The following is a 57,671-nucleotide window of genomic DNA, read 5'->3' on the forward strand; positions in this document are numbered from 1 at the left end:
GCCACCTTCACCTCACCGGCCTCGGCACCTGACCGCGAACACGCCAACAACCAGCTCCGAAGTCAACCCCCGAAGGACTTATGACGCAGACCACTAAGCGGTGGCATCGCCCACCCGCACGGCGACGGCAGTGCCTGGTGCCGCATCCCGCACGCCGTGCTCTGCCCCCACCGCGCCCCCACCACCCGGATCAACGCACACCTTCAGGCAGCACGCCGCCAACTCGCCGTCCGCACCCGCCGCCTGATCGACACCGGCGCCTTCACCCCGCCAGCCCCGCCTACGGCCGGCGAACCGCCCGCCGACCACGACCGGCCGCCCCGTCCCGTCGTACAGCTGCTGCTGGGCCGCTATCTCGCCGACCGGCCGCTCGAGGACCTCCAGTGCGTGGCACAGACCCGCCAGCGCCACCGCTGCCCCCAGCCCGTACTCCTCCCCACCACCCCCGCGGGCGTCTGGATGCTGCTGCCCGCCAGTCCGCAGCGCGGCCAACTCGCCCTACCCGCCGCTCTGATGGCCGTCTACGATCTTGGCCACCTGCCCTATGCCGAACAGCTACGCTGGCGCACCCAGCGCTGCCCCGCCCACGCCGCCGCTCCAGGGGCCGCCGATCTCGCCCTGGCCGGATGGCAGGTCTTCGACCCCCTCCTGCACGCGGAACACATCCGAACCCGACTCCCGCACCCCCCGACCGGCCGCCGCGGAGAGGGCTGACGATGGCTCACCATGCCCTCGAGATCACCCTGACGCGGCCTCTCGCCCCGGCCGAACTCCACCAGGCCACCCGCTCGATGCCGCTCGCGGCCAATCACGATGCCACCCGCCTCCTCGCCGTGACGCGTGCCAAGAGCCCGGTCAAGGCCGTCAAACGCCTACGCCACCAGCTGGGCGGACGACTCCCCATCGACGTGATCACCACGCACTACCCGGACGCGGGCGGGCAGCTCCTGCTCAACGTCGCCTTCCCGTCCGCCACCTACACCTCCATCCGCCACGCCGCCGACCATGCGGGCAAGTCCCCGGAACTCTTCGTGCGACAAACCATCCACCGCGCCCTGGCCCAGTACGCCAGCGACGAGGCCGACCGCCTCGACCAGGCCGTGCAGCAGCTGCTCGCCCACACCACGGCCGCCCCTCTCCTGGCGGCCGTAGGCCGCGCCCTCACCCGTACTCCCGGAGCCGCGCCATGCTGAACCCCACCGACGAACAACAGGCCGCGGCGGATGCCTTTCACGCCGGCGAGCACCTCGCGCTGCAGGCCGGTGCGGGCACTGGCAAGACCACCACCCTGGCCCTGCTCGCCCACGCCACCTCGCGCCGCGGCCGCTACCTCGCCTATAACCGGGCCATCGCCCAGGACGCCGCCGCCCGCTTCCCCCAAAACGTCTGGTGCAAGACCGCCCACGCGCTGGCCTACGCCGCCGTCGGCCACCGCTACACCCGCCGCCTGAACGCCCCGCGCCGGCCGGCCTGGCAGACCGGCCAGGCCCTCGGCATCACCAAACCAATCCGCATCGGCGACCGCGACCTGTCCCCAAAGGCCCTCTCCTACGCCACCCTGCGCACCGTGGCCCGCTTCTGCCACACCGCCGATGAGGCGATCACCCGCCACCACGTGCCGCGCCTGCGCGGCCTCGAGGACACGGGCCTGCACACCGAACTCGCCCAGCACGTGGTGCCGTTCGCCCGCAAGGCCTGGGCCGACCTGCAGCACCCGGACGAGGGTGCGGTCCGCTTCGACCACGATCATTACCTGAAGATCTGGGCCCTCACCCAGCCCGCCATCAATGCCGACTTCCTGCTCCTGGACGAGGCCCAGGACACCAACCCCGTCGTCGAACAGATCTTCCTGGGCCAGCGCGGCCACGCCCAGCTGGTCATGGTCGGCGACTCCGCCCAGGCCATCTACCAGTGGCGCGGCGCCAAAGACGTCATGACCGGCTTCGACGGCACCCAGCTCACTCTCTCCCAGTCCTTCCGCTTCGGCCCTCAGCTCGCTCAAGAGGCCAACCGCTGGCTGCACATCGCCGACGCCCCGATCCGCCTGACCGGCACCCCGGCCGTGCCCACCGAACTCGGCCCCCTCACCCGCCCCGACGCAGTACTGTGCCGCACCAACGTCGGCGCCATGGCCCAGACCATGGACCTGCTGGCCGCCGGATACCGCGTCGGGCTGGCCGGGGGAGCAGACAGCCTGCGCGCCCTGGCCCTGGCCGCCCGCGACCTGAAAGAAGGCCGCCGCACCACCCACCCCGAACTGGTCCTGTTCCCCTCCTGGGGCGAGTTGCAGGACTACGCCGCCCATGACCCGGCCGGACGCGACCTGCAGCCGCTGGTCGACCTCGTCGACCGCCACGGCACGGACGCCATCCTGGCCGCCCTCGCCCAACTCGTCCCCGAACACCAGGCCGAGGTGACCGTCTCCACCGCCCACAAAGCCAAGGGCCGCGAATGGGCCCGCGTGAAAATCGCCGACGACTTCACCCCACCCAAAGACAGTGACCAACACGACGACACCGGCCGCGCGGTGCCCGGCCCCATCGACGACGGCGAAGCCCGCCTCGCCTACGTAGCCGTCACCCGCACCCGCCACCGACTCGACATCGGCGGCCTGTCCTGGATTGAAGATCACCCTGCCGCATCCCTCTCACCGTCGCCGCAGGCAGCAGGCGGGTGTACCTAGCCTTCGGCCCCCGGGGCGGGGGCGGAGCTTGTTGGTCGGCGTACGGAGGCGGCGCTGTGAGCTGGGACGAGCCGACCGGATGCGCGCTGACCAGCAGCGTCCCCAGCTTGCCGGGGGTGGGTGCGGGTAGCGCGGTGGCGTTGATGGGGGTGAAGCCGTGCCGTGGTGTACTGCCGGTGCAGGATGGTCAGTTCACGTTCTCGGCCCTCCAGCCATTTCCCGTGCATGGGCTGTGCCCCGTACGCCCCGATAGGGGGCTCGGCCTGGCTGAAGGCGAAGACCCCACGGGGGTGAGACGTTGGGCGATCAGCGGGAACAGGTGCTCGGGGTCGGTGAACCACACCGCGCCCCAGACCGAGTAGATGGCGTCGTAGACGGTGGTGTCCGCGGCGAGGTAGTCGGTCACGTCCGCGTGGACGAACGACAGCCCGGGACGTCCTTCCACCAGGTGCTTGCGCGGGCTACCTGGACGGGGAGAGGTCAACCCCGGTCACCTGGACGCCCTGGCGTGCCAGGACCACGGCCTCCTTGCCTTCGGCGGGCCCGAGTTCGAGCGCGGTGGCAGGCTGCCCGAGGATTTTGGCGCCGGGCTCGTGGCCCGGGTACTGCGTCCACTCGAACCTCTCGGCCAGCGGCTGCTGCTCGCCCTGGCCCGGGTGGGCAAGTAGGTGTCCCAGTATTCGGCCGGGGTCCGGGGCGCGCGAGGCGTGAAGCTCCTGGGGAGGACGGTGAGATCAGTCGAAGTGGTCACCGTACCCGCGCTGCCGCCCGCCCGCGGATGAATGACTCACCACGTGCGCGGTCGAACGAGTCGGGCCCGAAGACGCTCACGGCGCCTTCGGGCCCGACTCGTTCGAGGCGTTTCAGTGGTAGTTCTCGCCGGGCCGGCAGGGGCCGCACTTGGCGTAGTCGGCCTCCCATGGCTTCCAGTCGACCTCGAAGCCATTGTCGGCGAGGCACGGAGGACCGGCACGGCCTGCTTCAGGCCATCGCGGATCCGAACCAGCGCAGTCAGATGATCCAGGCCTGCGCCTTCGAGCTCGAGGTCGCGCGGAGCTGGCTGGTCCTGGCGACCCCCGCCGGTCACGAAGGACCTTCACTGCGGTGACGACGTGAGGGGACAGCCAGCAGGTCATTTCGTCTGGTGCGCGGAAGCATGCGTGCCTGTGTCATAGAAGAGGCCGTTCTTGCTTCGCCGTTGCAGGAACACGGCCCGCAGGCTGGCCCAGAGCGAGGCTTGCCGGAATGGCGTCGAAGGCTTCTTCAACGCGGCGGGCCAGGGTCTTGGTGCCGCCGTGGCCGCGGCGTCTGTCGTAGCCTTCGGGGCCGCGGCCGGCGACCCAGTTGCGGGCGCCGCAGCGCCAGGCACTGAGGGCGAATTCGCCGAGGAGACGCAGCCGTACGTCCTCGCGGCTGTCGGTGCCGAGTCGTTCTTCGAGGATCTCCACCAGGCGCTGCTGGACCTTCATGGAGGACAGGATGCTGTGGTCGTGCAGGACGGGGGTGCCGGCGGCGAGGCGGCGGGTGCGCAGGAAGCGTTGGTCCCAGTCGTCGGGCATGGACAGGATGGCCGCGGTCAGCGAGGTGCGCAGGGCGTCGAGTGCGGGGCCGGGGGCGGTGTGCGCTTCGAAGTGGGTGGTGTAGGCGTCCCAGAGTTCGCCCTCGGTGGCCATGGCGACGTCCTCCTTGGCGCCGTAGTAGCGGAAGAAGGTGCTGCGGCCGATCTCGGCGTGGGCGGTGAGTTCTTCGAGGGTGACGCGGTCGAAGCCGCGCTCGCTGAACAAGGCCAGCGCGGTGTCGGCGAGCGCGCGGCGGGTGCGCTGCTTCTTGCGTTCGCGCAACGGCAGGGCGCTGTCGTCGTCGGGGGCGGGGGTGTTGGTGGCCACGAGGCCAGACTACCGATGCGGGACCCGGGCCTGAATGGCACTGGAGTCATTTCGGCACTCATGACAGTCTTAGACTCAGTCTCACTTTCTTGGTTGTGGGCCGGGCCTCGCCCTGCCCACACGTTCGACGTGTGGGGAGAGCTGTCGTGATACGCCGTACCGAAACTCCGCCCGAGATCACCCGCGCCGATGCGTGCACGGTGGTGATCACCGTGCGGCACGCAGGCGACGCCGCGCGCCAGCAGGCCCTGGCTGAGGCAGCGGCTGACGGCCGGGAGCGGGAGTTCTGGCCGGGTGGGCTGTTGAGCTGGTCGTTGTTCGCCAGCACCGACGGGCAGGCGTTGATGGCGTACGAGCAGTGGGCCGACGACGCATCCCTCGATGCGGCGCTGGCCTCACCGGCGCCGTACATGCCGGGGATAGTGGGCACCGAGCCGTCCGCGCCGGTCCGCTACGGCCTGCACCGCTCCCACGTGAGCGTGGCCGGGCAGGCTGATGCGGGGTGTGTGGTCACCCCGGTGTTCGATGCGGACGGCCCGGAGCGCCAACGGCACTTCATCGACGAGGTGTTCACGATGACCAAGGACGTGCCGCCGATGCCTGGTGCGATCGCCGCGCACTTCCACACCAGCACCGATGGCACCCGGGTCTTCAACTATGCGGAGTGGACGGACGAGCAGGCCCACATCGACGCCGTCACCGCCGACGACCCCCAGCGCATCCGGAGCCGCATCACCGGCGAGATCGAGGGTGTGCGGCCGTGCGGATACCGCCGCTGGCACCTGCACACCGCCCTGACCGCGGCACCGTGATGTCCGCTGACGCCGCGACAACGAAGGGCACCCCGGAGTCGGGGCGGGGCTCGCTGACGGTGCTGCTGCTTGCCTCCACGCTGGGGGTGATGGGCGGCGCCACCATCGCCCCGGTCATCGAGGTGATCCGCCAGGCCCTCGATGTGGGCGGCACCGAGGCCGGGCTGGTCCTGACCTCCCACAGCCTGGCCATCGCCCTGGTCAGTCCGCTGGTCGGGCGGGCCACCGACCGCTTCGGCGTCCGACTCCCGCTCGCCGCGGGGCTGGTGGTGTACGGGCTGGGCGGCGGCGCGGGCCTGGTCATCGACTCCTACCCGGTGCTGTTCGCCTCCCGCCTGGTCCTCGGGGTGGGTGCGGCGGCGGTGTTCACCTGCTCCACCGCCGCCCTGCTGGGCCTGTACCGGGGAGAGATGCGCGACAAGGTGATGGGCTGGCGCACCGCCGCCACCACGGCGGGCGGCTTCGCCTACCCCCTCGCGGCCGGCGCGCTGGGCAACCACTCCTGGCACGCACCGTTCGCCATTTACCTGATCGGCCTGCCGCTGGGTGCCGCCACGCTGCTCGCCCTGCCCAAGGCCACCCCGGCACGCGAGAAGAGCCCGAAGACGAAGGGGTCTCGTGACGGGGCTGTCCGGCTCCTGCGCGAGCACCCGCTGGTGCTGGGGCTGTGCGGGCTGTGGGTGGCCAGCACCGGGCTGATGATGGTGCTGGCGGTCTCCCTGCCGCGCCGCCTGGACCAACTGGGTATTCACGACACGCTGGTGGTCGCGCTGTACGGCATCGTGCTGTCCTCCGGCGCCGCGAGCCTGATCGGCCTGACCTACGCCAAGCTCACCGCCCGCTTCGGCTATGCGGTGTTGATGCGGTGCGCGGTCGGCGCGTGGACAGCGGGGCTGCTGCTGTTCGCCGTCGCCGGACACTGGGGGCCTTTGCTGCTCGTGCCGGTGCTGACCGGCGTCGGCAGCGGCATCATGATGCCCACCCTCACCGTCCTGGTCGACCGTGCGGCCCCGGCCGAACAGCGTGGCACCGCGACCTCGTTGCAGGCCACGGCGCTGTTCGGCGGGCAGTTCGGCTCGCCTCTGGTCTTCGGTCCGTTGATCGACGCCACCTCGATCGCCACCGGCGCCCTGGTTGCCGCGACCGGTACTGCGGGCATCCTGGCCGCGCTGTTCCGGCTACGGGAACCCGAGCCGCCGAGCGACGACGCGGAGCCAGGCAAGGACGATCCACGCGCGGCCCAAGTCGGCGACCAGGCATGACATGGCGTCTGATCGCGACAGCACTTCGTGAATAAGGGGGTGCCCGGGCGCTTACCTCCCCGGTGCGGCGGCTGCCCCTCGCCGGTGCGGGCTGGGCAGCACGAAGGCCAGGGTGGCAACGGTCGTGCACACGGCCGCGAGGGCCACGAATACTGTCCGGTAGGAGGCAGCCGTGCCTGCGGTGGCTGCGGCGAGGGTGACCAGAGCGGCCAGACCGACGGCACCGCCGATCTGCCGGGTGGCGTTCATCAAACCCGAGGCCGCGCCGGCGTCCTGCTCGGCAATGCCGGAGGTGACGATGGTGGTGATCGGGGTGATCAGCAAGCCCATCCCGGCCGCCATCACGATCGCGGGTCCCAGCAGGCCCTCCCAGTAGGTGCTGTCGGTGCCGATCCGGCTCTGCCACACGAAGCCCGCCGCGGCGATCAGCGCGGCCAGCACGATCAGAGCCCGGGGGCCGGTGCGGCGCATGACGGCGGGAGCCAGGCGGGCGGCGGCGATCCCGACCAGGGTGTGCGGCAGGAAGCCGACACCGGTGGCCAGCGCCCCGTAATGCAGGACGTCCTGCATGTAGAGCGAGAGGAAGTACCACATGGGGATGAAGCAGGCCCCGGCCAGCAGCATCACGGCATTGCCCGCCCAGACAGGTCGCAGACGCACCAGACGGGGCGGCATGAGCGGAGCCGCCGCCCGCGTCTCGGCCCACACGAACGCGGCCAGCGCCAGCACACCGACGGCGAGGCTCGCCACGGTCGCCGACCCGCTCCAGCCGTGCGCCTGGGCCTGGGTGACGCCGTAGATGAGGGCGGTGACACCGAGCGTGGCAAGCACCGCGCCCGGCACGTCGAGCTTCCGGCCCCGCGTACGAAAACGGTCGGCGGGCAGCAGCCGCAGAGCGGCGAGCACGGCCACAGCACCGATGGGAACGTTGATCAGCAGGATCCACCGCCAGGACAGGGCCTGGGTGAGCACCCCGCCGATCAGATTGCCCGCCGCTCCGCCCGCCGAGCTGACCGCGGTCCAGATCGCCAACGCCCGCGTGCGAACCGGGCCTTCGCTGAACGTGGTGGTCAGGATCGTCAGCGTGGCCGGGGCCAGCACGGCGGCCCCCAGCCCCTGCACGGCCCGCATCGCGATCAGCACCCCCGGCGAGGTGGCGAGCCCGCCCACCAGACTTGAGGCGGCGAACAGCACCAGGCCCCACAGGAAGACCCGACGGCGGCCGTACACGTCGGCCAGTCGGCCCCCGAGCAGCAGGAAACCGGCGAAGACCAGCGCATAGCCACCGACCACCCACTGCAGGTCAGCGGCGCCGAAGCCCAGGGCGGACTGCATCGAGGGCAGGGCGACGTTCACCACCGACACGTCGAGCACCACCATGAACTGCGCCGCGCACGCCAGCCACAGCACCGCCGCCCGCAGCCCCGGTCCTTCAAGGGCCGGCTCCGTGTCCGGCTGGCTGCTGGCGCCGCGCGCCTCGCGAGATCCCATTGGCCTTCACCCGTTGCCGCCCGCCCGGTTTTCATCGTACAGCGGTACTATAAAAACCGGTTGCCGAAGGAAAGGAAGGGGGCCGGGGTGCCGAAACGGGTGGACCACGCCCAGCGCCGGGCGTACATCACCGACGCCCTGGTGCGCGTGGCAGCGGCCGAGGGCCTGCACGCGGTGACCATGCGCGCGGTCGCCGCCGAGGCGGGCATGTCACTGAACCTGGTGCAGTACTACTTCGAGACGAAGGCCCACCTGCTGCACGCAGCCCTGAAGCGATTGGAGCAGCAGAGCCACCAGCGGTGGTCGGCCCGGCTGGCCGGCCTGCCGCACCCAGTGACCGCGCACGCCTTCTTCGAGGCGTTCCTCGCCGAGGCACTGCCCACCGACGATGCCAGCCGGAGCTTCCATCTGGTGTGGACCTCGTACGCGGTGCTGGCGATGACCGACCCCGAACTGGCCGCGCAGCCCTTCGTCGAAGGGCCCGACCGCCTGGAGAGGCAGCTGACCGCCGTACTGGAGCAGGCCCAGCAGGAGGGCGCCTTCGACCGGCGGCGGGATGCGGCGACCGAGGCCGCTCACCTTCTGTCCCTCAGTCACGGCCTGGGCACCAGCGTCCTGGTCGGCCAGCGCAGGGCAGACGCGGCCATGGGCATCCTGCGCGCCCACCTCGACCAGCTCTTCCAGCCCCCCGTCCACCCCGGAGCAAGCCCGGATGCAGCAGCAGACCATGCCGGATAACCTCCTTCCAGGCAAAGCGGGGTCGTACGGCGCTGACGCGGATCGTGGACGGTGGCGCTCTTGCTGTTCGTCGTCGCCGGCAACTGGGCGGTGCTGCTCGTGTGGTTGCCGGGTCATGGGCCAAGAGATCGAACGTGGAAGGTCAGCCCCTCTGGGCTGCTCAACCGCAGAGAAGGGCCGTCGTTCTGACCGGTCCGGGTGACGACGCCTTGACCGTGACGGCGTACGCGGGCAGCGACGCCTTCCAAGTCGTCGACGCCGATGGCGAGTTCCCACTGAGGGGCGGAAGAGCCGGGCTCGCGTGCTGTGATGAAGTCGGCGTCGGCGAGCGGAGCGCCGGCCGTCTCCCGGTAGAAGTGCCGGGCCTGGTCCGGTTCATTGCAGGCCAGGACCATGCGGTGCGGGGCGTACGCGGTACGCGGCGGGAACTCCCATCCGCTGAACCGGTAGGGCTGCCACAGGGAGAAGGCCGCACCGGCCGGATCGATCAACGTCGCCATGCGGCCCTGGTCGCCTGCCTCGAAGGGAGGGAGCACGAGGCGTGCGCCGTGAACGGTCGCTGCTTCGGTGCGTCGGTCGACGTCGTCGACCGCCAGGTAGTAGGCGATGTGCGCGGGAGCAGTCGGTGGGTAGACCGGATTCGCGAGGTCGCTCACGCTGCCGATCCGGTAACCGTTGGCGGCAATTTTGGTGGCCTGGCGCCAGTCGTCCGCATCCACCGCGAAGCGCCAGCCCAGTGCCGTCGAGAAGAAGGCCGCGGTGCCGGGCAGGTCGCGGGTTTTGAGGTCCATCCAGCAGAACCTGTTCACGGTGGCTCCCTTGTCGTCCGGATACTGGGGTATCGGGTGACCGGACGGCCGCTTAAGTCGTCGCGACCTGGTCCCGGGCCAGGCGCTCGCGCAGCGTGGCGGCGAACTCCTCGGCCCGCGCCAGCTGGGTGCGCAGTTTCTCCACCTGCTCGGCGGCGCCCTGCTCGTATCCGCGGACGTGCTCCAGCAGGGCCTCCCGCTCGACCGCCGTCAGCTCCTCGCCGGAGTCGAGGCGGTCGGTGACCTCCAGCAGATCCCGCATCTCGTCCAGGGTGAAGCCGAGCGGCTTCATGCGGCGGATGACCATCAGGCGGGCCACATCGGCCTCGGTGTAGAGGCGGAAGCCGCCCTGGGAGCGGGCGGAGGGGATGACCAGGCCGGTCTCCTCGTAGTGCCGGATGGTGCGCAGCGACAGCTCGGTCCGTGCGGCGACCTCGCCGATCTGCATGTGCTCGCTGCTCACGCGGGCGCCCTTCCTCATCTGTCGCCAAGGCCACAGGAGGCCGACGTCGATCTCTACCGTAACGTTAGGGTAGAATAAGTGATCGTCGGGGTCGGCTCCGCGCCGTCCCCGCTCCCATGGTGCGGGATGGATCGTTCCCGTGACCGTCAGCCGTGTCGGGGCCGACGATGCCCCCGGCGAGGACCGACGCCTGCAGGAGAGAGCGTGCGCATGCCCATGACGCCCAGCGCCGCCGCCTGCCCGCCGTGATCCTTCGCCCCTGAGCAGCCTCGCGGATCCAGCTCACGCCCCGCTGCTGCCTTCGACTTCAGCCCGCCGTACGGGGGCTTCGCGGATGGCCGTCCCGGCCTTCCTGCGCCTTCCCGCACGCCCCGAGTGATGCCGGGCGTGCCCGAGCACGACAGGTACTTTTCTTGTCTACGTCCGCACTGTCCCCGGCCGCGCGGCTGCGCGGCCTGCGCCCCGACTGGCTGTCCGACCCGAAGGTCTGGCGCACCGAGGTCCTGGCCGGCCTGGTGGTCGCGCTCGCGCTGATCCCCGAGGCGATCTCGTTCTCCATCATCGCCGGGGTCGACCCGGCGATCGGCCTGTTCGCGTCCTTCACCATGGCCGTGACCATCTCGGTCGTCGGCGGCCGCCGCGCGATGATTTCCGCCGCGACCGGCGCCATCGCCCTGGTGATCGCTCCGCTCAACCGCGAGCACGGCCTGGGCTACCTGGTCGCCGCCGTCATCCTGGCCGGCGTCTTCCAGATCGTCCTCGGCGCGCTCGGCGTCGCCAAGCTGATGCGGTTCGTGCCGCGCAGCGTGATGGTCGGGTTCGTCAACGCCCTCGCCATTCTGATCTTCATGGCCCAGGTGCCCGAGATGCACGACGTGCCCTGGCCCGTCTACCCGCTCATCGCCGCAGGTCTCGCGCTCATGGTGTTCTTCCCGAAGGTCACCACGGTGATCCCGGCCCCGCTCGTCTCCATCGTCATCCTCACCGTGATCACGGTCGCCGCCGGCATCGCGGTGCCGACCGTGGGCGACAAGGGCGAGCTGCCCTCCTCCCTCCCCGTGCCCGGCCTGCCGGATGTGCCGTTCACGATGGATACCCTGACCACCGTCGCCCCCTACGCGCTCGCGATGGCGCTGGTTGGTCTGATGGAGTCGCTGATGACGGCCAAGCTGGTCGACGACATCACCGACACCCACTCCTCCAAGACTCGTGAGTCGATCGGGCAGGGCATCGCGAACATCGTCACCGGCTTCTTCGGCGGCATGGGTGGCTGCGCGATGATCGGCCAGACGATGATCAATGTGAAGGTGTCCGGCGCCCGTACCCGCCTGTCCACGTTCCTGGCGGGCTCGTTCCTGATGGTGCTGTGCATCGTCTTCGGGCCGGTCGTTTCCGACATCCCCATGGCGGCCCTGGTTGCGGTGATGGTGATGGTGTCCTTCGCGACGTTCGACTGGCATTCCATCGCCCCGAAGACCCTGAAGCGGATGCCCGCCGGGGAAATCGCCGTCATGGTCATCACCGTCGCCTGCGTCGTGGCCACCGACAACCTCGCCATCGGCGTCGTCGTCGGCTCCGTCACCGCGATGGTGATCTTCGCCAAGCGCGTCGCCCACCTCGCGAACGTCACCGCGGTCACCGACCCCGATGGCACCAGCGTGGTCTACGCTGTGACCGGCGAGCTGTTCTTCGCCTCCTCCAACGACCTCGTCGGCCAGTTCAACTACGCCACCGATCCCGACAGGGTCGTCATCGACCTGTCCGCCGCCCACATCTGGGACGCTTCCTCGGTCGCCGCACTGGATGCGATCGAGACCAAGTACACCCAGCGTGGCAAGAGCGTCGAGATCATCGGCCTGAACAAGCCGAGCGCCCAGATCCACGAGAAGCTCAGCGGCGAACTCACCGGCAGTCACTGACCTGACCGTTCTGCACCAGGGCCGTCCGGGAACCGCAACTGTCCACGGCGACCCGTGTAGTGCTGCCGTCCGCACGGAGCAGGCTTCTGCCTCGTGGCGCCCTGTGATCGCCAACCATGGGATCAATGGCGGACAGCCGGCGGCCTGTTCGACACTTCGGCTGGCCAGCGCGACACATCACCGCCCCGCAGGTTGGACCGCTACCGGGCCTGACGGTGTCGGAGTGGGCGAGGCCGCGGCTCTGCCCGCGCACCGTCAGCCACGGCATTATGGCCCGCTGGCGCGGTATGCGGCGCTGGCCGATACGCCCGAGCGGTCTCAGAGTTGGCCAGGACCAGCCTGGAAACAGTCTGCGTGATCCCGCACCCAGTCGGCAAAGCTCCGCGCGGGACGCTGCACCACCTGCTCAACGGCCTTCTCGGTCCGGCTCTTGTCGTTGCCGGGGCGGAGCGTCGCACTGTCCAGCAGCGCTTGCACCGCCGCTGCCGGATATCGCTTCTCGAGTTCTCGCCGCGCCTGTGCGGCGCTGCGGGCCTGGAAAAGAAGGGGGCGGCCCAGCACGTCCGCGATGATGCCCACCTGCTGACGTGCCGTCAGGGCCTGGGGTCCGGTGAGCGCATACGACGTGCCGCGGTGACCCGGACGGGTCAACGCGGCCGCGGCCACCGCGGCGATGTCACGCGGATCGACACAGGCGACCGGCGTATCGGCCGGATACGCTCGCACGACTCCCTCCGCCTTGATGCCGCTCGCCCAGGCGAGCGTATTGCTCATGAACGCCCTTGGCCGCAGGAAAGTCCATTCCAGTCCGGAGCTGCGGATGAAGGCTTCGCCCGCACTGTGCCAGCGGGTGATCAGCCCGTGGGGGAGGGGGTCCGTGACCGACAGCGTGGAGAGCTTCACCACGTGCTGCACGCCGGCTTCCCGTGCCGCCTCGGCGAGATTCCTGTCAAGCTCTGGACGGGTGGGGTCATTGGTGATCAGCAACGCGGCCCGTACCCCGCACAGAGCGCTTCGCAGGGACGCAGGGTCCGCGTAGTCGCCGTGTGCCACTTCAACAGGTCCGGCGGGAGGCACCAGTCGGGAGGGGGCACGACTCAGCAAGCGTACTGCCTCGCCTTGCGCGGCGACCAGCCGGGCGGTCTCTGCCCCGACGGTTCCACTCGCACCGGTGATCAACAACATGTGGCACGAGCTTCCGGCACGGGCATTCCTCCCGACGTATCGAATGACCCATCACGCAGGCAGGTGCCCCCGTTGAAACCTCACGTTACGTTAATATTTGGTCGACCCGGATCATCTCGGATCGCCCGCTGTGTCATGGGGAAACGGTGTGAAGAGTGATGGGAACCCTTGCTTCAAGAATCTACCATTGCGTTAGAATAGGGATGGCTCGCCACCGTAGTCGGGCTTCGCACGTGTTCTGCAGAGTGCACGATCGGGGAGGCGCCATGGCCGACGAAATCACCCACGCTCACATCGTCGGTCGGCAGGGCTCAGATACCACCTGCCGCGCGGTGAGTAGGGACACGTTGGGTACCGCATCCAGGATCCGCCCCGCCGTCTGCGATGAGCCGGACGCAGCGTGATGGCGGAGTCGGACGTGCCCTCGCCCGCCGGTCACGGGTCACGGCGCACCCATCGGCAGGAACGGGCGCCACATCAACTCCCCGCTCCGGCAGTCCTTTTCCCAGGGCTTTCGGCCAACTCGTTCTCACAGCGCAGGTCGCCGGCCGCGGCGCGCGTTGCTACCACAGATGCCATGACTCGTGCCCCGCGCCCCGGGGAGATGTCCAGACGCCCCAGGACGGTAGGGGTGGTGATCGCTGGAAGCACCGTGCTGTACAGCACGGAAGCTCGTTCTTCGAGATCACTGAGACCGGACAGAACGTGAGACATGAGCTGGAGCCCGGCAAATGCCCCCACCAGCAACTCGGCAGTCTGCTCGAGCGCTGCATAGGGCAGTAGCTCACCGTGTTCTTTCGCAGCGTTCAGATCCCGCTCTACCTCTCGTATCCAATCCAGATAGGGCTTCTTATGGTCTGCGCCAGGCCAGTTCCTGCGGTCCAGGGCCAGCCGGACACTGCCCCGCACCAGCGGGTCCCGCGGCATGAGGTAGGCGAGCAGCATGCCCCGGTCGACCACGGACTGCAGACGCAGCTCCGTCACGGGGGGGCGTGGCACAGACTCCACCTGAGCGTTCAGCAGTCCCTGCGCCACGTCGTTCTTGGATTCGAAGTGGAAGTACAGCGCGCCCCTGGTCACTCCCGACTGTTTGACAATGTCCGCGATAGTCGTCGCGTCGTAGCCGAGTGCGGCGAACACTTCGCCAGCCGCCCGGAGGATCTCCTGACGGGTCCGCGTCGCCCTTTCCTGGCGCGCCATCGTTGCCTCCCTCTCTTCCGCTGTCGCAACGCGACGGCAGCTCGCGCAGCAATCCAGCCCTCATATGGCGTGGAGAAAAGAAACCAACACGCTCGCACTTTGTAGCAAGTCGGGGACCAGCCCGCATACCGAACCTGCCGAAACGGGGACAGTCTTGACCATCGCAACTCCCTTACCGCGTCCCACGGTTCCCGCCCCGCCCAGCGTGCGGATCGAGGGGATCCCCTCGGTGGTCTCCGGCCAGACGCTATCCAGTACCGTGCCCCGTGAACTGGTTCACCGTGCCGCACTGGCAGAGGTCTTTGTCACGGGCTGGACCCGGCTCGGCGCGGAGGACTTCCGTGTCACCGCCCAGTGGCCCAGATCGCATGTCCTGTTCGCCCCGTTGTCCAGAGGGCGGCACGACCCTCTCATTGTCGCTGAGTCAATCCGTCAAGCCGGTATGGTAATTGCTCACGCTGAGTACCGTATACCTGTTGGCTATCACTTCGTTCTGACGCAAATGGGGCATACGGTTTTACCTGAAGGCCTGGAGGTCGGCTCAGTGCCCCAGGAACTCACGCTGGATCTATCGTGTTCGGACATCTCTCGGCGAGGTCAGCGGGTCAGCGGCTTCCGCGTGGACGCCACCATCTGGTCCGCCGAGGGGGCGGTGGCGACCGGATACGCCGCGTTCGTCAGTATGGCTCCCGCGGTCTACGAGCGGTTGCGCGGCGCCCGGTTGGCTGCGACGCCGCCGTCGGACGGCCTGGCTCCACCCATCAGCCCTCAGCTCGTGGGGCGAAATCATCCGATGGAGGTGGTGCTCGCCCCCACGGAGAGCGAAGAACGCTGGGAGGTGCGCACAGATGCGCGTCACCCGATCCTGTTTGACCATCCAGTCGACCACATCCCCGGGATGGTCCTGCTTGAGGCGGCTCAGCAGGCTGCGGCGGCTCGCGCCTACCCGCTGAGCTTCGAGGCGGTCTCCATGGAATCCGTCTTTCACCGGTACGCGGAGTTCGACACCCCCTGCGTCATCACGGCCGACGGTGAGACAGACGACCCCGCCTGCCCGGGCGTGCACGTCAAGGCGCACCAGAACGGAAGCCTGCTCTTTGAGAGCACGCTGCGCCGGGCGTCCTCCCTTCCGTCTGACCAGAAGTGAAGCCGCAGGCGAAGGCCAGCAGTTGGGGCCCAAGCTGTAACTCTCGGTTCCGCCCGCCTTCATGTCTCTGTGCGAACTTGAGCACCGAGCAGTTCCCACACGGCGGATACCGTCTTCTGCTCCCACCAATAGGGGTCCCTGCGGCCCAGAGTCTCAAGCCCGACCGTCACGGCCGTCAGCAGATCAGACGTGGCCGGCTTGTCGTCCAGACCGCCGAAGTGCCGCCGTAGAAGGCCAAGCCATTCCTCCCTGAGGGGAAGGACCGCGCTCTCGGGGCCGATGTCCCCCTCGACCTCAAGGCGCATCCCCGCTCGCAGCACCGGGTCCTGTGCCAGGTGCTGCACCACTGCGACGGCAAAGCGGCCAACCGACTCCGGGGAAGAGTGCGGCTCGGTGGGGTGGGTGCAGGCGAGGGAGCGAAGATGGCGGCGCGCCTCTTGCCAGACCTCGGTGGCCAGAGCGTTCTTGGATTCGAAGTGGAAGTACAACGCGCCCCTGCTCACCCCTGCGCTGCGGCTGATGTCGAGCAGATCCGTCGCTTTTGCGCCCTCGCTGTCAAATAACTGGGCGGCGGCATCAACCAGGGCCTGACGGGTTCGCGCGGCACGTACCTGCATGGGCGGCACCTGTCCTTCTTGAAGTTGTGTGTCCGGACGGCATGGCTGTCCGTCGCATCCTGGATGGTTGAGGGTCATTCTGCCCCCGCCTTCCGAGTGAAACCAACACCTCAGTACGGTTAGGTTTCCGCCATTGATAGACGGTTTTGCGTCTACTTCTTTGTCGTGAACGGAACATAATGCCAGTTCAGGGGGGTGGCTGAGTCCTCCGCGCGCCCGTGACCCCAGTGGCGCGAGGCCGAGCGACAGTCAAGGAACCCTTGAGAAAAACTGATGAAACGTTAAAAACAGATATGATGGTTTGTTATGATGCTGGCGCGCGCAACGGGTTGGCAGGGACGTGGGCCGACCCTCAAGGCAGGTAGCCATCAGTCGCCACTGTTCGGCTGGCGACAGACCCTGGGGGATGCCATGCAGGTGCTCGTGGTGGAGGATGAGGCCGAGCTCGCGGAGTCGCTGGCTTGTGGGCTCAGACGTTATGGGTACGAGACGGTCAGTGTCACCACGGGGGCGGGGGCCTTGGCGGCGTACCGCGACGTGGAACTGGTCTTGTTGGACCTTGAGTTGCCCGACATCGACGGTCTGGAAGTGTGCCGCCGCATCCGCTCGGCCAGCGACACGCCCATCATCGCGTTCACCGGCCGTGGTACTGAACTCGACCGCGTTCTGGGTCTTCAGGCAGGGTCCGACGACTGCCTGGGCAAGCCGTACGGGTTCCGGGAGCTGATAGCCCGCATTGAGGCGGTCATGCGGCGTGTCCGTCCGCAGAGGGGTGTTCGCCAAGGCGGAACCATCGAGTGCGGTCCGCTGACGATCGACGCTGTCGGCCGGGAGGTCTGGCTGGACGGCGAGCTGGTCGAAGTGACCCGCATGGAGTTCGAGCTGCTTCACTATCTGGCCAGTCATCCTGGTGCGGTCATCACACGCGAGCAGCTGATGGCCGAACTTTGGGGCAATCCGATGGCCCACACGCTGGGGAAGCGGGTGAGCCGCACCATCGACACCCACGTCAGCGCGCTGCGGAGCAAGCTCGGTTCGAACACCTGGATTCTCACCGTCAGGGGTGTCGGATTCCGGTTCGGGTGCGCCTAGGCCGATGGGCAGGAAGGCGCCGCAGCCTGTCGATGGGCTGCGGCGCCTTTGTGTGCTGACCGGCCGACGTCCTATGCGGACCGAGAGTGATGCTTGTCGAGAGACTGCAGCACATCGTCCTCGTGGTACAGCTTGCGGCCTCGCCTGCTGCGTCGGCGCCACTGGCCTTGGCTGGCAAGCCGGTAGACGCTGCCGGTGGGGATGTTCCACAGGCGGGAAATGTCAGCGGCGGTGAGCCAGGCGGGAGAGGGGCTGCCGGTGCCCCGCAGGCGCTGCCCCAGCTGTGCCCACTGGTGTCCCGACCACAGATGTGCCGGATCGGCATCACACCGTATCTGCCCTGAGCCGGCCGGAGCGCTGGGGTGTACGACCGTTCTAAGGATCCCGCCGCAGCCTGACTCCGGACAACGTCCGACACTCACCCGGCGGTGGGCGGGGTCGACCGCGTTCTGCGCCCTACGTGTCAGCCGTGCCACCTCCCGCGAAGCGTCACCAGCCGTGCTGTGTGTGCACAACCAGTCGCTGTGACGAATGAGGAAAGCGGCCAGGGCGTCGACGGTCCTGGACGGTGGGTGAACCCTCCGCTTCTGGACGATCAGCCCGGCCCAGGAACCGAGCACCGCAACCGTCGCGGCGCGCGCGTCAGCCGCCGCGGTATTGAAAGGCAGGCCGGGCAGTGCTCCGCCCGAAGTCCGCTCGCGCAGTCCACCCGGCGGCCTGTTGCCGCCAAGGATCTCCGCGCAGGCCTGGTACAACCCGGGAAGGCGGTTCAAGTCGGCGACCAAGTGGCCACGGCAGGGGGCGCACAAGTGAGAGGGCCCCTCCGTGAGCCGCCGGCACCGTCCCTGCCTCTCGCGTGCCCGGCACCCTTCTCCTGCGCACAGGCGGGTCGTCACCCTCAGGCGGACCGATTCGCTCTCCACGTTCTGCTCTCCCTCGACGAGTTCTCCGCAGCCTGCCGGACGGGGTGAATGCCGGAAGGCAGTGCGACGGCAGAATAATGCCATGAGTTATTCATTCGGGCCATGCGTTAATTCCCGTCTCTCCAGCGGCTTAACGGTTGCTTGACATCTTCTTGTGGGTTTCTTCAAGGAGGTGTCTTGACGAGAGGAGATGTGGCGAAGAAGCTATTTCGTAGCTTCCGCAGAGCTGTCTCCAGGTGCCGAGACGGTCCGGTGCATCAGAAGATGAGACCATTTGACCTGCAGATTTGAGGCGCAGTGGTCACCTCGCGCTCCGCTCTCCAGTAATTGAAGAAGCTGGTTCCCAGGCGGCCCGAGAATCTGAACTTGAGTGCAGCTTGAAGTATTCCATCGGTTAGTCGGGAGAGGTTTATGGACGCTTCGGTTGTGATTGTTGGTGCCGGGCCGGCAGGGCTTATGCTCGCTGGCGAACTGCGCCTGGCTGGGGTGAGCGTCATTGTCGTCGAACGCCTCCCGGAGCCGACAGGCGAATCACGCGGACTCGGTTTCACCGCCCGTACGATGGAGGTCTTCGACCAACGGGGACTGCTGCCCCGCTTCGGAGAGATAGAGACGAGCAACCTGGGGCACTTCGGTGGGTTGCCAGTGGACTTCGGTGTCCTAGACGGCGCACATCAGGCCGCCAAGTCGGTGCCCCAGTCCGCAACCGAGGCCATCCTCGAGGCCTGGGCCGGCGGACTGGGCGCCGACATCCGGCGAGGCCAGGAGTTCGTCTCGCTCAGCGACCTCGGTGGCGCCGTGGAGATCCTGACCCGGGGAGCGAAAGGGGAGCAGCGGCTGCAGACCGCCTACGTGGTCGGCTGCGACGGCGGCCGCAGCCGCGTGCGCAAGACAGCAGGCTTCGACTTCCCCGGCACGGCCGCAACAATGGAGATGTACCTCGCCGATATCAAGGGGGTTGACCTCCAACCGCGGATGATCGGCGAGACCGTGCCCGGAGGCATGGTCATGGTCGGCCCACTGGGCGGAGGAGTAAGCCGCATCATCGTCTGCGAGCGGGGCACCCCGCCGCAGCGGCGAACAGCTCCACCGCCGTTCACGGAGGTGGCCGATGCTTGGAAGCGACTCACCGACATCGACATCTCGCACGCCGAGCCTGTGTGGGTCAGCGCTTTCGGCGACGCTACCCGTCAGGTGACCGAGTACCGTCGTGGCCGGGTGCTGCTGGCCGGCGACTCGGCCCACATCCATCTCCCGGCCGGCGGCCAGGGCATGAACACCAGCATCCAGGACTCGGTGAACCTCGGCTGGAAACTGGCCGCCGTGGTCAAGGGCAGCGCACCGCCGGACCTGCTGGACACCTACCACACCGAACGACACCCCGTGGGCCAGCGGCTACTCATGAACACACAAGCCCAGGGACTGCTCTTCCTCAGCGGCAACGAGGTCCAGCCGCTGCGCGACGTGATGGCCGAGCTCATCCGCTACCCGGAAGTCAGCCGTCATCTCGCTGCCATGGTGTCCGGCCTGGAGATCCGCTACGACGTCGGCGCGGGCCGCCATCCGCTGCTGGGCTTGCGCATGCCCGCCCTCGATCTGGCAGTGCAAGGACGCCAGACCAGCAGCGCCGAACTGCTGCATCCGGGACGGGGGGTGCTCCTCGACCTCCAAGACAATGCCCAACTCCGCCGCAGGGCGGCCCGTTGGACGGACCGGGTCGATGTCGTGACTGCGGCGCCCCCCGCCGGCGAGGGCATCCTCGCCAACACTTCCGCAGTGCTCGTACGCCCGGATGGCTATGTCGCCTGGGCCGCACCCGGGGCCCACCACGACCTTCCCACGGCCCTGGGCCGCTGGTTCGGCCCCGCCCGATGAGCACCCATCAAGCCCAACCAGGAGAGGGACAGATGCACAGCACGTTGATCGTGGCCCGCATGGAGCTCGGCTCGGCCCAGGACGTGGTCCGTCTCTTCACGGAGTTCGACGCCACAGAGATGCCGCACCGGATGGGAACCAGGCGCCGCCAGCTCTACTCGTACAAAGGCCTCTACTTCCACCTCCAGGACTTCGAGACCGAGGACGGCGGCGAGCGCATCGAACAGGCCAAGACGGACCCGCGGTTCATCGGCATCAGCGAGGACCTGAAGCCGTTCATCGACCCCTACGACCCCGCCACCTGGCGGTCACCGGCCGATGCGATGGCGCAGCGTTTCTATCACTGGAGTGCCCTGTGACGGGGACCACCGGCCGCAGGGTCGTCATCACCGGCATCGGAGTCACCGCTCCCGGCGGCATCGGCAGCAAATACTTCTGGCAACTGCTCACCGACGGACGCACCGCCACCCGCCGCATCTCCTTCTTCGACCCCTCGCCCTTCCGCTCACAGATAGCAGCGGAGGTGGACTTCGATGCCGAGCTGGCCGGGCTGAGCCCGCAAGAAATCCGGCGGATGGACCGGGCCGCGCAGTTCGCCGTCGTCACCGCGCGGGAGGCGGTCACCGACAGCGGCCTGCAGTTCGCTTCACTGGACCCGCACCGCACAGGCGTGACCATCGGAAGCGCCGTCGGCGCCACGACGGGCCTCGACCAGGAATACCGAACCGTCAGCGACGGCGGACAGCTGGAACTGGTCGACCACCGCTACGCCGTGCCGCACCTCTACAACTACTTCGTCCCCAGCTCGTTCGCGGCCGAAGTCGCCTGGGCAGTCGGCGCCGAGGGGCCCAGCACAGTAGTCTCCACGGGCTGCACCTCAGGTCTGGACGCTGTGGGATACGCCGCCGAGCTCATCCGCGAAGGAACTACCGACGTGATGGTCGCCGGCGCAGCCGACGCCCCGATCTCACCGATCACCGTGGCCTGCTTCGACGCGATCAAGGCGACCACACCGCGCAACGATGATCCCGAGTACGCCTCCCGCCCCTTCGACGCCAGCCGCAACGGCTTTGTCATGGGTGAGGGATCGGCCGTCTTCGTCCTGGAGGAACTGGAAGAGGCCAAGCGGCGTGGGGCACACATCTATGCCGAGATCGCCGGCTACGCCACGCGCAGCAACGCCTTCCACATGACCGGCCTGCGCCCCGACGGCCGCGAGATGGCCGAAGCGATCCGGGTCGCTCTGGCCGAGGCGCGCCTCGACGCGGAGGCCATCGACTACATCAACGCACACGGCTCGGGCACCAAGCAGAACGACCGGCACGAGACTGCTGCCTTCAAGCACAGTCTGGGCCACCACGCCTACCGGACACCGGTCAGCTCCATCAAATCGATGGTCGGCCACTCTCTGGGCGCCATCGGATCAATCGAGATCGCCGCATCGGTCCTGGCCATGGAGCACAACGTCGTGCCGCCCACGGCCAACTTGCATACGCCCGACCCGGAATGCGACCTCGACTATGTGCCGGTGACCGCACGCGATTGGCAGACCGACACAGTGTTGTCCGTCGGCAGCGGCTTTGGCGGCTTCCAGAGCGCCATCGTGCTGGCCCGTCCCGAGAGGGCAACCCCATGAGCGCCGCCGCGACCACCAGGACGGTCGTCACCGGGCTCGGGGTCGCAGCGCCCAACGGCCTGGGCGCCCAGGAGTTCTGGGACGCGACCCGGCAGGGACACAGCGGTATCGGCCGCATATCCCGTTTCGACCCCTCCTCCTATCCGGCCCGACTCGCCGGAGAGATCGCAGGCTTCGTGGCCGAGGAGTATCTGCCGGGCAGACTGCTCGCGCAGACCGACCGTATGACCCGCCTCGCCCTGGCGAGTGCGCAGTGGGCCCTCACGGACGCAAACGTCCAGCCGGCCGACTTCGACGAGTACGACATGGGCGTGATCACCGCCAGTTCCTCGGGCGGCTTCGAGTTCGGCCAGAACGAACTGAAGGCCCTGTGGAGCAAGGGCAGCCAGTACGTGAGTGCCTATCAGTCCTTTGCCTGGTTCTATGCGGTCAACAGTGGTCAGATCTCCATCCGCAACGGCATGCGCGGCCCCAGCGGGGTAGTCGTCAGCGACCAGGCCGGCGGGCTGGATGCGGTGGCACAGGCGCGCCGGCAGATCCGCAAAGGCACCGCACTGGTCCTTTCCGGCGCTCTCGACGCCTCCATCTGCCCCTGGGGCTGGGTCGCTCAGATGGCCAGCGACCTCCTCAGTACCGCTGAGGACCCGACCCGTGCCTATCTCCCTTTCGACGCCTCAGCCAGCGGACACGTGCCGGGGGAGGGGGGAGCCCTGCTCGTCCTGGAGGCCGAGGAGAGCGCCCGCCGACGCGGCGCCTCCCGCATCTACGGGGAGATCGCCGGCTACGGCTCCACCTTCGACCCCAAACCGGGCAGCGGACGCAGCCCCGGCCTGCAAAGGGCGATCGAACAGGCGCTTGACGACGCGGAACTGGCCCCCACGGCCGTCGACGCCGTCATCGCCGACGCAGCCGCCACACCCGACCTGGACCGCGTCGAAGCCGAAGCCATCACCAAGGTGTTCGGCCCGCGCGGGGTGCCGGTCACCGCCCCCAAGACGATGACGGGACGGCTGTACTCCGGCGCCGCGCCGCTCGACCTGGCCACGGCGTTCCTCGCCATCCGCGACGGCGTAATCCCACCGACCGTGCACACCTCTCTCTCGGACCAGTACGACATCGACCTGGTCGCCACCCGTCCCCGGCCTGCCTCGGTGCGCGCCGTCTTGGTGATTGCCCGCGGCTACGGAGGCTTCAACTCCGCGATGGTCGTGCGGTCCAGCTCCCGCTGACCCGCAGCGGGAGGCCAGCCCTGACCGACACCGCTGAAAGGACAGCCATGCCTGCTGCTTCATTCACCCTCGAAGATCTCAAGCGCATCCTGCGTGAAGGCGCTGGCGCGGAGGAAGAAACCGACTTCGAAGGCGACATTCTCGATACCGGCTTTGGGAACCTCGGCTACGAATCCCTGGCCCTCCTGGAGACCGTCAGCCGGATCGAGCGCGAGTACAGCATCGCCCTCGAGGACGACATCCTGACCGGCGGCCAGACACCGCGCGCCCTGATCGCCGCAGTCAACGAGCGGCTGACAGCTCCGCAGCGCGCCTGACCACCGCCCGGCGGCCCCGCACCGTGCGGCCCTCTCCCTTTTCGGCCGCCCACTTGCGGCAGAGCTTGCGCCCCGTCGGCCCTTCGGCCTCACGCCCTTCATTCAGGAGACAGACATGACACAGCAAGACCCCAAGGTCGCCCTCGTCACGGGAGCCACCAGCGGCATCGGCCTCGCCGTCGCCCGGCTGCTGGCCCAACAGGGGCACCGGGTCTTCATCTGCGCCCGGACCGCAGACAGCGTGACCCGCACCGTCAAGGAACTCCTGGACGAGGGCCTGGAAGTGGACGGCGCGGCCTGCGACGTGAGTTCCCCGGCAGACATTCAGCGGCTGGTCCAAGCTGCCGTCGACCGCTTCGGCACCGTAGATGTGCTGGTCAACAATGCCGGACGCAGTGGTGGCGGACCCACCGCGGACATCGACGCCGAGCTTTGGTACGACGTCATCGCCACCAACCTGCACAGCGTCTTCCTCACGACCCACGCAGTACTGAACACCGGCGGCATGCGCGACAAGGACCGCGGCCGCATCATCAACATCGCTTCCACCGCAGGCAAACAAGGTGTCGTCCTCGGCGCCCCCTACTCCGCGTCCAAGCACGGAGTCGTCGGCTTCACCAAGGCTCTCGGCAACGAGCTCGCCCCGACCGGCATCACCGTCAACGCCGTGTGCCCCGGCTACGTGGAGACCCCCATGGCCCAGCGGGTGCGCCAGGGCTATGCCGCCGCGTACCAGACGAGCGAGGAGCAGATCCTCGAGAGGTTCCAGGCGAAGATTCCCCTGGGCCGCTACTCCACCCCCGAGGAAGTCGCCGGCCTCGTCGGCTACTTGGCCACCGACACCGCCGCCTCCATCACCGCACAAGCCCTCAACGTCTGCGGTGGCCTCGGCAACTTCTGACCGCACTCGAAGGAGAACGACCATGACCCGCAAGGTCGAACACGAGACGACGGTCAATGCGCCGGCCGAAGACGTCTACCGCCTCATTGCAGAGGTGGCCAACTGGCCCCAGATCTTCCCTCCCTCCGTCTACGTCGACTACGTCGAACGCAGCGATGCGGAGGAGCGGATCCGTATCTGGGCGACCGCCAACGGACAGGCCAAGAACTGGACCTCCCACCGCACCCTCGACCCTCAAGCACTGCGCATCGACTTCCGCCAAGAGGTCTCCAGCCCGCCGGTCGCCGCGATGGGCGGCACCTGGATCGTCGAGCCGCTGAGCCAGGCGGCCTCCCGGGTACGGCTGCTGCATGACTACCGGGCCGTCGAAGACGACCCCGAGAAGCTGGACTGGATCGACACGGCCGTGGACCGCAACAGCCGATCCGAACTGGCGGCCCTGAAGACCAACGCCGAACTGGCCCTCTCCTCACCCCAGATGAGGCTCTCTTTCGAGGACCGTGTCCAGATCAACGGCTCGGCCAAGGACGTCTACGACTTCCTCAACGAAGCCCATCTGTGGAAGGACCGGCTGCCGCATGTCGCCGAGGTCTCGTTGCGTGAAGACACCCCGGGCCTGCAGGTGCTGCGGATGGACACCCAGACCAAGGACGGATCGGTGCACACCACCGAATCGGTACGCGTCTGCTTCCCGCACCACAAGATCGCCTACAAGCAGACGACCCTGCCGGCTCTGCTGAACCTGCACACCGGCTACTGGGAGCTGAACGAGCAGCCCGACGGCACAACCACCGCCACCTCCCAGCACACCGTGGCGCTGAATCCCGAAAACATCACCACGGTGCTCGGCCCCGCCGCAGGGCTGTCCGAAGCCCGCGACTTCATCCGCAACGCCCTGGGCACCAACAGCCGCGCCACCCTCGGCCACGCCAAGGCGTATGCGGAGAGCATGAAGCGATGACGCATGATCAGCACCCCTGACACGGACGTCATCGTCGTGGGCGCAGGGCCGGTGGGGCTGTTTCTGGCGGGGGAACTGCGCACCGGCGGCGCCCGGGTGACGGTGCTTGAGCAACTGGCCGCGCCGACCACGGAGTCCCGGGCGTCCACGCTGCATGCCCGCACGATGGAACTCTTCGCCGCGCGCGGCCTACTCGAACGGCTGGGCCCTCTGCCCAGCGGCGGCATCGGCCACTTCGGCGGCATCCCGCTCGATCTGACGGCAGCAGACCTCGCGCACCCCTACGCCGGACAATGGAAGTGCCCGCAGACACGGCTTGAGGCCGTGCTGCAGCAGTGGTCCGTGCAACTGGGAGCGCACGTCCGGCGCCAGCACACAGTGACCGGCCTGACCGAGCACCGTGGCCACATCGAGGTCGAAGCGGTGGGACCCCAGGGCCAGCTCACCCGGCTGACCGCCTCCTACGTGGTGGGCTGCGACGGAGAGTCGAGCACCGTGCGTCGCCTGGCCCGCCTCGGCTTCGAGGGCACCGACGCCACCAAGGAGATGCTCCGCGCCGACATCGAAGGCATCGACGTGCCCGACCGGCGCTTCGAGAGGCACCCAGGAGGGATGGCCACCGCGCACCGCTGGCCCAACGGCAGCACGCGCGTCATGGTCCACGAATACGGGCACACCGCCCGACAGCGAGAAGAGCCCCCCAGCCTCGACGACGTCAGCCAGGCCTGGCTGCGGGTGACCGGCGAGGACATCGCCGGCGGGCACCCCCTATGGCTCAACTCCTTCGGCAATGTGAGCCGCCAGGCCACCCACTACCGGCGCGGGCGCGTGCTCCTTGCCGGCGATGCAGCACACGCCCAGATGCCCGTCGGGGGCCAGGCCCTCAACCTCGGTCTGCAGGACGCCGCCTCTCTGGGCAGGAAACTCGCCGCACACGTCACCGGCCATGCCCCAGACACCCTCCTGGACGCCTACCACCACGAGCGTCACCCGGTAGGAACACGCGCCCTCACCAACATCGAGGCCCAGACGCAACTGCTCCTCGGCGGCCCGGAGGTGGAGGCCATCCGCACGGTCTTCAGGGAACTCATGGACATCGACGTAGTGCGTCGCCATCTGGCCCAGATGATCAGCGGCCTCGACACCCGCGCAGCAGCCCAGGAGCACAACAGCACTCGTCCCCCAATCCGCAGGAGACCTGATATGAGCAAGCTCACCGGCAAAAACGCGCTCGTCACCGGATCAAGCCGCGGCATCGGCCGGGCCACGGCCATACGGCTGGCCCGTGAGGGCGCCCTGGTCGCCGTGCACTACGGGACGAACAAGGAAGCGGCCGAGGACACCGTCGCCGTCATCGAAGGGGAGGGAGGCTGCGCCTTCGCCATCGGATCAGAACTTGGAACCAACGGGGACGTGCACGAACTGTTCCTCGGCTTGGAGCAGGCGCTGAAGGAGCGAACCGGCGCGACCACGCTCGACATCCTCGTCAACAACGCTGCCGTCATGGGCGGTGTAGCCCCCGAGGAGGTCACCGCCGAGCTGTTCGACCAGCTCGTCGCGGTGAATGCGAAGGCACCGTTCTTCATCGTGCAGCGCGCTCTGAAGACGATCCCGGACGGCGGCCGCATCATCAACATCTCCTCCGGACTCACCCGGGTCGCCAATCCGCAGGAGGTGGCCTACGCCATGACCAAGGGCGCCATCGAGCAGCTCTCCCTGCACTTCGCGAAGTACCTCGGCCCGCGCCGGATCACGGTGAACAGCGTCGCGCCGGGAATCACCAACAACGGCAGCCCCGTCTTCGACATGCCCGAGGCCGTGGAACAGATGGCTCAGCTGTCTGCCTTCAACCGGGTCGGTGAGACGGCCGACGTCGCCGACGTGGTGGCCTTCCTCGCCACCGAGGAGGCCCGCTGGATCACCGGTGCCTTCATCGACGCCAGCGGCGGAAGCCTGCTGGGCTGACACGGCAGACGCCGGAAACAGCCACGGGCCGGACCGCACGTCCTGTTCCGCACGGAGCGCCCGGCCCGTGCCCACCTCCCGCATCGACCGGATCTATGGCGGTGGCACCGAACCATGGCAATGCTCTCCTCGCCCCAGCCCGGATCAGCCCCCGCCCCCTGGGAGCTGCGCCGGTGGGCCCTGCTCTTCGTCCTTGCCGGGAACATGCTCATCGACGCCCTCGAAGTTTCCGTGGTACTCGTGGCCTTGCCCTCCATCGCAGCTGACCTGGGACTCACACTCTGGGGCGTGCAGTGGGTGATGAGCGGCTTCGCACTCGGCTTCGCCGCTTTCCTGCTGCTGGCCCCGCGCGTGACCGCCCGCTGGGGCCGCCGCCGCGTCTACCTGACCGCACTGCTCGTCTTCACCGCGGCCTCCGTCGCCGGCGGGATGACCGACAGCGCCACCGTGCTGATCGCCACCCGAGTTGTGAAAGGAACCTGCGCCGCACTGACCGCACCCACCGGACTCGCCATCATCAGCACCACGTTCAGCCAGGGCCCGCACCAGCGCAGAGCCGTCGCCGTCTACTCCATGTTCGGCGCTGCCGGGTTCACCATCGGACTGCTGCTGTCCGGGGCCCTCACCGGCCTCAGCTGGCGCTGGACCTTTCTGCTGCCCGCCCCTCTGGCTCTGGCCCTGCTCCTGGCCGGGCTGCGGCTCATCCCCAGTGATCCGACCGAGCCCCAGCCAGTGCCGCGATGGAAGACCGCCTTGCTGCGCAACGGCGCGCTGGTCCGCTCAGCCCTGGGAGCAGCCACGCTCAACGGCACCTACCTCGCACTGCTGTTGCTCATTACCTTCCAGGGACAGCGCCAGCTGGACTGGACGCCGGCCCAGACTGCCCTGGCCCTCCTCCCGGCGTGCCTGCCGCTGGCTGTCTCCGTCATGTTCGCCGCACGCATGGTCGAGCGCTTTGGCACGCCCCGCCTGATCGCGGCCGGTGCGCTCACGCCAGTACTCGGCCACGCGCTCTACCTGCTCCAGCCCGACCCCGGCTCCTACCTCGCTGTGCTGCCCACCCTCCTGCTGATGGGCATCGGCTTCATGTGCGCCTTCGCCGCACTGAACATGCAAGCCACCTCCGAGATCGCCGTGGCAGATCGCGCGCTGGCGGTGCCGCTCTACCAAACCGCCGTACAGCTCGGGGCTGTCCTGATGCTGCCGTTGGTCGCCGCACTGGCCGCTCACGGCCACAGCAACCGGCCAGCCGCGTTACTCATCACCGCCATCGGCGCCGTAGGGCTGATCACCGCACTCACGGGCCTGCACACCACCAGGCATCGGAGACGTGCGACATGACTCCTTTGCGTTCCCTGGCCACCGCCCTGCTGGCGGCTGATTCCGGGCCCGGACGCCCAACTGCTCTTGCTCCACCGGCCCAGAGGAAACCCGGCCAAAACCCTGAACGCTACCGGCACGGCCGTTGACCAGCGGCTGGGAGCACCACCGGGTCCGGTGGACAGGCCTCACCAGCGAAGGGGAACACGATGACGACCACGGGCACAGACCCCAGCGCTTCCGACCGACTCAACGAACTCGCCGACTGCAAGAGCGCCGCCCACCAGGGACCTGACCCGGCCGCCACCGAACGCCAGCACGCAAAGGGCAAACTCACCGCCCGCGAGCGTATTGATCTCCTGCTCGACGAGGGCTCGTTCACCGAAGTCGAGCCCTTGCGCCGGCACCAGGCCAGAGGATTCGGCCTGGAGAACAAGCGGCCGTACACAGACGGCGTCATCACCGGCTGGGGCACGGTGTACGGTCGCACCGTCTTCACCTATGCCCATGACTTCCGCATCTTCGGAGGCGCCCTGGGCGAAGCCCATGCCGCGAAGATCCACAAAATCATGGATATGGCGTTGGCCGCTGGCGCGCCCCTGGTGTCCCTCAACGACGGTGCCGGAGCACGGATCCAGGAAGGTGTTGCGGCCCTGGCCGGCTACGGCGGCATCTTCCAGCGCAACACCAAAGCCTCCGGCGTGATCCCCCAGATCAGCGTAATGCTCGGGCCCTGCGCCGGCGGAGCCGCCTACTCACCTGCCCTCACCGACTTTGTGTTCATGGTCCGGACGACCTCGCAAATGTTCATCACCGGACCGGACGTCGTGGCGGCGGTAACCGGCGAACAGATCACCCAGGACAAACTGGGCGGCGCCGATGTCCACGCCGAGGCCTCGGGCGCAGCACACTTTGTATACGACGACGAGCAGACATGCCTCGACGAAGTGCGCTACCTGCTCTCGCTGCTGCCACAGAACAACCGCGAACTGCCATCCGCCTTCCCCAGCGAGGACCCCGCTGATCGCCCCGTCGACTCCCTGGTGGATCTCGTCCCCGCCGACGGACACCAGGCATACGACATCCGCGCCGTGATCGAGGAAATCGTCGACGACGGCGAGTACTTGGAAATCCAAAGCGCCTGGGCCACCAACATGATCTGTGCGCTAGCCCGGATGGACGGCCAGGTCATGGGGATCGTCGCCAACCAACCCGCCTCCACCGCCGGAGTGCTGGACATCAACGCCAGCGAGAAGGGCGCTCGCTTCGTCCAGCTCTGCGATGCCTTCAACATCCCTCTGGTCACCCTGGTCGACGTCCCGGGCTTTCTGCCGGGCGTCGACCAGGAGCACGGCGGGATCATCCGCCGCGGAGCCAAGCTGCTCTACGCCTACTGCAACGCCACAGTGCCGAGAATCTCCGTCATCCTGCGCAAGGCGTACGGCGGTGCCTACATCGTCATGGACTCCCGCTCCATCGGCGCGGACCTCGCCCTGGCCTGGCCGGCCAACGAGATCGCGGTGATGGGCGCCGAGGGTGCGGCGAACGTCATCTTCAGACGTGAGATCAGTGCAGCCGAGGACCCCGCGGCCGTGCGGCAACAGAAAATCAAGGAGTACGCGGCCGAGTTGATGCACCCCTACTACGCCGCCGAACGTGGCTTGATCGATGACGTCATCGATCCGCGCGAGACACGGGCGGTGCTGATCCGCGCCCTTGCGATGCTGCGCACCAAGCACGCGGATCTGCCGGCGCGAAAGCACGGCAACCCGCCGCAGTAGCCAGCCGCCCGCGGGCCCGCACCACGCACGCATTCCAACAGCGCACACGACGACGGGAAACGACAGCGTGGAAACATCCTTCAGCACGCCGAGACTGCCGACACTCACCGGCCTGCGCTTCTTCGCGGCCTTCTCCGTCTTCCTCTCACACGTCTACTACACGTTCTGGTTCGCGGGCGACTCACAGGCGGTCGTCACCCGGGCCGCTGTGGTTGCCGGATCGGCCGGTGTGGCGTTCTTCTTCCTGCTCAGCGGCTTCGTTCTCACCTGGTCGGCGGGTCCTGCATCGACCGCGCGCAGCTTCTGGCGGCGCAGGATGGTGAAGATCTACCCCAACCACCTGGTGACGTGGGCGCTGGCACTCCTGCTGATCCTGTGGACCGGCGGAACCGTGACCACCGGCCAGGCCGTCCCCAGCGTTTTACTCATCCACTCCTGGCTCCCCAGCTTTGACGTCCACACCAGCGTCAACGGAGTGTCCTGGTCGCTCTCCTGCGAGCTGGTCTTCTATCTCTGCTTCCCCCTCCTCTTACCGGCGATCCGCAAAATCCCGGTGAGCCGCCTGGCGCGCTGGGCTTCGTTGAACACAGCCGCGATCGCCGCCGTTCCCCTCATAGCAGTCCTACTGATCACCGGTACTCCGAAATTTGCAGATCTGGGGGTCGGTCTTCACCAGCACTGGTTTGTCTACGTTTTCCCGGGCACCCGGCTGCTCGAGTTCACCCTGGGAATGCTCCTCGCCCGGATGGTGCGCGAGAACCTCCTGCAAGGAATCAAGCCCAGACACGCTCTCCTGGCGGGGTGCGCCGCGGCGCCGCTGGCCGTGTACGGACCGTTCCTGTTCAGCGTGGCCGCTGCGCTGGTCGTGCCGTTCGCACTGACCATCGTGGCCTTCGCGAACCGTGACGTGCGGGCCAGGAAATCTCTCCTCAGCAGCCGCTTCCTGGTATGGCTCGGAGAGATCTCGTTCGCCTTCTACCTTGTCCACGCACTCGTGATGTCGGCCACGGAACACCTGGTCGGGCTGGAGTCCATGACGGCGAACCCCGTCGCCAAGGTCCTGTGGGCCACTGCCCTGCTCGCTGCCTCTGTCGTCTGCTCGTGGGGCCTGTACACGCTCGTCGAGCGACCCCTGATGGGCCGCTTCGGAGGAAGACAATGGGCATGGAAACAGGCTCAAGACCCGGAAGCAGGCGGCCGCAGCATGCCCGGCACGGGCGTGGACGCCCGCACTTAACACTCTCTTTGCAGTGGCTTGTCGAGCTCTTCTAGAAGCAGCCTTGACCCGCAAGGCTGCTTCCGAAGAAGCTTGTCCTTAGATTCCGGAGCGCTGTCCCAGGCGGGAGAACTCACCCCTGTTCCAGGGGATTCCGCACCCCCGGTCACAGATTTTCTGACGCACCGGAAACCTTCGCATCCCGGCCCTTGTCGTTTCTCCCTGAAGAGGCCCGGTTTCCCGTAACCATGAAAGGAAATCATGTCGGTTGAGCCAATCCGCCTCGCTGTAATAGTCGGCAGCGTCCGCGACGGCCGATTCGGTCCGACGGTGACGAGCTGGTTCGTCGGCGAGGCCGGGCAGCGAGAAGACCTGGAACTCGACGTGATCGATCTCGCGGATATTCCGCTGGGGCTTTCCGGGCCTACACGTTCCCCGTCCAAGGACACCGCTGCTGGCCTGGAGCAGATCAGCCCGCGCATCGAGTCCGCCGACGCGTACGTCATCGTGACACCCGAGTACAACCACAGCTTTCCTGCAGCGCTGAAGAACGCCATCGACTGGCACCTCACCCAATGGCGTGCGAAACCAGTCGCCTTCGTCTCCTACGGCGGCATCGCCGGCGGCCTGCGGGCAGTGGAACAGTTGCGCCAGGTCTTCGCCGAACTCCACGCCGTCACCATGCGAGACACGGTCAGCTTCCACGGCGGGTTCTCCGTCTTCGGCGAGGACGGCCAGCCCAATGATCCGGACGGATGCAACACGGCTGCCAAGACGATGCTTGACCAGCTCACGTGGTGGGCCGAGGCGCTTCGGCAGGCACGGCGCCAGCATCCCTACGACGCCTGATCAAGCACCTGCCGATTCTTCCTGATCTGGGACTGGGAGCCTCATGGACACCTCGGTGATTGTGGTAGGCGCTGGACCGGCCGGGCTGATGCTCGCCGGTGAACTGCGGCTGGCGGGCGTCGACGTCATCGTCCTGGAGAAACACCCGAAGCCCACGGGGGAGTCCCGCGGACTGGGCTTCTCGGCAAGAACGATGGAGGTCTTCGACCAGCGCGGGCTGCTGTCCGGCTTCGGCGACATCCAGACCCATACCCTCGGGCACTTCGGCGGTGTTCCGGTGGACTTTTCACTGCTGGACGGGGCGCACTACGGTGTCAAGGGCGTTGCCCAATCGCGCACGGAGGCTGTGCTGGAAGCCTGGGCGCACGGCCTGGGCGCAGACATCCGCAGGGGACACGAAGTCCTGTCGGTGGCCGACGACGGTGCAGGCGTCGCCGTCACCGTTCGTGCCGACGGGACAGAGCACCACCTGCGCAGCGCCTACCTGGTGGGCTGCGACGGCGGCCGCAGCATGGTGCGCAAGTCCGCCGGCTTCGACTTCCCCGGCACCGCACCGACCCGGGAGATGTTCCTGGCCGATATCCGCGGCTGCGACATCACCCCGCGCCTGATCGGTGAGACCGTGCCCGGCGGCATGGTGATGTCCGCGCCGCTGGAAGACGGCATCGACCGCATCATCGTCTGTGAACAGGGCCGCCCGCCCCGGCGTCGCGCCGAGCCGCCGGCCTTCGCCGAAGTCGCCGCCGCATGGCAGCAACTGACCGGACAGGACATCTCCCACGGCACGCCGGTCTGGGTGAGCGCCTTCGGCGACCCGGCCCGTCAGGTGACCGAGTACCGTCGTGGCCGGGTGCTGCTGGCCGGAGACTCGGCCCACATCCATCTCCCGGCCGGCGGCCAGGGCATGAACACCAGCATCCAGGACTCGGTGAACCTCGGCTGGAAACTGGCCGCCGTGGTCAAGGGCAGCGCACCGCCGGACCTGCTGGACACCTACCACACCGAACGACACCCCGTGGGCCAGCGGCTGTTGACGAACGTCCAGGCCCAGGGACTGCTCTTCCTCAGCGGCGACGAGATGCAGCCGCTGCGCGAACTCATGTCCGAACTGGTCCGTCACGACGTCGTCTCCCGCCATCTGGCCGGCATGGTGTCCGGCCTGGAAATCCGCTACGACATCGACCCCGGCAGCCACTCGCTGCTCGGCCGTCGCATGCCACCTACCGAGCTGGTCTGCGGGACGAACAAGACCAGCACGGCCGAACTGCTGCATCCGGCCCGCGGCGTCCTGCTCGTCCTCGCTCCCGATGCAGGACTACGCAGCACCGCGAACAACTGGTCGGACCGGGTGGACATCGTGCCGGCCACCGTGCACGAGCCCTCCAGCAGCAGTCCGCTGGCCCACACCACCGCCGTGCTCATCCGCCCTGACGGTCATGTGGCGTGGACATCTCCCGGCAGCGAAACCCCTGTGACCACTGCGCTGGAGCGGTGGTTCGGCCCCGCGTCCGCCCGGCGCACCTGAGTGAAGTACACGAGGAGACCACGGTGACCACATCAGCGGACTGGATCCCGGCGGGAATCGACCAAGCCACGCCTAGCGCCGCGCGCGCCTACGACTACCTTCTGGGCGGCCCGCATAACTTCGAGGCCGACCGCCAGCTGGCAAAGCAGGTCCTGACCGTACTGCCGGCCAACGTCATGTCCCGGCAGAACCGGGACTACCTGCACCGGCTGGTGAACTTCCTGACCGGCGAAGGCATCACCCAGTTCCTCGACCTCGGCTCCGGCATCCCGGCTTTGGGCAATGTGCACGAAGTGGCCCAGCAGGCCGACCCCGCCTGCCGGGTGGTATACGTCGACATCGAATCCGCAGCTGTGGCACACGGGAAGCAACTGCTGCAGGGAAACGAGAACACCGCCATCATCGAGGCCGACGTCCGCCAGCCTGAAGCGGTCCTGAACCACCAGGAAACCCGCCGACTGATCGACTTCTCCCAGCCCCTCGCACTCCTGATGCTCGGCGTGACCCAGTTCCTCAACGACCAGGACGATCCCTGGGCACTGGCCACGCGCTACCGGGAGGCGCTGGCGTCCGGCAGCTACCTGGCGCTGTCGTCTTTCACCTGGGACAACGACCCCGAGACCATGCAGAAGACCATTGCCATGTTCAAAGACAGCGGACGCACGCCGATCGTCCCGCGCACCCGCGAGGAAGTTCTGCGGCTCTTCGGCAACTTCGACCTCATCGAGCCAGGCCTGGTCTACGTGCCCAGCTGGCGGCCGGACGGCTCGCAGCAGCAGGCCAAGCGCTCCAACCTCTACGCCGGTGTGGCGCGCAAGCCCTGACAGCCCGCGAACGCCGCGTCCGTGCGCGAGAGCGCAGCCGCTCGAACGGAGAGTCAAGCTCAATGCGAATCATGATCGCTGCATGGCCGTCGACGACACACATCTACCCTCTGGTCCCCATCGCGTGGGCGCTGCAGAGCGCCGGGCACGAGGTACGGGTCGCCACCTATCCCACGATGGCCGAAGCCGTCACAGGAGCGGGCCTTACCGCGGTACAGCTCGGAGAGGCCGAGGAACTTCCGCCCACCCCGCTGCTGGACAAGGCGAAGCTGGCCGAATTGACCAGCGCCCTGAATTTGAGTCCGGACGAAGGTCTCCTGTGGGAATTCTTCGGCAACCGAATCCTCCCCGTGCTGTCGAAGTTCTATCCGGGCGAACCGGCCCACGCGGGGGACCGGCCGATGGTGGATGACCTCGTCGACTTCGCCCGCAGCTGGAAACCGGATCTCGTGCTGTGGGATGCCTCGTTCTACGCCGGAGCAGTCGCCGCGCGCGCCTGCGGGGCCGCTCATGCGCGCCTCATGATCGGCGTGGACTACTGGGCCTGGAGCAGGGAGATCGTGCGCGAACGCATGGGGCCACAGCGCTCGGACCCGATCCTTGAGTTGATTCAGCCGATGGTGGAACGCTTCGGGTTCGCCGCCGACGACGAGATGATGACCGGCCAGTGGACGGTGGACCCCACACCGCCGCGGATGCAGCTGCCCATCGACGTCCGTTTCGTCCCCGTCCGCCCGGTGCCCTACAACGGGGCGGTCACGGTCCCGCAGTGGCTGCATGAAAGCCCCGTGTGCCGCCGGGTGTGCCTGACGGTAGGCCTCAGCGGTCGCGAACGGCTCATCGCCAGCGGAATCCCGCTCTCCGAACTGCTCGAGCAGCTCGCCGAGTTGGACATCGAGGTGGTCGCCACGCTGAACTCCGACCAACTCGACACGAGCCGCAAACTGCCTGACAACGTGCGGCCGGTTGAGTACCTGCCTCTGGACTTGCTGCTGCCGACCTGTTCGGCGGTCATCCACCACGGAGGACCTGGAACCTTCGGGGCAGCCGTGGCCTCAAAGGTGCCGCAGCTGATCACCGGCGCACTCAGTTCGTGGGACAACGGCGCCTCGGGGCCAGCCGCCAAGTACGTGGTAGACCGTGGTGCGGGACTCGCCCTGGAACGCGATCAGTTCTCGGTGGACGCGCTCAAGAGCCAACTGATGCGGATCCTGGACGAACCTACCTTCCAGGACGGCTGCACACAGCTACACGAGGACATGCTGGCGTCCCCGAGCCCGGCCGACATCGTCCCCGTGCTCGAGCGCCTGACCGCACTGCACCGCAGCTGACGCAGAACCCGCTTCCTGGCCGCACAGCGCCTTGACGCGCCCTCGCGCACCGCAGTTCGCCGATCGAGGAGCCGGATTCGCATGCTCGATTCAGCCGCGCCCGACCCGGGTGGTGCAGCCCGGCCCCCCAACACACTGCTGTTCACGCTCCTGTTCGCCTCTACCCTCGGCGTACTGGGAGGCGCGATCGTCGCGCCCGTGCTGGAGGTCATCCGCAGCGATCTCGGCATCAGCGGCACGCAGGCCGGCCTGATCATCACCACGCACGGTCTGGCGATGGCCGTCCTGGGGCCGCTCGTGGGCCGGGCCTTTGACCGGTGGGGAGTTCGCGGGCCTCTGACAGGCGGTCTCCTGCTGTACGCGCTGGGCGGCGGAGCCGGCCTGGTCACCACGTCGTTTCCGGCGCTGATCGCCAGCCGGTTCCTCTTCGGGATCGGCGCCGGGGCGGTGTTCACCGGCACGACCGTGGCGTTGTTGTCCTACTGCCAGGGTCCGCTGCGCGACCAGGTCATGGGGTGGCGCACCACCGCAACCACCGTGGGCGGCTTCATCTGGCCGCTGCTTGCGGGAGCCCTCGGCGGGTTTTCGTGGCACACTCCGTTCGCGATCTACCTGATCGGGATTCCGCTGGGCATCGCAGTCCTGCGGGTGCTGCCCAAGACATCCACGGTCCCACAGGGGCGCAGCAATCGCGGGGCTGTACGCATGCTGCGCACGAATGTGCCCCTCCTGGGGTTTCTCGGGCTCTGCGTTGCAACCGGCCTGATGACGACCGTATTCGCCGTCTTCCTGCCGCAGCGCCTGGCCCAGATCGGCATCGAGGCCCCGCTCCTGGTAGCCGTCTACTCGGTGATCACATCCTCGGTGACAGCCACCCTGGTCGGAATGTCCTACGCGAGGGCACGCAAGTCCCTGAGCTACGGGGCCCTGATCCGAATTGCCGTGTCCATGTGGGCAACTGGTCTGGTCCTGTTCGGGACGGTGAACCACCCCGCGCTCCTCCTGCTGGTCCCGGCCCTGACCGGCATCGGGTCGGGCATCGCGCTGCCCACCCTCACTGTCTTGATCGACAGCACCGTCCCTGTCGGACACAGAGGTCTGGCCTCCTCGCTGATGGCCACCGCCATGTTCGGTGGGCAGTTCGTCTCGCCCTTCCTCTTCGGGCCGTTGATGAGCGCCACCTCGATCACCGCCGGATCCCTGGTCGCCAGCGGCCTGGCGGTCGTCACGCTGGCGGCACTGTTCGCCGCGAAGATGCCCGATCCGGAGCCCGATCGGGACGAGCGCCTGCAGCCCAGCGAGACCACGGACAGCAGGTAGGCGCCACCCCGCGACAGGGACACAACCTTGCGGCGGAACCGGAATCCCCTTGAACTCGCGGAAAGGGTTGAATCGTATGAAATACCACCTGCTCGGAAACACCGGACTGCGGGTCTCCGAACTGTGCTTCGGGGCCGGGACGTTCGGCGCGGGGGACTGGGGAGCCACCAAGGACGCCGCCTTCAACATGATCGACCTCTACGCCGCGGCCGGCGGGAACTTCCTCGACACCGCCAACGTCTACGGCGGCGGAGCAGCCGAAGAGTACCTGGGCGAGAAACTGGCCGGCAGGCGAGAAGAGTTCGTCATCGCCACCAAATACAACGGCATGACGCGCCCTGGCGACGCCAACTCGGCCGGCAACCACCGAAAGAACCTCGTCAACTCTCTGGAGACGAGCCTGCGAAGGCTTCGCACCGACCACATCGACCTGCTCTGGCTGCACGCCCGAGACACCTTCACCCCTGTCGAAGAGGTGATGCGCGCTCTCGACGACCAGATACGTGCCGGCAAAGTGCTCTATGTGGGAGCTTCGAACTGGCCCGCATGGGAGGTATCCAGAGCCAACATGCTCGCCGAGCTCCGCGGCTGGTCCGCCTTCGCCGGCATGCAGTTCCGCTACAACCTGCTGGAGCGCACAGCAGAGCGCGACCTGATCCCGATGGCGCGAACCTGCGACGTCAGTGCCTTCTCCTGGGGCCCGCTGGCCGAGGGGCGCCTGAGCGGCAAGTACCTGCAAGGCGAACAAGGCCGCCTGACCGTCGACAACTGGGCCGGCGAGGACAGCCACCACGACGAGATCGTCCGCGAGGTGGTGAAGATCGCCGACGAAGGGGGATGGACCCCTGCACAGGTGGCCCTGGCCTGGCTGCGCCAGCGCCCCACCGAGGTCATCCCCATCCTCGGCGCCACCAAGGAGCACCAACTGCAGGACAACCTCGGCTGCCTCGACGTGCATCTCGACGACGCCCAGATCGGCCGCCTCAATGAGATCAGCCGGATCTCCCTGGGCTTCCCCCATGACCTGATGCAACACCCCGACGCCACCGCCGGCGCCTACGGAGACCGGTGGAGGGACCTCAGGGACCGCCACGGCCGCACTGTCGACGACCTCCGCTGACCTCCGCTCCCGGGAAGGCTCCCTCAGATGCCGTATGCGCAGACACCGCCCGATTCCCATCCAGCGGAGCGCGGATACGTCCCGGCGATGGATGGCCTACGCGCTGTCGGAGCCCTCCTGGTGCTCCTGGTGCACCTGGCTGGCGTCACGGGGATGGCCGTTCCGTTCATCGACCGCTTCTCCGTCGGTGTGCCCATCTTCTTCGCCATCTCGGGCTACTTGCTCTACCGGCCCTGGGTGTCCGCGGCACTCGACCGGCGCCCGCCCCCCAACGTAAAGGCCTACTACTGGCACCGGTTCCTGCGCATCGTGCCGGGTTACTGGGTACTGGTTGCGGCCTCGGTCGCCGTCTTCTACCAGGACCTGCTCCACGAAGGCGGCCGACTGCTGCGCATCGTGCTGCTGCAGCACATCATCGTGGTCGGCGACATGCCCTATGAGGACGTCGAGCTCATGGGCACCCTGACCCAGACGTGGAGCCTGGCCACCGAGGTCCACTTCTATCTACTGCTTCCCTTGCTGGGCTTCGGGCTGCACCGCCTGCTGACCGTGCGCCACGGGCTGGCGGTGGCATGCGGGCTCATCGCCGCCCTGGAGATCGGCACGCTTGTGTGGTGGGACCACGTGCTGAGCACCCCACTGCTCGAGCAGACGCAGTGGTGGTGGCTTTTCGGCTACCTCCGGTACTTCGCGGTGGGCATGGTCCTCGCGGTCGTCTCCGTCCGCACGGCCCGGTACGGCGCTCACCCGGTGACGCGGGCTCTCCTGCGCTGGCCGTGGCTCTGGTGGGCAGCAGCACTCGCCGCCCACTGGCTCGGCTCCTACCTGGAACCCGGCACGCTGTCCTGGTCGAGCCAGTACTACGACCTGGCCGTCGTGGTCGGCCTGATCACGCCTCTGGTCCTGGCACCGGGCAGCGGACCCGAACGAGTCATGAGACTGCCCGTCATGGCCTGGCTCGGCCGCATCTCCTACGGCGTCTTCCTGTGGCACCTGTTCGTACTGCTGGCAGCGCTGAAGATCACCGGAAGCGACATCGGGACCCTGGGCGCCAGCGGCTTCTGGGCCCTGCTCCCCGCAGCGCTCCTCGCCTCCGTCGCGCTCGCCTGGCTGTCGTTCGTCCTGGTCGAAGACCCACTGCGGCGGCGCCTGCGCGTCCGGGCGGCAGCACGGCCCCCCACGACCGGGGCACAGACAGGCCGGCCCGAGAGCGAACCGGCCGCTCCTGCAGAACCGACAAAGAGCTGAGCGGCAGGCCCCGCCCTGCACGCGAAGACGATGCCGACCTCAAGACCAGGAGGAAGCCAGTGACGACCCGTGTGTGGGACTACCTGCCGGAGTACGAGAAGGAACGTGAGGACATACTCGACGCCGTCACCTCGGTCTTCTCCTCAGGGCAATTGGTACTCGGCAACAGTGTCACCGGATTCGAGGACGAGTTCGCCGCGTACCACGGCGTCTCCCACTGCACCGGCGTCGACAACGGGACCAACGCGCTCAAGCTCGGTCTCGAGGCCCTGGGGATCGGAGCCGGGGACGAGGTCATCACCGTCTCCAACACCGCCGCACCGACCGTGGTGGCCATCGACGGGACCGGAGCCACACCGGTCTTCGTCGACGTGCGGGAAGACGACTTCCTCATGGACACCAGCCAGGTCGCCGCCGCCATCACCCCCAGGACCAAGGCACTGCTGCCCGTGCATCTCTACGGACAGTGTGTGGAGATGGCCCCGCTCAAGACCCTCGCCGCACAGCACGGACTCAAGATCCTCGAGGACTGTGCCCAGGCACACGGGGCCCGCCACCACGGCAGCCTCGCCGGGACGATGGGAGACGCAGCGGCGTTCTCCTTCTACCCGACCAAGGTCCTTGGCGCCTACGGCGACGGGGGAGCCGTCATCACCTCGGACAGCCAAGTCGACCAGAGCATGCGGCAGCTGCGCTACTACGGCATGGACAAGGTCTACTACGTCGTGCGCACACCAGGGCACAACGCCCGCCTGGACGAAGTCCAGGCCGAGATCCTGCGGCGCAAACTGCGCCGCCTTGACCGCTACATCGCCGCACGGCGTGCCGTGGCCGACCGCTACGCGGACGGCCTCGGGGATCTCACCGGGCCCGAACGCCTCGTCCTGCCTTCCCTGGCGGCAGGAAACGACCACGTCCACTACGTCTACGTCGTACGCCACCCACAACGTGACGCGATCATCGAGGCGCTCAAGAACCACGACATCTGGCTGAACATCAGCTATCCGTGGCCGGTCCACACCATGAGCGGCTTCGAGCACCTCGGCTACCCCAAGGGCTCTCTCCCGGTGACCGAGAAGCTGGCCGGCGAGATCTTCTCACTGCCGATGTACCCCTCGCTCCCCGAGGACATCCAGGACAAGGTCATCGGCGCCCTGCGCGACGTACTGGCCACGCTCTGAACGAACGCCCGCTGCGGTGCAACGCTGCGAGAGGAACCGCATGAACACGCGAGAACTCGTCAACATCTATGACCTGGGCGACGTCTATCAGGCCATCTACCACGGGCGGGGGAAGGACTACCGCGCCGAATCCGCCGTCGTCACCAAGCATGTCAGGAAGCACAACGCGACAGCGCGCACCCTCCTGGACGTCGGCTGCGGCACCGGCTCACATCTGCAGCACTTCGCCGAGGAGTTCCCTCATGTGGAGGGGATAGACCTCACCGACGGCATGCTGACCCTGGCCCGCCAGAACCTCCCGCATGTCCCCCTGCACCAGGGAGACATGCGCAGCTTCCGGCTGGACCGCACCTTCGACGTCATCACCTCCATGTTCAGCGCTGTGGGAAACCTGGGCAGCGCCGATGAACTGGACACGGCACTGCGCTGCTTCGCCCGGCACCTCACACCAGGCGGCGTCATCGTGATCGAGCCGTGGTGGTTCCCGGAGAATTTCATCGACGACTACGTCGGCGGTGACGTCGTCACGGTGGACGGCCGGACGATCTCACGTGTCTCCCATTCCGTACGCCTGGGCGCAGCCAGCCGAATGGAGGTGCACTACGTCGTCGCTGAACCAGGCACAGGAATACGACACTTCGCCGACACACACGTGATGTCCCTCATCAGCCGTAGTCGGTATGAAGCGGCCTTCGAACAGGCCGGATGCACAGTGGAGTATATCTCAGGTGAATATGACGGAAACGGCCTGTTCGTCGGTGTGAAGACAACGGATTAGCGAGGTGCGATGAAGGCACACAGTTTGGACATCGAGGGCTCGTTCGAATTCACTCCGCCGGTATTCCGGGATGACCGCGGGCTCTTTGCCTCTACCTATCAAGAAGCGGCGTTCCAAGAGGCGCTGGGAAAACCTCTCTTCCCAGTCCGGCAAGTCAGCCAGAACAAGTCCCGCCGCGGAGTCATCAGAGGCATCCACTACACGGCCACCCCGCCCGGCATGGCGAAGTACGTCTACTGCCCCCAAGGACGCGTGCAGGACTACCTCGTCGACCTCCGGATCGGCTCGCCGACCTTCGGCCGCTGGGCCACGACAGAACTCGACGAGGACAACTGCCGTGCGGTGTACATCCCCGTGGGGGTCGGCCACGCTTTCGCCGCACTGGAAGACGACACGATAGTGACCTATGTGCTGTCCCAGGAATACGTGGCGGCCAATGAGCGCGCAGTATCCGTCCTGGATCCGGAGCTGGGCCTCCCTCTGCCCGACGGCGGACCGATACAGTCCGACCGCGATCTGGCCGCCCCCACGCTCGCCCAGGCCCAAGCCCAGGGCCTGCTCCCGCAGTACACCGCCTGCCAGGCAGTGGAGGCGCAGCTGTGGCCGTAACGCCCCCGCTCGTCACCGTCCTTGGAGCAACGGGCTTCGTCGGATCAGCAGTCCTGCGAGAGCTGGCCCGCCACCCGCTGCGCATCAGGGCCGTCGCCCGCGGGCCGGCCACCGTCCCCGCCGACGCGCGCGCCGACACAGACGTGCACACCGCCGACCTCACCGAACCGGGAGAGATGGCCGCGGCGGTGGCCGGCGCCGACATCATCATTCACACGATCGCCTACATCGCCGGGGCATCGACATGGCGCGTTGCAGACGGTGACTCGGCCGCCGAACGGGTCAACGTAGGCCTGGTCAGCGACCTGATAGAAGCCCTGCAAACCCGCAGCGAGTCCGGGCCACCGGCAACGGTGCTCTTCGCGGGGGCCGCCTCGCAGGTCGGGCCCGTGGACAAGACCACGCTGGACGGCACCGAACCTGACCGGCCCAAGGGAGAGTACGACCGCCAGAAGCTGGCCGCAGAGAAACTACTGCTGGCCGCCAACGGGCAGGGCATTCTGCGCGCCGCCTCGCTGCGGCTGCCGACGGTGTTCGGACACGGACCGCAGTCCACCGCCGCGGACAAGGGAGTGGTGTCGCTGATGGCCCGCAAAGCCCTCTCCGGCGACGCCCTCACCATGTGGCACGACGGAACAGTCCAGCGGGACCTGCTCTATGTCGACGATGCGGCACGCGCGTTCGCGGCCGCCATCGACCACGCGGAATCCCTGGCCGGCCGGGCCTGGCTCCTGGGAACCGGACGCGGCGAGCCGCTCGGTGAGGTGTTCAACAAGATTGCCGGGCTGGCATCCATGAGCTCAGGCAAGCCGCCAGTCCCCGTAGTGAGCGTCCAGCCGCCCGAGCATGCTGAGGTCAGCGACTTCCGCAGCGTCGTGATCGACTCCTCCGGCTTCAGGAACATCACCGGCTGGCGCCCCCAGGTCCCGCTGGACGAAGCCCTGCGCCGAACCGTGACCGCTCTTGCGGGTTCGTAAACCGGCTCGAGCCTCCCCACGTGTGGTCGTGCGCCACAGCCCCGCACACCTCGAACAGAAGCGGCAGGCCCTGTGGCGCCCGGGCGGACATTCCATCGGCTGAAGAACTTCTGCACCACCATTGTGAGAGGACTCTGCCGTGAAGGCCCTTGTGCTGTCGGGGGGATCAGGCACTCGCCTGCGCCCCTTCACCTACTCCATGCCCAAACAGCTCATCCCCATCGCCAACAAACCGGTGCTGGAACACGTACTGGGAAACATTCGGGACCTGGGCGTGACCGACGTAGGCGTCGTCGTGGGCGACTTGGCTCCTCAGATCATCGAGGCGATCGGTGACGGCACACGCCTGGGACTGCGCATCGTCTACATCCGGCAGGACGCGCCCAGAGGGCTGGCGCATTGCGTCCAGATAGCACAGCCCTTCCTGCAAGAGGACGACTTCGTGATGTACCTCGGGGACAACGTGCTCGCGGAGGGTATCGCTGGCATCGGCAAGGACTTCTCCGCCCGGCGCCCCGCAGCCCAGGTCGTCGTCCACAAAGTGGCCGATCCCCGTGCCTTTGGAGTGGCCGAACTGGATGCGAACGGCCGGGTGGAGCGGGTAGTGGAGAAGCCGCAGCAGCCGCGCAGCGACCTCGCGCTGATCGGCGTGTACTTCTTCACTGCAGCCATCCATCAGGCCGTGAACGCGATCACTCCCAGCGCCCGGGGCGAACTGGAAATCACCGACGCCATCCAGTGGCTGGTCACCCATGGAGCCAACGTCACCGCCAGCTCCTACAGCGGCTATTGGAAGGACGCAGGCCAGAGCGAGGACGTCCTGGAGTGCAACCGCCAGCTCCTGAGCTGGCTGGAACCCAGCACAGACGGAGAGGTCGACACCGCCAGCAGACTGGCAGGCCAGATCGTCGTTGAAGCCGGCGCCCGGATCGTGCGCTCCCATATCGAAGGGCCTGCCATCATCGGTGCCGGCACCGTGATCGAGGACAGCCGCATCGGGCCGGGCACCTCCATCGGCAGCAACTGCCGGATACGCGACACGAGCCTGTCCGACTCGATCGTGCTCGACGGCGCATCGATCTGCGGGGGCCCGGGCCTGCGGGCCTCCCTCATCGGCCGCAACGCCGTGGTCGGCGTCGCGAACCGCGGATCAGACCGCCACCGGCTGGTGGTAGGCGACCACACCCGAATAGAGGTGGCCGCATGAGGTTCCTGGTCACCGGCGGGGCAGGATTCATCGGTTCGACCTACGTCCGCACCCTGCTGGCGGGAGGCTACCCGGGCTACGAGAAGACCCGGGTGACCGTGCTGGACAAACTCAGCTATGCCGGCAACAGGAGCAACCTCCCCGCAGAACACCCGCAGCTGGAGTTCGTGCAAGGCGACATCTGCGACCTGCCGTTCCTGCTCGAGGTCTTCCCCGGCCACGACGCCGTCCTGCACTTCGCTGCCGAATCCCACGTCGACCGGTCCCTGGAGTCCGCCGCCGAATTCGTACGGACGAACGTGGGCGGCACCCAGACCGTACTGGACGCCTGCCTGGAGACCGGGATCGAGCGGGTCGTCCACGTCTCCACGGACGAGGTGTACGGCTCGATCGACGAGGGGTCCTGGACGGAGACCTGGCCACTTCAGCCCAACTCCCCATACGCCGCCACCAAAGCCGGGTCCGATCTGGTCGCCTGCTCGTACTGGCGCTCCCACGGACTCGACCTCTCGATCACGCGATGTTCCAACAACTACGGGCCCAACCAGCACCCCGAAAAGCTGATCCCGCTGTTCGTCACCAACCTCTTGGAAGGTGAACAAGTCCCGTTGTACGGCGATGGCAGCAACATCCGGGAATGGATCCACGTCGACGACCACTGCAGAGCCGTGCAAATGGTTCTCACCGACGGCCGGGCCGGTGAGGTTTACAACATCGGCGGCGGGCACGAACAGGACAATCTGACGCTCACCGAAAAGCTGCTCGAACTGCTCGATGCGGACCGGTCCGCTATCCGTCGCGTCCAAGACCGCAAGGGACACGATTACCGGTACTCGCTCGACGGCTCAAAAATCCGTCATGAGCTGGGATATGCCCCCGAGGTTCCCTTTGATGAAGGGATCTCCGAGACCATCGACTGGTACCGGAACAATCCGGCCTGGTGGAAGCCTCTCAAGTACGGCCGGAAGAACTGATCGACGGTTTCTGCGGAGGGCTTAACAGTTCCTTTGCAGAGAGTTTTAACGCTCCTTCTCGGGCGGTCTTGACCGCGATGGAACCGGCGAAGAGAGTGATCTATGAAGTTTCCGGGACTCGCTCCTGAAGTCAGTAATGCCCGCACTCGTGAATGAGGTAAAGAAGATGAGCAAGACGCACGGAGCAAATGCCCTGTGGACGCACATCGGTGAGTCTCAGATCAATGAGGAGACGGTCGCAGATCTCACCAACTTCAAGACCAGCGAGGTCAATTACCGGATTGCTCTCTTCGATGTGGAAACAAACGGGGGGCGGTACCTCAAGACGCTGATCTACAACCTGGCATCCCAGGTCACGCCGGACAACTGGGCGAGGCTCCGCAAGATCCGAAACCGGGACGTGGGAAACCCGGTCTCCGTTCGGTACAACGGGGAGTCCGTGGACCTGGACTACCTGCGAGCCGTGGCAGAACTGGAGTTCATCTCGGACAGCCTCCGCCTGGACGGCGTCAGCATCCTGGAGATCGGAGCCGGTTACGGGCGTACCTGCCACGCCGTGGTGTCGAACCACGATGTCGCCGAGTACTGGATCCTCGACCTGGCCAAGACACTGGAACTGTCCAGGAGCTACCTACGCACGGTGCTGGACGAGGACCAGTTCGAGAAAGTCCGGTTCGTAGCGGTGGACGACATCGACCAAGTGGCCGGGACCAAGAGCTTCGACCTGTGCATCAACATCGACTCGCTCGCCGAGATGGACGTGGAGACGGTGAAGGCCTATCTCGCGCTCATCGACGGGCAGTGCCAGTACTTCTACGTCAACAACCCGGTCGGCAAGTACATGGACAAGAGCCTGGACGGTCATGCACGGGGTGATGACGCCGTGGCTCTCGCGCTGAGCCCCGGGCTCCTCACCGACGTCGTCGACATTCACGACAACTACGCCGTCGAAGCCCAGACGCGCAAGTTCACCGCCGCCTACCGGCCCGGCGACCGGTGGCAGTGCATTGCCGACACGTGGTCGAAGCCCTGGAGCCACTACTGGCAGGCCCTCTACCAGAACGAGGACCCGGCCAACTGAGCCCACCCGCGAAGAGCACGTTGCCTCTTGCCTGCACCGGCAAGGGGCGACGCCATGTCACGGGCTTCTCCCCGGCGCGCGCCCACGAAGGGGCCCGACACCACGGCGAAGGAACTGCAAAGGGAGCGGAAGATGACAACGGTCGAACTGTCACCGCGCGCCGACCCGGCGCTGGCCGGCCGGCTTGCCACCTCGGCCGCGCAGAGCACACCGCACTCCGGCACAACCACGGCTGACCTGCGCGCCTGGTTGGACGCCCGAAGGCAAGCACACCGGTTCCGGGTGAACCGCATCCCCTTCACCGAACTGGACGTGGACGGCTGGTCGTTCGACCGGCAGACAGGAAACCTCCGCCACCGCAGTCGCCGCTTCTTCACGGTCGAAGGTCTGCACGTCCTGACCAGCGGCGGCCCCATACGCCAATGGCAACAACCCATCATCAATCAGCCCGAAGTCGGCATCCTCGGAATCTTGGCCAAGGAGTTCAACGGAGTCCTGCACCTGCTGATGCAGGCCAAGATGGAACCGGGCAACCCCAACCTGCTCCAGCTCTCTCCCACCGTGCAGGCAACCCGCAGCAACTACACCAAGGTGCACCGAGGCGCGGATGTGAAGTACCTCGAATACTTCACCCAGCCGCGGCGGGGCCGGGTCCTGGCCGACGTGCTGCAGTCCGAACACGGATCCTGGTTCTATCGCAAAACCAACCGCAACATGCTCGTGGAGACAACCGGCGACGTCCCCGAGGACGAAGACTTCCGCTGGCTGACCCTGGGCCAGATCGGCGCCCTGCTGCGCCAGGACAACGTGATCAACATGGACGCCCGCACCGTCCTGGCATGCTTCCCTGTCGACTACACCGAGCCCGGGGCCCTGCACTCCGACGCCGAAGTCCACTCATGGTTCACCACCGAGCGCTCACGTCACGACGTGGACGTGAGGCGCATACCGCTGAACGAACTCGGCGACTGGAAGCACGGCGAGTTCTCGATCAGCCGCACGGACCAGCGCTACTTCCAGGTGGTGGCCGTCTCGGTCGAGGCCAGCAACCGTGAGGTCACGGGCTGGTCCCAGCCACTGTTCGAGCCGACGGGCACCGGAATTATCGCCTTCGTGACCCGCACGATCGCCGGAACGCCGCACCTGCTGGCACACGCCCGGGTCGAAGCAGGCTTCCTGGACTCCGTGGAGATCGGCCCCACGGTCCAGTGCATCCCCGGCAGCTGGTCATCCCTGCCTGTCGCAGACCGGCCACCGTTCCTCGACGCGGTGCTGAACGCCCCGCCTGAGCGCATCCGATACGCGGCAGTGCACTCCGAGGAGGGGGGACGCTTCCTCAACGCAGAAAGCCAGTACCTGTTCGTCGAGGCGACGCAGGCACCGCTGGACCCGCCCCCCGGGTACTGCTGGGTCACCGTGGGCCAGCTCAACTCCCTGGCCCGACACAGCCATTACCTCAACGTACAGGCGCGCTCCCTGCTGGCCTGCCTCAACTCCGGTGCGGCCAGGCTCTAGCAACGCTTCAGCCGGTTGGTGCCTGTCTTCTGCGGCCTCGTGGGCAGGGACAGGCCGGGCGCGCCGAGCCCCTCGGTCGCGCAGCCGCGGGCGGTGCAGGCCCGGTCCGGCACCGCAGCAGGGGCAGCGGCGGGGGCAGCTGCTGGATCGCCTTCCGCCGCCCGTTCATTCACCGGACTCCAGGGACAGCGGCCACCTCACCGACGCCGATCCCGGCGCGTCAGTGCGGCGAACACGTCCGCCACGAACACCGACAACGCAACCCGGAGCGGTTGGGCCTACTCACGCCTCGTCCCTCCAACGTGCCCCGACCAGCCAAGACCGGCAGAGCCGACAAGCACTACTCACGGCCGTCGGGCTGGGCGCCGACGGCGCCCAGCCAGAGGGCGGAACAGATGCGGAATCCCTCATTCCTTAACGGAATCTTGTAGGACTTGACAGAGCCCTTGAAGAACGGGCCTTGAGGCGGTTCCTGTTCGGCCAGGACAATGGCCCGGGTTGCATGCTGCGGCCGTCACTGGTGAACGCTTCCTCCCCTTCTCTCACCCTCGTGGAGCTTCGCAGCCGTCGGCCGGAGCACAGTTGTGACCACTCCGGCTCGAGGAAGAGATTCAGTACATGACTGCGGAAGTCACAGCGAAGGCAGGACGCAGGGAGTGGGCCGGACTGGGGGTGTTATCCCTGTCGTGTCTGCTCCTCGCACTCGACCTGAACGTGCTCCACCTCGCGCTCCCGTCCATGAGCGCGGACTTGCGACCCAACAGTTCCCAGCTGCTCTGGATCGTGGATGTCTACGGGTTTCTGATCGCGGGCTTCCTGCTCATTATGGGAGGACTCGGCGACCGTATCGGCCGACGTCGACTGCTGCTCTTCGGAGCAGCTGCCTTCGGAGCGGCTTCAGTGCTTGCCGCATACTCCAAGAGCGCTGAGATGCTGATCGTGGCCCGTGCCGTCCTGGGTATTGCCGGGGCGACGTTGATGCCTTCCACCCTGTCGCTGATCCGCAACATGTTCCTCGACAAGGGACAGCGCACCATTGCCATTACCGTCTGGATGAACAGCTTTCTGGTCGGAAGCCTGGTCGGCCCGATCATGGGCGGCGCCCTGGTGGAGAACTTCTGGTGGGGGTCCGTTTTCCTGATCGGCGTACCAGTGATGGCGCTGCTGCTTGTTCTGGGACCGCTGGTTCTTCCCGAGTTCCGTGACAAGGACGCGGGCCAACTGGACCTGATCAGCGTGCTGCTGTCCTTGCTCGCTGTTCTGCCCGTCGTCTACGGCTTGAAAGAAATTGCCAAGGACGGCTTCTCCTCAGTTCCTGTGATCGTGCTCCTGGCGGGTATCGCCGTCGGGTTTGCCTTCGTACGGCGACAGCGGCAGCTGGCCTCCCCACTCCTGGATCTCAGTCTCTTCTCCAACCGTGGCTTCACCGCGTCGCTCACCATGCTGACGCTCGTCACCGGAGCCACCTCCGGCACGCTCTTGTTCTGCTTCCAGTTCCTGCAGAGCGTCAAGGGACTGTCCCCCTTTGAAGCGGGCCTGCTGATGTTGCCCGCGACCGCTGCTTCGATCCTCTCGTCCCTGCTGGTACCTGCGATCCTGCGCAAGTACCAGCCGACGTGGGTCGCAGGTGTGGGCATGGGCTGCGCCATCGCCGGCTTCCTGGCGATGACCCTGGTCAACACATCCGCCGGGCTCGCGATCCTCGTCGTCGGCTCCGTGATCCTCTACGTAGGCCTCCACCCGGTACAGGTTCTGGGCACTGACCTCATCGTCGGCAATGCGCCCCCCGAGCGAGCCGGCGCGGCCTCGGCCATGCAGGAGACCAGCGCCGAGTTCGGCATGTCCCTCGGCGTTGCCGTGCTGGGCAGCATCGGCACGGCCGTGTACCGCACCTCGCTCGACGATAACGCGCAGGACAGCATCCCCGCCCACTCCGTCGACGCGGCCAGCGAGAGCATCGGTGCGGCGGTGAGCGGAAGCCGTGACGTAACCGGTGCCGCCGGGGACCAGCTCGCCGACGCTGCACGCGATGCGTTCACCACCGCCCTCCAGACCACCGCCGTGATCAGCGCAGGCATCGTCATGGTCGCGGCGGCCGTTGTGATCACGCTGCTGCACCGCCAACCCGCCCACTCCGAGGACAGCCCCGTAGCAGTAGCGCCGCAGCAGGATCCCGCGCAGACCAGCACGCCATGAGTGTTCTCTTCTCGTCATGAACGGTGACACGGCGGAGCTCGCAGGCTTGTAGGAGGCGGCGGCATCGCCTGCCGGCAACGGCAGATGCGGCCGCCTCCCCCGGCCGGGCGTTGCGTCAGAGGGGCGACGGACAGCGGGACGAACACGGCCCCCTTGCCCAACCGCGAGCCTGCGCAAGGCCATTCACCGCTATGACGATCAGGAGTCACCATGTCACGCTGCCTGTTCACCTCCAGTCCGTGACCGAGGGCCATCCCGACAAGACCGCCGACCAGATCAGCGACACCGTGCTTGACGCACTGTTGGCGCAGGACCCGGCTTCACGGGTCGCCGTGGAAACGCTGATCACCACCGGGCAAGTCCATGTGGCGGGCGAGGTGACAACGCGTGCATACATCGATGTTCCCGGGCTGGTCCGCGCGAAGATTCTGGAGATCGGTTACGACTCCTCCTCCAAGGGCTACGACGGGGCATCGTGCGGCGTCTCGGTCTCCATCGGCGCGCAATTGCCGAACATCGCCCAGGGCGTGGACACGGGCGGCGCGGGAGATCAGGGACTCATGTTCGGGCTATGCCTGTGAGGAACGCCCGAGCTGATGCCATTGCCGATCCATCTGGTGCACCGCCCACAGGTACGCAAGGACGGGGTTGTGCCCTACCTGCGCCCAGACGGAAAGACCCAGGTCACCATCGAGTACGTGGGCAGTCGCCCAGTCCGTCTCGACACCGTGGTCGTTTCCTCACAGCCCGCCAGTGACGTTGATCTGGACTCGCTGCTCGTGCCCGGCCTACGTCGCTGGGTCGTTGAGCCAGTCCTTGGCGACCTTGCAGAGGAAGGAACCAAGCTGGAGACCGAGGTCCGGCTCGTCCAGACCAGCGTGAAGAAACTCGTCAATAACAACTCGAAGTAACGCAATCAGGATCACGAGACGCTAGGGAAGTCCCATCATCGCAGGTCAAAGGGCTTCTCCCGTTTCATATCCGGACGTGCGCTCGATCGCAAACCCGTGGATCCAGGCTCAACCGTGATCCGCAGCCCCGAATGACTCAGGATCCAGTCCCTGGAACTTGATGCATTCGGGGGCGACAGTTGATGCTATTCCTCGTTACCGGTCATCGCCTCAGGACGTGCGTCCCTCGAGTGTCGTTCATTCCTCCTCCTTGCCCAGCAGGATGGCGCCCTGTCCCTGTTGGCCGTGCACATCCTTAGGGTTGGACGAGGCGCAGCGGTCAAGGGAGAGACATCCGCAACCGATACAGTTACTGAGTTCATCGCGTAACTGTTGCAGGTGATTTATCCGGGCATCAAGGTCCTTCTTCCAGTGCGCCGAAACCCGGGCCCAGTCCTCACTGTTGGGCTTGCGGTCGTTAGGGAGGATCGAGAGAGCACTGTGGATGGCTTCCAGAGGTATTCCCAAACTCTGCGTTGCGCGAATGAAAGCGACGCGTCGCAGCATGTCGCGCGGGTAGCGTCTCTGGTTTCCCGATGTGCGGCGACTGTAAATGAGGCCATTCCGCTCATAGAATCGCAGTGCTGAGGTGGAAACCCCGCTACGCTCTGCTAGTTCACCGATGGTGAGCACTTCTGCCGTCCAGTGGGGGGTGCGCATATCGCCAAGGTAGCTCGCTGTGAACGTTCAATTAAGTCTTGCTCGGCGAGTTCGCAGAGATTTGACACTCTGCATCGAAGCTGCGCTGGAAGCGGTGAGCCGCTGCGGTTGTGCTGTGTGGCGACGGCGGACTCGTGGGCGTGCGTGAGAGGCGAGTTGCGGAGACTCTTTGCTGTAACCGGCGATCCGCCCGGCCGGTGCGGGCCGGGGCGGATCGCGGCGCCCGAGGAAAAGGCCGGCTGACGGAGGTTCAGCTTCCAGGTGGGTGAGCCGGTTGGCTCGGTTCGCGGAAGCGGATGCCTCACGCCACCAGTGGTTGGTGGAGGGGGCGTGCCCGTCTCGTTCGGGCCGGTCCTTGTCCTGGGAGGTCAGGCTTCGGCGCGCAGCTTGCTGCGCAGAGTGGCAGCGAAATCCTGAGCCATCGCCAAACGGGCACGCAGCGTCTCGCAGCGCGCGTCAGCCACTTTCTGATAGGCGATCAGCCGCTGGCGGAGCCGTTCCTTCTCGGCCCCGCCGGGCGGGTCTTCCGTAGAGGAGAGCCGGTCGGTGATCTCCAGGAGGTCCCGCATCTCTTCCAGCGAAAAATCCAGAGGCTTCATACGACGGATGACCATGAGGCGTGCCACATCGGCCTCTGTGTACAGGCGAAAGCCGCCCTTGCTGCGAGCGGAGGGGGTGACGAGGCCGACTTCCTCGTAGTGTCGCATCGTGCGCAGTGACAAGCCCGTCCGCTCGGCCACTTCGCCGATCTGCATCTGCCGCTCAGTCATCGCCGAGTGCTCTCCCTCTGGGTCTGCTGCTTATGCGTAAAGTCGAACCTTAGTGCGCAGGCGGGCAGGCCAGAGGCCACGTGGCCTGCCGGGCGGGTGAGCGGGCGGACTCTTCCGTCACGTCAGGGTAGGGATTCGGCTGCCGCAAGCTGTTCATGGTGACAGCCGCAGCAGCGCTGCCGTACTGCGGATTCCAACGAAACCGGCAAACTTCCGGGAAAGGAGTCCGGGGGTACCGGGGCAGGGCGCCAGTTGTTTGAGGCCGCCTCTGTCTGCAGGGGCTCCGGTGGCTGGTGGTGCAGTCTGCCCGGCGGAAGGCCGAGCCCTCTTGGGATCCTTTGATGGGCCCGGGCACCGGGTGCGACTGCGTGGGCGACTGGGGCAAGGGCGTCAGTGAGCTGCCTTCGCGTCGTCTGGACGTGTCCGCTGCCGCACTGGGGCGATCACTGTCCAGTAGCTGGGCTGCGGCCCTGCCGGAGAGCGATAATTCAGACCGCCACGCTGCTGGTGGACTGGGTGCCGGAGTCCGGTACTGCTTCGATGACATCGATCAGGAAGGCTCAGGGGTGGGCGCGCTTAAGGGAAAGACCGCGTTGGTGACCGGTGCGAGCCGCGGTATCGGTAGGGGGATCGCGCGGCGTCTGGCCCAGGATGGTGCGCTCGTCGCGGTCCACTACGGCAGAAACCAGGATGCTGCCATGGAGACCGTCGAGTTGGTCAGGAAAGAGGGAGGACGCGCCTTTCCTCTGGAGGCGGAGCTGGGGGTCCCCGGTGACGCGGAGCGCCTGTATGCCCGATTTGATGCTGAAATGGGGCGGCTCGGTGAGGGGACGCAACTCGACATTCTGGTGAACAATGCAGGTGCCAGCGGGTCCGCGCGTATCAGCGAGGTGACCCCGGAGCTGTTCGACCGGCTCTTTGCTGTCAATACCAAGGCACTTCTGTTTCTTGTGCAGCTGGGGCTGGAGAGGATGGGCGGTGGCGGGCGCATCATCAACATCTCCTCGGCGGTGACCAGGATCGCCTACCCCCGGTCTGTCATCTATTCGATGACCAAGGGGGCGGTGGACACCCTTACCCTGGCGCTGGCAAAGGAGTTGGGACCCAGGGGAATCACCGTGAACGCGGTGGCGCCGGGTTTTGTGGCGACGGACATGAACGCCGCACTGCGGGACACGCCTCAGGGGTATGCCCAGTTGGCAGCCCTGTCCGTGTTCGACCGGATCGGGCGACCTGGTGACGTCGGGGACATTGTGGCGTTCCTCGCATCCGATGCCTCTCGCTGGATCACTGGGCAGCGAATCGACGCCACTGGCGGATCGATGCTGTGAACCGGGCGGCTCGCCCCAGACGGCGCCAACGGCTGGCCGCCTGCGACGCCCAGAGTGCGTAGAGCCCGGTGACGCTGCTGTGCGCCCACATCTGAACCCAGCGCCCAATCCCGCCCCCGCTGAGTGACTGCCCCGCCCTGCAGCAGGACGCCTTGGTGCTGCACTGCCTGCCCGACTACAGCAGCACCGCTGCCGCCGAGGTCATGGGACAAGACCCGAGCAAAATCCGCTACTTGGTGTGCTCGGCACCCGAGCAGTCCCGGACCGCTGCCCGCCGCCTGGCCCTTTCATGCTGACGCTCCGGCCCGGCGCCCCCCACACCCGACGGCTGTCAGCGCCGCGCCCTGGTGTGCTGTCCGGCGGATCTTTCCGGGCTCGGCGTTCCTGGCACGGCTGCGTCACTGGGCGGCACCAAGGTTGGCCGGACAGTCACGCGAGCGATGGCCACCGATCGGCGGCCCACTCCAGCCATCCTGGCCACCCAGGAGGCGGACCTCCAACCTCATGTCCATCGAGTTCCGTGGCGTCGGGCTCCTCGAACAGCGTCCTCCAGTGCACGAGGTCCGTCTCGCTCATCGCGAAGGTCTGATCAGGGGTGGTCGACTGGCGATGGGTGATCTGAGCACGTTGGGTCTCATGGTCCACCGGCACGTACACAAGGTGACAGGACGCGCCCACAGACATCACCAACCAGCGGATCGCGGACCTCTCGTCACGAGACCAGCATCCGAAATCCAGGACCACGTTCGTTCCCAGCTTCAGCGTCTCCAGACCAAGCCAGAGCAGCCGTCCTTCCAGCACATCGCGCTTCCCTTCCGGCTGCGGATCGCCGAACAGCGGAATCATCCACTCATCCGGCGTCAGCCGCAGCGCGCTGTGTTCCTTGGCCAGCTGCCGCGCTCTCGTGGTCTTTCCGGCCCCTGGCAGGCCGACCGTCAGGAACAACGTCGTCACGGCCAGATCTTGTCACGAAGGCCAAGTGATCACGGCTTGAGCCAAAGGCGGATCGAAGCCACGGTGACGGTGCCGTGGAAGACGTAGGCGCGCTTGTCGAATCTCGTGGCCACGGCCCGGGAGCTCTTCAGCGCGTTGATCGTTCGCTCGACTTCGTTCCTGCGCTTGTAGATCGTCTTGTCGAAGCCAGCCGCCCTTGCTGCCGCGGCGTTGGCGGTTGGTGTCGAGGTTCAGGGTCATGTGGCCAGGTAGGTACAGACTCATGTGTCCACCTGGCTGACCGTCAGGCGACGCTGGAGGCTTCTTCGAGTGCGGCGAGACGGTTCTTCAGTCGGTAGCTGGGGCCGTTGATGGAGATGGCGTCGCAGTGATGGAGGAGGCGGTCGAGGATGGCGGTGGCCAGCACCTCGTCACCGAACACCTGTCCCCATTCTCCGAAGCTCTTGTTGGAGGTGAGGATGATGGATCCCTTCTCGTAGCGCTTGGAGACGACCTGGAAGACCAGGTTCGCCTCGGCGCGTTCGAGGGGCTGGTAGCCGACCTCATCGACGACGAGGACGTTCGGCCGGAGGTAGGTGCGAAGGGTCCCGGTGAGCCGGCCGATGGCGTCTGCGCTCTTCAGCTTGCGGACCATGTCGTCGAGGGTGGTGAAGTAGACGGAGAACCCGGCCCGGCAGGCGGCGACCGCGAGGGCGACGGCGATGTGCGTCTTGCCTACTCCGGGCGGTCCCAGCAGGGCGGCGTTGCCTTTGGCCTCGATGAAGGAGAGCGTGGCCAGGTCCTTGATCTTGCGCGGGTCGAGTTCGGGCTGGAACGAGAAGTCGTACTCATCCAGCGTCTTGTGGTGCGGGAGCTTGGACAGGCGAAGTGAACTGCGGAAACGTCGCTCGTCGCGCATGGCGGCCTCTTCTTCCAGGACGAGGTCGAGGAAGTCGAGGTAGCCCAGTTTCCCCTCCTCGGCCCGGCGGGCGAAGACATCGAGCTGGCTGGGCAGGTGGGTGAGGCCGAGCCGGGTGGCGGTGGTGCGGATGCGTGTGGTGACCAGCTCGTTCAACGGTGATCCTTGATCGTGGGGGTGATGGGGCGGGTGCCGGCGAGTTGGTCGTAGACGGACAGGGGCCGGCGTTCGACCTCGACCTGTGCGGCGGCGGAGCGGGTGAGCAGGGCCTGCAGCGGACCGGAGGCGGCGGGGGCCGGGCGGCGGAGCGGGATGACGTTGCTGCCGTCCGCCTCGGTCTCCAGGCTGGTGGTCACCGCGCGGGTGTGGCCGTCGGGCAGGCCCTCCCAGTGAGCCTCGTCGACGATGCGCTGTCCTCGGCCGAGGGCACGGGGGTGGGCGGCCAGCAGGCTCTGGCCGGCCGTTTCGGGGGCGGTGGAGTGCAGGAAGACCATGTCGGATCCGGCGCGGATCTCGACCAGTTGCCGGTGGCGGACCTGGCGGGCGGGCACGGAGTACAGGTTTCCTTCGAAGGCGACCAGGCAGTCCTTTCCGACGTGCCGCAGATGGCGTCGGGTGACCAGGTAGTCAGTGGGAGGCACGGGCCGCAGAGCGGCGTGGTCGCGGGCGGCCCGCACCCCGATGACCTCGCCGTGGGTGGCGTGGGTGCGTGCTCTGCGCAGGGGCACCCAGGCGGTGAACGCGGCGTCCATCTCCTGAAGCGATGAGAAGGCCCGACCGGCCAGGACATGATCACGCACGATCGCCACCTGCCGTTCGACCCGGCCCTTCCCGGTGGGCCGGTAGGCGGCCAGCACGTCGATGTCGAAGTCGTAGTGCCCGGCGAAGGCGACCGCCTCCGGGTGCAGCGGCACGGCCTTGCCCGGTGCGACATGACGGCGGACCACGGTCTTGGTCCGGTCGTAGACGATCGCCGCCGGGACACCGCCGAAATGCTCGAACGCCCGGCGGTGGCAGGCGAAGAACGACCCGAGGCCCTGGCTGGTGGTGAAGCAGCAGAACGGATCACGGGAGTACGACAGTGTCATATGGAAGGAGTAGACCTTCTCGATGCCGACGTGCGCGAGGACCTTCCCCTCGTGTCGGGTAGGAGTGCCGCATTGCTGCGGCACTCCCCCCTCAGAACCGGGCGAGCAGGTTTCCCCGCACCACGGCTCAAGCAAGCCCCGAGGGCGTCACGAGAGTGCAACTACTGCTGGTCTCCTGCGGTTTCGGGCCCGGAGGCCGCGATGGCAGGAGGCGTGCACGAGGCGTGTTCGGCTCCCGCCCGGCGTGTCAGGCCGTCCGTGATGGGTGAGATAGTCGGCGGCTATCGCCCTCTTGACGACGTTCAACCACCATCGCTCCCATTCCTGGGGTGACTGCGGCGGCTGATCGGCGGTGAGGAGGTGTTCCCCGCAGAGCGGACAGCGGCCGTCCTGCTTGGCGAGCAGGCGCAAGTTGTAGCTGTCCAGCGGGGGTTTGACCCTCCTTCGCCGCTTGACCCAGTAGTGGGGTGCCGATGTAATCGGGGTGGCCGTGCCGACGTATTAGGGGTGGGCGTGCCGGTCGGGGCCTCGCTGAGGGCGGGCCGGTATCGGTTCTGGCGGAAAGTTGCCGTGTGTGTGGGAATTTGCCTGGTCAGCGGGGGCCCGCCCGGTGGTGTGGCGGTCTTGCGCGTGCGGGAGGGGCTCGTGCGGGCATGCCGGAGGGCGCCGCGGCGGGTCGGCGGTGCCCGTGGGATCGTGCTGTGAAGGTCTGCGCCGGGTGGTGATGGTGTGTCAGGGTGGTTGCGGCCTCACGTCGGGTTCAGGGTCGGGCCGCAGGTAGCCGCGCGGGGTCCAGTGGCCGAGCGGGCGGGTCTTTCTGCGGGGTGGGCGGCGGGTCGGTGCGCGGCCGGGCCGGG

General features: G+C 67.2%; 51 protein-coding genes and 3 pseudogenes (1 of these 54 running past the window's edge). 39 read left to right on the plus strand and 15 right to left on the minus strand.

Translation table 11 applies throughout. From position 1 onward, the window contains the following. Positions 1-105 precede the first annotated feature (105 nt). The 3 genes from ACWD3C_RS33785 to ACWD3C_RS33795 are packed head-to-tail and all read left to right on the plus strand — an operon-like array spanning position 106 to position 2,683. A complete protein-coding gene (locus tag ACWD3C_RS33785) occupies positions 106-714 on the plus strand; it encodes a DUF6083 domain-containing protein (RefSeq protein WP_451150032.1) in 609 nt (202 codons plus the stop codon). Beyond that, entirely contained in the window at positions 711-1,193 is a 483-nt protein-coding gene (locus tag ACWD3C_RS33790) for a hypothetical protein (protein WP_451150033.1), read from the plus strand. The genes ACWD3C_RS33785 and ACWD3C_RS33790 overlap by 4 nt, the downstream gene beginning before the upstream one ends. After that, positions 1,190-2,683: a UvrD-helicase domain-containing protein gene (locus tag ACWD3C_RS33795; RefSeq protein ID WP_451150034.1), complete on the plus strand. Its 1,494-nt coding sequence runs from the start codon at positions 1,190-1,192 to the stop codon at positions 2,681-2,683. Before ACWD3C_RS33790 ends, ACWD3C_RS33795 begins: the two co-directional genes overlap by 4 nt. 187 nt (positions 2,684-2,870) lie before the next feature. Here ACWD3C_RS33795 and ACWD3C_RS33800 read toward each other — a convergent pair whose 3' ends face one another. Continuing rightward, positions 2,871-3,128 carry a hypothetical protein gene (locus tag ACWD3C_RS33800; protein ID WP_451149983.1) on the minus strand — a complete coding sequence of 86 codons (258 nt, stop codon included), beginning with the start codon at positions 3,126-3,128 and terminating at the stop codon, positions 2,871-2,873. 7 nt (positions 3,129-3,135) lie between these two features. Here ACWD3C_RS33800 and ACWD3C_RS33805 point away from each other — a divergent pair, with 7 nt between their 5' ends. Continuing rightward, a complete protein-coding gene (locus ACWD3C_RS33805) occupies positions 3,136-3,351 on the plus strand; it encodes a hypothetical protein (RefSeq protein ID WP_451149984.1) in 216 nt (71 codons plus the stop codon). Positions 3,352-3,852: 501 nt separating this feature from the next. On the opposite strand, the gene ACWD3C_RS33810 is transcribed toward ACWD3C_RS33805, so the two are convergent. Beyond that, a complete protein-coding gene (locus ACWD3C_RS33810) occupies positions 3,853-4,569 on the minus strand; it encodes a TetR/AcrR family transcriptional regulator (protein ID WP_451149985.1) in 717 nt (238 codons plus the stop codon). Between the two features lie 146 nt (positions 4,570-4,715). Between ACWD3C_RS33810 and ACWD3C_RS33815 the strand changes: the two genes are divergently transcribed. Beyond that, the gene (locus ACWD3C_RS33815; protein ID WP_451149986.1) at positions 4,716-5,381 is read left to right on the plus strand and encodes an antibiotic biosynthesis monooxygenase; all 666 of its coding nucleotides are present in this window, start codon (positions 4,716-4,718) and stop codon (positions 5,379-5,381) included. After that, positions 5,381-6,643 carry an MFS transporter gene (locus ACWD3C_RS33820; RefSeq protein WP_451149987.1) on the plus strand — a complete coding sequence of 421 codons (1,263 nt, stop codon included), beginning with the start codon at positions 5,381-5,383 and terminating at the stop codon, positions 6,641-6,643. Before ACWD3C_RS33815 ends, ACWD3C_RS33820 begins: the two co-directional genes overlap by 1 nt. 51 nt (positions 6,644-6,694) lie before the next feature. Here the strand turns inward: ACWD3C_RS33820 and ACWD3C_RS33825 are convergent, their stop codons facing one another. Next, positions 6,695-8,134 (minus strand): MFS transporter, encoded by a 1,440-nt coding sequence (locus ACWD3C_RS33825; RefSeq protein WP_451149988.1) that lies wholly within the window; start codon positions 8,132-8,134, stop codon positions 6,695-6,697. Between the two features lie 87 nt (positions 8,135-8,221). On the opposite strand from ACWD3C_RS33825, the gene ACWD3C_RS33830 reads away from it, so the two are divergent. After that, a complete protein-coding gene (locus ACWD3C_RS33830; protein WP_451149989.1) occupies positions 8,222-8,872 on the plus strand; it encodes a TetR/AcrR family transcriptional regulator in 651 nt (216 codons plus the stop codon). Between the two features lie 113 nt (positions 8,873-8,985). Here ACWD3C_RS33830 and ACWD3C_RS33835 read toward each other — a convergent pair whose 3' ends face one another. Together ACWD3C_RS33835 and ACWD3C_RS33840 are read right to left on the minus strand one after the other, a co-directional pair. Beyond that, complete coding sequence (locus ACWD3C_RS33835; protein WP_451149990.1) at positions 8,986-9,681, minus strand: VOC family protein; 696 nt, start codon at positions 9,679-9,681, stop codon at positions 8,986-8,988. A 52-nt stretch (positions 9,682-9,733) separates the two neighbouring features. After that, a complete protein-coding gene (locus tag ACWD3C_RS33840; protein ID WP_451149991.1) occupies positions 9,734-10,144 on the minus strand; it encodes a MerR family transcriptional regulator in 411 nt (136 codons plus the stop codon). A gap of 413 nt (positions 10,145-10,557) precedes the next feature. Between ACWD3C_RS33840 and ACWD3C_RS33845 the strand changes: the two genes are divergently transcribed. After that, on the plus strand, positions 10,558-12,063 hold the full coding sequence (locus ACWD3C_RS33845) for a SulP family inorganic anion transporter (RefSeq protein ID WP_451149992.1): 1,506 nt from the start codon (positions 10,558-10,560) through the stop codon (positions 12,061-12,063). Positions 12,064-12,381: 318 nt separating this feature from the next. Here the strand turns inward: ACWD3C_RS33845 and ACWD3C_RS33850 are convergent, their stop codons facing one another. Beyond that, a complete protein-coding gene (locus ACWD3C_RS33850; RefSeq protein WP_451149993.1) occupies positions 12,382-13,248 on the minus strand; it encodes an NAD(P)H-binding protein in 867 nt (288 codons plus the stop codon). A gap of 477 nt (positions 13,249-13,725) precedes the next feature. Continuing rightward, positions 13,726-14,448: a ScbR family autoregulator-binding transcription factor gene (locus ACWD3C_RS33855; RefSeq protein ID WP_451149994.1), complete on the minus strand. Its 723-nt coding sequence runs from the start codon at positions 14,446-14,448 to the stop codon at positions 13,726-13,728. A 205-nt stretch (positions 14,449-14,653) separates the two neighbouring features. Here ACWD3C_RS33855 and ACWD3C_RS33860 point away from each other — a divergent pair, with 205 nt between their 5' ends. After that, positions 14,654-15,595, plus strand: coding sequence for a ScbA/BarX family gamma-butyrolactone biosynthesis protein (locus ACWD3C_RS33860; RefSeq protein WP_451149995.1), 942 nt, complete (start codon positions 14,654-14,656; stop codon positions 15,593-15,595). A 59-nt stretch (positions 15,596-15,654) separates the two neighbouring features. On the opposite strand, the gene ACWD3C_RS33865 is transcribed toward ACWD3C_RS33860, so the two are convergent. Next, positions 15,655-16,212: a TetR family transcriptional regulator gene (locus tag ACWD3C_RS33865; protein ID WP_451149996.1), complete on the minus strand. Its 558-nt coding sequence runs from the start codon at positions 16,210-16,212 to the stop codon at positions 15,655-15,657. 306 nt (positions 16,213-16,518) lie between these two features. Between ACWD3C_RS33865 and ACWD3C_RS33870 the strand changes: the two genes are divergently transcribed. The 29 genes and pseudogenes from ACWD3C_RS33870 to ACWD3C_RS34010 all read left to right on the plus strand — a co-directional run. Beyond that, positions 16,519-17,304 carry a response regulator transcription factor gene (locus tag ACWD3C_RS33870; RefSeq protein ID WP_451149997.1) on the plus strand — a complete coding sequence of 262 codons (786 nt, stop codon included), beginning with the start codon at positions 16,519-16,521 and terminating at the stop codon, positions 17,302-17,304. A gap of 1,334 nt (positions 17,305-18,638) precedes the next feature. Next, positions 18,639-20,102, plus strand: coding sequence for an FAD-dependent monooxygenase (locus ACWD3C_RS33875; protein ID WP_451149998.1), 1,464 nt, complete (start codon positions 18,639-18,641; stop codon positions 20,100-20,102). A gap of 32 nt (positions 20,103-20,134) precedes the next feature. After that, positions 20,135-20,461 (plus strand): TcmI family type II polyketide cyclase, encoded by a 327-nt coding sequence (locus tag ACWD3C_RS33880; protein WP_451149999.1) that lies wholly within the window; start codon positions 20,135-20,137, stop codon positions 20,459-20,461. Beyond that, on the plus strand, positions 20,458-21,738 hold the full coding sequence (locus ACWD3C_RS33885) for a beta-ketoacyl-[acyl-carrier-protein] synthase family protein (RefSeq protein ID WP_451150000.1): 1,281 nt from the start codon (positions 20,458-20,460) through the stop codon (positions 21,736-21,738). Before ACWD3C_RS33880 ends, ACWD3C_RS33885 begins: the two co-directional genes overlap by 4 nt. Then, complete coding sequence (locus ACWD3C_RS33890) at positions 21,735-22,967, plus strand: ketosynthase chain-length factor (protein WP_451150001.1); 1,233 nt, start codon at positions 21,735-21,737, stop codon at positions 22,965-22,967. The genes ACWD3C_RS33885 and ACWD3C_RS33890 overlap by 4 nt, the downstream gene beginning before the upstream one ends. A 47-nt stretch (positions 22,968-23,014) precedes the next feature. Further along, positions 23,015-23,284, plus strand: a complete 270-nt coding sequence (locus ACWD3C_RS33895) for an acyl carrier protein (RefSeq protein WP_451150002.1) — start codon at positions 23,015-23,017, stop codon at positions 23,282-23,284. 115 nt (positions 23,285-23,399) lie between these two features. After that, positions 23,400-24,185: a 3-oxoacyl-ACP reductase FabG gene (fabG, locus tag ACWD3C_RS33900; protein ID WP_451150003.1), complete on the plus strand. Its 786-nt coding sequence runs from the start codon at positions 23,400-23,402 to the stop codon at positions 24,183-24,185. 22 nt (positions 24,186-24,207) lie between these two features. Beyond that, positions 24,208-25,146 (plus strand): aromatase/cyclase, encoded by a 939-nt coding sequence (locus ACWD3C_RS33905; protein WP_451150004.1) that lies wholly within the window; start codon positions 24,208-24,210, stop codon positions 25,144-25,146. 3 nt (positions 25,147-25,149) lie between these two features. After that, positions 25,150-27,111 carry an SDR family oxidoreductase gene (locus ACWD3C_RS33910; RefSeq protein ID WP_451150005.1) on the plus strand — a complete coding sequence of 654 codons (1,962 nt, stop codon included), beginning with the start codon at positions 25,150-25,152 and terminating at the stop codon, positions 27,109-27,111. A 114-nt stretch (positions 27,112-27,225) separates the two neighbouring features. Further along, on the plus strand, positions 27,226-28,452 hold the full coding sequence (locus tag ACWD3C_RS33915) for an MFS transporter (RefSeq protein WP_451150006.1): 1,227 nt from the start codon (positions 27,226-27,228) through the stop codon (positions 28,450-28,452). A 188-nt stretch (positions 28,453-28,640) separates the two neighbouring features. Continuing rightward, complete coding sequence (locus ACWD3C_RS33920; protein ID WP_451150007.1) at positions 28,641-30,212, plus strand: acyl-CoA carboxylase subunit beta; 1,572 nt, start codon at positions 28,641-28,643, stop codon at positions 30,210-30,212. A 67-nt stretch (positions 30,213-30,279) separates the two neighbouring features. Then, positions 30,280-31,449: an acyltransferase family protein gene (locus ACWD3C_RS33925; protein ID WP_451150008.1), complete on the plus strand. Its 1,170-nt coding sequence runs from the start codon at positions 30,280-30,282 to the stop codon at positions 31,447-31,449. A 240-nt stretch (positions 31,450-31,689) separates the two neighbouring features. After that, complete coding sequence (locus ACWD3C_RS33930; RefSeq protein ID WP_451150009.1) at positions 31,690-32,277, plus strand: NADPH-dependent FMN reductase; 588 nt, start codon at positions 31,690-31,692, stop codon at positions 32,275-32,277. A gap of 43 nt (positions 32,278-32,320) precedes the next feature. Then, positions 32,321-33,802, plus strand: coding sequence for an FAD-dependent monooxygenase (locus tag ACWD3C_RS33935; protein ID WP_451150010.1), 1,482 nt, complete (start codon positions 32,321-32,323; stop codon positions 33,800-33,802). Positions 33,803-33,825: 23 nt separating this feature from the next. Continuing rightward, positions 33,826-34,626 carry an SAM-dependent methyltransferase gene (locus ACWD3C_RS33940; RefSeq protein ID WP_451150011.1) on the plus strand — a complete coding sequence of 267 codons (801 nt, stop codon included), beginning with the start codon at positions 33,826-33,828 and terminating at the stop codon, positions 34,624-34,626. A 71-nt stretch (positions 34,627-34,697) separates the two neighbouring features. Next, entirely contained in the window at positions 34,698-35,957 is a 1,260-nt protein-coding gene (locus tag ACWD3C_RS33945) for an activator-dependent family glycosyltransferase (protein WP_451150012.1), read from the plus strand. An 81-nt stretch (positions 35,958-36,038) separates the two neighbouring features. Continuing rightward, positions 36,039-37,277, plus strand: a complete 1,239-nt coding sequence (locus ACWD3C_RS33950) for an MFS transporter (protein WP_451150013.1) — start codon at positions 36,039-36,041, stop codon at positions 37,275-37,277. Positions 37,278-37,353: 76 nt separating this feature from the next. After that, positions 37,354-38,397, plus strand: a complete 1,044-nt coding sequence (locus ACWD3C_RS33955) for an aldo/keto reductase (RefSeq protein ID WP_451150014.1) — start codon at positions 37,354-37,356, stop codon at positions 38,395-38,397. Between the two features lie 87 nt (positions 38,398-38,484). Beyond that, positions 38,485-39,645 (plus strand): acyltransferase family protein, encoded by a 1,161-nt coding sequence (locus tag ACWD3C_RS33960; protein ID WP_451150015.1) that lies wholly within the window; start codon positions 38,485-38,487, stop codon positions 39,643-39,645. Positions 39,646-39,704: 59 nt separating this feature from the next. After that, positions 39,705-40,826: a DegT/DnrJ/EryC1/StrS family aminotransferase gene (locus ACWD3C_RS33965; protein WP_451150016.1), complete on the plus strand. Its 1,122-nt coding sequence runs from the start codon at positions 39,705-39,707 to the stop codon at positions 40,824-40,826. 40 nt (positions 40,827-40,866) lie between these two features. Next, complete coding sequence (locus ACWD3C_RS33970) at positions 40,867-41,604, plus strand: class I SAM-dependent methyltransferase (protein ID WP_451150017.1); 738 nt, start codon at positions 40,867-40,869, stop codon at positions 41,602-41,604. A gap of 9 nt (positions 41,605-41,613) precedes the next feature. Beyond that, positions 41,614-42,213, plus strand: a complete 600-nt coding sequence (locus tag ACWD3C_RS33975; RefSeq protein WP_451150018.1) for a dTDP-4-dehydrorhamnose 3,5-epimerase family protein — start codon at positions 41,614-41,616, stop codon at positions 42,211-42,213. Next, on the plus strand, positions 42,204-43,190 hold the full coding sequence (locus ACWD3C_RS33980) for an NAD-dependent epimerase/dehydratase family protein (protein WP_451150019.1): 987 nt from the start codon (positions 42,204-42,206) through the stop codon (positions 43,188-43,190). Before ACWD3C_RS33975 ends, ACWD3C_RS33980 begins: the two co-directional genes overlap by 10 nt. 139 nt (positions 43,191-43,329) lie before the next feature. Then, entirely contained in the window at positions 43,330-44,397 is a 1,068-nt protein-coding gene (locus tag ACWD3C_RS33985) for a glucose-1-phosphate thymidylyltransferase (RefSeq protein WP_451150020.1), read from the plus strand. After that, the gene (rfbB, locus tag ACWD3C_RS33990; RefSeq protein ID WP_451150021.1) at positions 44,394-45,371 is read left to right on the plus strand and encodes a dTDP-glucose 4,6-dehydratase; all 978 of its coding nucleotides are present in this window, start codon (positions 44,394-44,396) and stop codon (positions 45,369-45,371) included. The genes ACWD3C_RS33985 and rfbB overlap by 4 nt, the downstream gene beginning before the upstream one ends. 166 nt (positions 45,372-45,537) lie before the next feature. Next, positions 45,538-46,452 carry a putative sugar O-methyltransferase gene (locus ACWD3C_RS33995; RefSeq protein ID WP_451150022.1) on the plus strand — a complete coding sequence of 305 codons (915 nt, stop codon included), beginning with the start codon at positions 45,538-45,540 and terminating at the stop codon, positions 46,450-46,452. 132 nt (positions 46,453-46,584) lie between these two features. Further along, entirely contained in the window at positions 46,585-47,967 is a 1,383-nt protein-coding gene (locus tag ACWD3C_RS34000; RefSeq protein WP_451150023.1) for an NDP-hexose 2,3-dehydratase family protein, read from the plus strand. A 618-nt stretch (positions 47,968-48,585) separates the two neighbouring features. Continuing rightward, the gene (locus ACWD3C_RS34005; protein WP_451150024.1) at positions 48,586-50,163 is read left to right on the plus strand and encodes an MFS transporter; all 1,578 of its coding nucleotides are present in this window, start codon (positions 48,586-48,588) and stop codon (positions 50,161-50,163) included. Positions 50,164-50,373: 210 nt separating this feature from the next. Continuing rightward, positions 50,374-51,020: pseudogene (locus ACWD3C_RS34010) on the plus strand (S-adenosylmethionine synthetase N-terminal domain-containing protein); the annotation flags it as partial. Positions 51,021-51,311: 291 nt separating this feature from the next. Here ACWD3C_RS34010 and soxR read toward each other — a convergent pair. Together soxR and ACWD3C_RS34020 are read right to left on the minus strand one after the other, a co-directional pair. Then, positions 51,312-51,773, minus strand: coding sequence for a redox-sensitive transcriptional activator SoxR (gene soxR / locus ACWD3C_RS34015; protein WP_451150025.1), 462 nt, complete (start codon positions 51,771-51,773; stop codon positions 51,312-51,314). Between the two features lie 368 nt (positions 51,774-52,141). Next, positions 52,142-52,543, minus strand: a complete 402-nt coding sequence (locus ACWD3C_RS34020; protein WP_451150026.1) for a MerR family transcriptional regulator — start codon at positions 52,541-52,543, stop codon at positions 52,142-52,144. 566 nt (positions 52,544-53,109) lie between these two features. Here ACWD3C_RS34020 and ACWD3C_RS34025 point away from each other — a divergent pair. Further along, complete coding sequence (locus ACWD3C_RS34025; protein WP_451150035.1) at positions 53,110-53,874, plus strand: SDR family oxidoreductase; 765 nt, start codon at positions 53,110-53,112, stop codon at positions 53,872-53,874. A gap of 429 nt (positions 53,875-54,303) precedes the next feature. Here the strand turns inward: ACWD3C_RS34025 and ACWD3C_RS34030 are convergent, their stop codons facing one another. The 5 genes and pseudogenes from ACWD3C_RS34030 to ACWD3C_RS34050 all read right to left on the minus strand — a co-directional run. Continuing rightward, positions 54,304-54,828: an AAA family ATPase gene (locus ACWD3C_RS34030; protein ID WP_451150027.1), complete on the minus strand. Its 525-nt coding sequence runs from the start codon at positions 54,826-54,828 to the stop codon at positions 54,304-54,306. Positions 54,829-54,857: 29 nt separating this feature from the next. Then, positions 54,858-55,047, minus strand: a pseudogene (locus ACWD3C_RS34035) (IS5/IS1182 family transposase); the annotation flags it as partial. Between the two features lie 64 nt (positions 55,048-55,111). After that, positions 55,112-55,882 carry an IS21-like element helper ATPase IstB gene (gene istB, locus ACWD3C_RS34040; protein ID WP_451150028.1) on the minus strand — a complete coding sequence of 257 codons (771 nt, stop codon included), beginning with the start codon at positions 55,880-55,882 and terminating at the stop codon, positions 55,112-55,114. After that, on the minus strand, positions 55,879-56,898 hold the full coding sequence (locus ACWD3C_RS34045) for a Mu transposase domain-containing protein (RefSeq protein WP_451150029.1): 1,020 nt from the start codon (positions 56,896-56,898) through the stop codon (positions 55,879-55,881). Before ACWD3C_RS34045 ends, istB begins: the two co-directional genes overlap by 4 nt. A 648-nt stretch (positions 56,899-57,546) precedes the next feature. Beyond that, a pseudogene (locus ACWD3C_RS34050) lies at positions 57,547-57,671 on the minus strand (hypothetical protein) (its annotated part continues 1,076 nt past the right edge of the window); the annotation flags it as partial.

The sequence above is a fragment of the Streptomyces sp. NPDC002845 genome (assembly GCF_053591955.1).

Coding starts and splice junctions, on each gene's coding strand:
- ACWD3C_RS33820 (WP_451149987.1), top strand. CDS start 5,381: ATGTCCGCTGACGCCGCGACAACGAAGGGCACCCCGGAGTCGGGGCGG.
- ACWD3C_RS33825 (WP_451149988.1), bottom strand. CDS start 8,134: ATGGGATCTCGCGAGGCGCGCGGCGCCAGCAGCCAGCCGGACACGGAG.
- ACWD3C_RS33850 (WP_451149993.1), bottom strand. CDS start 13,248: ATGTTGTTGATCACCGGTGCGAGTGGAACCGTCGGGGCAGAGACCGCC.
- ACWD3C_RS33855 (WP_451149994.1), bottom strand. CDS start 14,448: ATGGCGCGCCAGGAAAGGGCGACGCGGACCCGTCAGGAGATCCTCCGG.
- ACWD3C_RS33865 (WP_451149996.1), bottom strand. CDS start 16,212: ATGCAGGTACGTGCCGCGCGAACCCGTCAGGCCCTGGTTGATGCCGCC.
- ACWD3C_RS33870 (WP_451149997.1), top strand. CDS start 16,519: ATGATGCTGGCGCGCGCAACGGGTTGGCAGGGACGTGGGCCGACCCTC.
- ACWD3C_RS33875 (WP_451149998.1), top strand. CDS start 18,639: ATGGACGCTTCGGTTGTGATTGTTGGTGCCGGGCCGGCAGGGCTTATG.
- ACWD3C_RS33880 (WP_451149999.1), top strand. CDS start 20,135: ATGCACAGCACGTTGATCGTGGCCCGCATGGAGCTCGGCTCGGCCCAG.
- ACWD3C_RS33890 (WP_451150001.1), top strand. CDS start 21,735: ATGAGCGCCGCCGCGACCACCAGGACGGTCGTCACCGGGCTCGGGGTC.
- ACWD3C_RS33895 (WP_451150002.1), top strand. CDS start 23,015: ATGCCTGCTGCTTCATTCACCCTCGAAGATCTCAAGCGCATCCTGCGT.
- fabG (WP_451150003.1), top strand. CDS start 23,400: ATGACACAGCAAGACCCCAAGGTCGCCCTCGTCACGGGAGCCACCAGC.
- ACWD3C_RS33905 (WP_451150004.1), top strand. CDS start 24,208: ATGACCCGCAAGGTCGAACACGAGACGACGGTCAATGCGCCGGCCGAA.
- ACWD3C_RS33910 (WP_451150005.1), top strand. CDS start 25,150: ATGATCAGCACCCCTGACACGGACGTCATCGTCGTGGGCGCAGGGCCG.
- ACWD3C_RS33915 (WP_451150006.1), top strand. CDS start 27,226: ATGGCAATGCTCTCCTCGCCCCAGCCCGGATCAGCCCCCGCCCCCTGG.
- ACWD3C_RS33920 (WP_451150007.1), top strand. CDS start 28,641: ATGACGACCACGGGCACAGACCCCAGCGCTTCCGACCGACTCAACGAA.
- ACWD3C_RS33930 (WP_451150009.1), top strand. CDS start 31,690: ATGTCGGTTGAGCCAATCCGCCTCGCTGTAATAGTCGGCAGCGTCCGC.
- ACWD3C_RS33935 (WP_451150010.1), top strand. CDS start 32,321: ATGGACACCTCGGTGATTGTGGTAGGCGCTGGACCGGCCGGGCTGATG.
- ACWD3C_RS33945 (WP_451150012.1), top strand. CDS start 34,698: ATGATCGCTGCATGGCCGTCGACGACACACATCTACCCTCTGGTCCCC.
- ACWD3C_RS33950 (WP_451150013.1), top strand. CDS start 36,039: ATGCTCGATTCAGCCGCGCCCGACCCGGGTGGTGCAGCCCGGCCCCCC.
- ACWD3C_RS33955 (WP_451150014.1), top strand. CDS start 37,354: ATGAAATACCACCTGCTCGGAAACACCGGACTGCGGGTCTCCGAACTG.
- ACWD3C_RS33960 (WP_451150015.1), top strand. CDS start 38,485: ATGGATGGCCTACGCGCTGTCGGAGCCCTCCTGGTGCTCCTGGTGCAC.
- ACWD3C_RS33970 (WP_451150017.1), top strand. CDS start 40,867: ATGAACACGCGAGAACTCGTCAACATCTATGACCTGGGCGACGTCTAT.
- ACWD3C_RS33975 (WP_451150018.1), top strand. CDS start 41,614: ATGAAGGCACACAGTTTGGACATCGAGGGCTCGTTCGAATTCACTCCG.
- rfbB (WP_451150021.1), top strand. CDS start 44,394: ATGAGGTTCCTGGTCACCGGCGGGGCAGGATTCATCGGTTCGACCTAC.
- ACWD3C_RS33995 (WP_451150022.1), top strand. CDS start 45,538: ATGAGCAAGACGCACGGAGCAAATGCCCTGTGGACGCACATCGGTGAG.
- ACWD3C_RS34000 (WP_451150023.1), top strand. CDS start 46,585: ATGACAACGGTCGAACTGTCACCGCGCGCCGACCCGGCGCTGGCCGGC.
- ACWD3C_RS34005 (WP_451150024.1), top strand. CDS start 48,586: ATGACTGCGGAAGTCACAGCGAAGGCAGGACGCAGGGAGTGGGCCGGA.
- soxR (WP_451150025.1), bottom strand. CDS start 51,773: ATGCGCACCCCCCACTGGACGGCAGAAGTGCTCACCATCGGTGAACTA.
- ACWD3C_RS34020 (WP_451150026.1), bottom strand. CDS start 52,543: ATGACTGAGCGGCAGATGCAGATCGGCGAAGTGGCCGAGCGGACGGGC.